The sequence below is a fragment of the Bradyrhizobium algeriense genome, assembly GCF_036924595.1.
Taxonomy (GTDB): Bacteria; Pseudomonadota; Alphaproteobacteria; order Rhizobiales; family Xanthobacteraceae; genus Bradyrhizobium; species Bradyrhizobium algeriense.
This window is the reverse complement of sequence record NZ_JAZHRV010000001.1, coordinates 4,365,686-4,423,356: the sequence shown is the minus strand read 5'-3', so window position 1 is coordinate 4,423,356 and position 57,671 is coordinate 4,365,686. Positions and strand designations below refer to the sequence as shown.

Genomic DNA, 57,671 nt, shown 5'->3' with positions numbered 1-57,671 from the left:
AGACATCTCGCGCCAGGATTTGAAGGCAGCCGCGGCTGCGGTTGCGGCACGGTCGATGTCTTCGGCATGGCCGCGTGCCACCGACGCCAGCACCGCGCCGTCCACCGGAGACTTCGTCTCGAACGTCTGGCCGGAGACCGACGGCACGGCCTTGCCGTCAATCATGTGGCCGATGCCCTCACTCTTTAATTTGGCGAGCAGGGGCGCTGCGCGGTCGCGATTGGCCTGAAACAGGTCCTTCGGTGTCGCCTTATCCATGGAGAGCCTCCACTTTCAGAGCTTCGTGGATGTTGTTGCGTTTCCAGCTTGTTTCCTTGTCGTTGATCTGCATGTCGAACGACAGCGCGAATTTTTGGTTCGCGAACACCGGATCAAGGTAGGCCGACAAGGCCTTGAAAATATGTTCGCCCGCCTTCTTGCGCGTGGCGAGGTCGCGGCCCTCGCCGAGCCGCAGCACCATGTCGAGAAAGCCGTAGTTCTGGCGGCCATCGGCGATCGCATAGTGCTCGCACCTGACGGCGCGGACTCGAATACCTCCGAGCGGGAAGATGCCGGTCTCGACCGCGGCCTTGCGGACCAGTTCCACGACCGCGCCCATGTCGACGTGGCGGTCGAGATTGCCTGAATATTCAATTGTGAAGTGCGGCATGTTGCGATGACTCCCGTCTTCCCTAACGCATCAGGCGAAGTAGCAGCTCACGGAACCGTAAGGTCCATAGTCCGCCTGGATCGTGTCGCCCTTGCGGGTCTCGATCGGGCGGATGAATGATCCCGCCAGCACCACCTGTCCGGCTTCCAGCGCCAGCCCGTTCGGCGCGATCTTGTTGGCAAGCCAGGCCACCGATGTCGCGGGATGATTGAGAACGCCGGCCGCAAGCCCGGTCTCTTCCAACTGGCCGTTGCGGAAACACAGCGCGCCGATCCAGCGCAGGTCGGCATCCATCGGCCGGATCGGACGGCCGCCGAGTACGATGCCGGCATTCGCGGCGTTGTCAGCGATGGTGTCAAAAATCTTCCGGGTTGATTTGGTCTGCGGATCGACACGTTCAACCCGCGTATCCAGAATCTCCAGCGCCGGCACCACAAAATCGGTGGCGTTGAGCACATCGAACATCGTGCAGTCCGGTCCCGAAAGCCGCGACTTCATCACGAAGGCGAGTTCGGCCTCGACGCGGGTGGCGATGAAACGGTCCGACGGCACGAGCCCGCCATCGGTGAAGAACATGTCGTCGAGCAGGATGCCGGAATCGGGCTCGTCGATGTTAAGCGCGCTCTGCATCGCCTTCGAGGTCAGGCCGATCTTGTGACCCTTCACGACGCGGCCCCCTGCTACTTTCATCTCGACCCAGGCTTTCTGAATAGCGTAGGCATCTTCTATCGTTATGCCGGGATATTCGAGCGAAAGCTGCCGGATCTGCTGGCGGCTCTTCTCGGCGTGATCGAGCCGCTCGGCGGCATTTCGGATTTCGTCGCTGGAAAGGGCCATCTGCGTCCGGCCTGGCGTTCGGCAAAAAGAGGGTGCTGAAATATGTTTAACATGTTAAGTTATATCCGGCAAACTGATTTGATGCTTGTTGCAGCGCAAAACTTTATCCTTCTCTCGATCAACGATTTCTGATGGCGGACGATTAGAGATGGCAGGCAAGAAATCGCTGAATGGATCGCGTTCGGACCCGGACGGAACGTCGGAGCCCCGCCGCGCGCCGATGCGTGAATTCTCTCGTTCGCTGCCGATGTCGTTGTTGCGCGCCCGTGAAGCGGTCATGCGGCAATTCCGTCCCTCCTTGCGCAACCACGGTTTGACAGAACAGCAATGGCGCATCCTGCGCGCGCTGACGGCGGTCGACACCATCGAGGTGACCGAACTGGCGCGCGTTGCCTTTTTGCTGGGGCCGAGCCTGTCGCGAATTCTGCGCGACCTCGAGGCGCGCGATCTGATCGAGCGGCGGACCGCCAAGGCCGACCTGCGCCGCGGTGAGGTGTCGATCTCGTCCAAGGGATTGAAGCTGATCGAGGCCGTCGCGCCGACGTCGGAAGCAATCTACGCCGAGATCACCAATCGCTATGGTGCGCGCAAGCTCGCTGAACTGCAGGACATGCTTGGCGAATTGGAGCGCAGCCTCGCTGCGATGGAAGTGGCCGGCGAGGGCGACGCCGGGCCCGACGAGTAAGCGCAAATTTGCATGATGCTAGTGGCCCGGTGCATAGCGGGCGGCCAAATGATTGCGATCATTTGGCTAATGCGATCGAGGCGAGTAGACATCCGCGCGGTTTTTCGATCAAAGTGCCGGCCAAGCCGGTCATGAAAACCGGTGCGGGAGTTCTCGGGCTTAGCCGCCGACATGCAGGCTTCCCCGATGCAAGGACAGAGCTGAAATCCGGATATGGTCACAATAAAAGTCAACAATCTGATCGATTTCGTTGCAGAGGTTTTTTCCCATTCGGAATCCTCGCCCGAGGAAGCCAGGTGCATCGCGACCTACCTCACGACGGCCAATCTCACCGGACATGACAGCCACGGCGTGATCCGGGTTCCGGTCTACATTCGCTGGAAGAAGACAGGCAACGTCGTTCCCAACCAGACCCCCGAGATTGTCGTCGATACGCCGTCGCTCGCCGTGGTCGATGGCAAGTTCGGCTATGGCCAGACCGTGACGCCGTTCGCGGTGCGGACCGGCATCGAAAAGTGCAAGAAGGCGGGGCTGTCAGCGGTTGCGCTGCGCAATGCCGGGCATATCGGCCGCGTCGGCGACTGGGCCGAAATGGCCGCTGCCGAAGGGCTGGTGTCGGTTCATTTCGTCAACGCCGCGGGCTCGCTGCTGGTGGCGCCGTTCGGCGGCGTGCAGAAGCGGCTATCGACTGCGCCCTATTGCGTCGGCATTCCGCGCCGGGGGCAGGACCCGATCGTGCTTGATTTTGCGACCTCGATCGTCGCCGAAGGCAAGGTGCTGGTGGCGAGCCGCGGCGGCAAGAAACTGCCGACCGGCGCACTGGTTGACGCCGACGGCACGCTGAGCGAGGAGCCGTCCGTGCTCTATGGGCCCTACACGCCGGACGGGCCGCGCGACCATACCAAGGGGACGGGCGCGATCCGCGCGTTCGGCGAACACAAGGGCTCGGGTCTCGCCTTCATCTGCGAACTGCTCGGCGGCGCGCTGACCGGTACGGGCGCCACCTCGGGCGGCCGCCAGTTCGCCAATGGCATGCTCGCCTTCTATGTCGATCCCAAGGTGATCGACACCAGCAATTACTTCGACGACGAAATCTCGCGCTATACCGACTTCATCCGGGAGACCAAGCCGATCGCAGGCGTCGATACCGTGCTGGTCCCGGGCGACCCCGAACGCAAGATGCGCGCCGAGCGCACCAGGAACGGCGTACCGCTGCCGGACGATACCTGGGCTGCGATCGTCAACACGGCCCGCGAGGTCGGCGTCAGCGAGGCCAGCATCCAGCGCGCCGCCAGCTAATCAACTCCGCGAACTCCAACTATCGTAACGATCACAAAGGGAAAGCGATCAATGGCAACCAACAACGTCAAGAAAGTATGGGCCTCGGGCAAAGCCGTGGTGAACGCGTGGCTCGCGATTCCGTCCGGCTTCTCGGCTGAAGTGATCGCGCAATGCGGCTTCGACAGCGTCACCGTCGACATGCAGCACGGCGTGCAGGATTACCTCTCGATGGTGCAATGCTTCCAGTCGATGCACGCCCATCCGGTGACCCCGATGGTCCGCGTGCCCTGGAATGAGCCCGGCATCATCGGCAAGGTGCTCGACGGCGGCGCCTATGGCGTGATCTGCCCGATGATCAACACCCCGCAGGAAGCCAGGAACCTGGTCCAGTACGCAAAATACCCGCCGAAGGGTACGCGTTCGAACGGCCCGATCCGCTCGGGCATGTACGGCTCGGCCGGCTCCTACCAGCAGACGGCCAACGACGAGATCGTGCTGCTGCCGATGATGGAGACCAGGACCGCGGTCGAGAACATGGAAGCGATCCTCGACGTCGAGGGCATCGATGGCGTCTATATCGGCCCGTCCGATCTCGGCTTCTCCTATGGCCTGGTGCCGAAGCTCGACCGCGACGAGCCGGAGATCCTGAAGATCTACGAGAAGATCATCAAGGAATGCGGCACGCGTGGCCTCAATCCCGGCATCCACTGCTCCGGCGCCGAGGGCGCAGTACGCGCCATCAACATGGGCTTCAAGCTCGTGACGCTGTCGAACGAAGTCGGGCTGATGTCGACCTATGCCAAGATGCAGGTGAACCAGACCCGCAAGGATTCGGCTGGGAAGGCGTAAGCGGCGAAGGCACGAAATAGGGAGTGGCGAGGCGCGGATCGTTCAATTCGCCACTCGCTACTCGCCAACCCTGAGGAGGTACCCAAATGACCCCGGCACCCGTCATTCGCCTGCATCCTGACGACGGCGTCCTGATCGCGCGCTCGAGCCTGCCGCCCGGCATGGTGGTGGCCGATGGCGTCACCACGGTCGAGCGGATTCCGGCGGGCCACAAGGTGGCGATCAAGCCGATCGCCGTGGGCGAGCCGGTACGCCGCTACGGCCAGATCATCGGCTTTGCCACCGCGCCGATTGCACCGGGCCAGCATGTGCATACTCAAAACTGCGGCATGGGCGATTTCGCCAAGGACTATGCCTATGGCGTCGACGTCAAGCCGGTGCCGAACTTCGATCTGCCCGCGACCTTCGACGGCATTCGCCGCGCAGACGGGCGGGTGGCGACGCGCAATTATATCGGCATTCTCACCTCGGTGAACTGCAGCGCCCATGTCGCCGGCATCGTCGCCGACATGTTCAAGAAGAATCCATTTACCGGCGATAACCCGCTGGCCGATTTCCCGAATGTCGACGGCGTGGTGGCGCTGACCCACAAGACCGGTTGCGGCATGACGCAGGACGAACCGCTGGCGCTGCTCCGCCGGACGCTCGGCGGCTACGCGCGGCATGTGAACTTTTCTGCCGTCGTGGTGCTGGGGCTGGGCTGCGAGGTCAACCAGATCGGCGGCCTGATGCAGGAACAGAAACTGGCCGGCCGGCTGCGTGCGATGGACATCCAGGAAGTCGGCGGCACTCGCAAGACGGTGGAGGCCGGCATCGCTTTCGTGAAGGAGGCGCTGACCGACGCCAATAAAGTAAAGCGCGAACCCGTGCCGGCCAGCGAATTAACGGTGGCGCTGCAATGCGGCGGCTCCGATGGCTACTCCGGCGTGTCGGCCAATCCGGCACTGGGGGCGGCGAGCGATCTCCTGGTTGCCCACGGCGGCACGGTGATCCTGTCCGAGACGCCGGAAACCTACGGCGCCGAGCATCTCCTGACCCGCCGCGCGGTCAGCCGCGAGGTCGGCGAAAAGCTCGTCGGCCTGATGCGCTGGTGGGAAGAGTACACCAGACGCGAAGGCGCCGAGATGAACGCCAACCCGAGCCCCGGCAACAAGGCCGGCGGCCTCACCACGATCCTTGAGAAATCATTGGGCGCGATGGCCAAGGCCGGCAGCACCAACCTGGTCGACGTGCTCAACTACGCCGAGCCCATCACCAAGAAGGGTTTTGTCTTCATGGACACGCCCGGCTACGACCCGGTCGCCGCGACCGGGCAGGTGGCGGGTGGCGCCAACATGGTCTGCTTCACCACCGGACGCGGCAGCGTGTTCGGCTGCAAGCCCGCGCCCTCGATCAAGCTCGCCACCAACACGCCGATGTACCAGCGGATGGAAGACGACATGGACGTCAATTGCGGCACCATCCTCGACGGCGAGGAAAGTGTGCAGCAATGCGGCCAGCGCATTTTCGAGCTGATGCTGAAAACGGCATCCGGCCAGCCGACCAAGAGCGAGAGCTTTGACTTCGGCGGTGCGGAGTTCGCGCCGTGGGTGCTTGGCGCGACGATGTGAGTTCTTGCACTACTCTCGCGTCGCCCGTGCGAACGCAGGGGCCCATAGCCACCGGCCTTCGTTATTGCGGAAGTGTCGACCAAACTGCCTTCCCGATAGATCACGCGGTTTGGGTTCCTGCGTTCGCAGGGACGACTTCCGCACTTCCTGTAGGCACTGGCTGCCCGTTGTTAGTGCTTGATCCGACCCGGAACCAGTGTTCTGCTTAAAAAAGCCGCTGGAGTCTCCGGTCCGTGTCGATCTTCGTCGCACTACACCACGTCACGCACTACAAATACGACCGACCGATCGATCTCGGCCCGCAAACCGTTCGCCTGCGCCCGGCGCCGCATACGCGCACGCCGATCCTGAGCTATTCGCTCAAGGTCACGCCGACAAATCATTTTGTGAACTGGCAGCAGGATCCGCAAGGCAACTGGCTGGCGCGATTCGTGTTTCCGGAGAAGGCGTCCGAGCTGAAGATCGAAGTCGACTTCACCGCGCAGATGGCGGTCGTCAATCCCTTCGACTTCTTTGTCGAGGGTTACGCCACCTCTTTTCCGTTTCAATACACCAACGATCTGAAGACCGAGCTTGCGCCGTATCTCGCGACGTCAGAGCAGGGGCCGCTGTTCGCGGCGTACGTGAAGGAGATTCCGCGCGAGGCCGACAGCACCGTCAATTTTCTGGTCGAACTCAACGCGCAACTGCAGAAAAAGATCAGCTATGTCATCCGGATGGAGCCGGGCATTCAGACGCCGGAAGAGACGCTGGCTGCCGGCTCCGGGTCATGCCGCGACTCGGCGTGGCTGTTGATCCATATCTTCCGCCATCTCGGTCTCGCGGCGCGCTTTGTTTCCGGCTATCTCATGCAGTTGCGGCCCGACATCGATCCGGTCGAAGGCCCGCGCGAGGTCGAAAGCGATTTTACCGACCTGCACGCCTGGGCCGAAGTCTATCTACCGGGCGCGGGGTGGATCGGGTTCGACGTCACCTCCGGCATGCTGACGGGCGAGGGGCACATTCCCGTCGCCGCCACGCCGCACTACCGATCGGCAGCGCCGATCTCGGGCAGCGCCGGCTTTGCCAATGTCGATTTCGGCTTCGAGATGAGCGTCCGGCGCATCCGCGAGGCGCCGCGGATCACGCGGCCGTTCTCCGACGAATCCTGGGCGCGTCTCGATGCGCTCGGCGAGCAGGTCGATGCCGATCTGAGGGCTGGTGACGTGCGGCTGACAATGGGCGGCGAGCCGACCTTCGTCTCCGTCGACGATCTGGAATCACCGGAATGGAACATCGCCGCCATCGGCCCGACCAAGCAGGCGCTGGCGGACGAACTGATCCGCAAGCTGCAGGCCCGCTTTGCGCCGGGCGGGCTGCTGCATTACGGGCAGGGCAAATGGTATCCGGGCGAAAGCCTGCCGCGCTGGGCCTTCGGCCTCTATTGGCGCAAGGACGGCGTGCCGATCTGGAAGAACGCCGAGCTGATCGCGAAGATCGACAGCCCGCGCAAGGCCGGTATCGCGGATGCTCAAAAACTGATGGAAGGCATCGCCAGGCGGCTCGGCCTCGAACTTGATTATGTGATGCCGGCGTATGAGGACCCCGTGCATTGGCTGCAAAAGGAAGCGGCCTTGCCGGTGAATGTCGATCCCAGCGACTCCAAGCTGGCTGACGCGGAAGAGCGCTCGCGCATGGCGCGGGTGTTCGATGAGGGGCTCAACAAGCCCAAGGGATTCGTGCTCCCGGTTCAGCACGCGGGCGCTGACGGTTCTGGCTGGATGAGCGAGTGCTGGCAACTTCGGCGCGGCCATCTATTTCTGATACCCGGCGACTCCCCGCTTGGGTTGCGGCTGCCGATGGCATCGTTGCCGCATGTCCCGCCGGAAGAATACCCTTATGTCGTCGAGCAGGATCCGATGGAGCCGCGGCTCGAATTGGCCGTCGAGGACAAGGACGTTGCGGCAGAAGGCGTGCCTTCAAAATTGGCGCCGAAGCCCAAACCCAAGGCCAAGCCGGTGCGCACGGCAACATCGGTCGAAGTCCGCGATGGCGTGTTGTGCGTCTTCATGCCGCCGGTCGAAAAGGTTGAAGACTATTTCGAACTGATTACGGCGGTGGAAGCGACTGCCGAGGAACTGCAAATCCCGGTTCATGTCGAGGGCTACGGGCCGCCCTATGACCCGCGCGTCGAGGTGATCAAGGTGACGCCCGATCCCGGCGTCATCGAGATCAACGTTCAGCCGGCGCAGAGCTGGCGCGAAGCGGTCGATATCACCTTCGGCCTGTATGATGACGCCGCAAAAGTCCGGCTCGGCGCCAACCGTTTTCTGGTCGATGGCCGCCACACGGGCACCGGCGGCGGCAATCATGTCGTGGTCGGCGGCTCGACGCCGCAGGATTCGCCGTTCCTGCGCCGCCCCGATTTGCTGAAGAGCCTCGTTCTGTACTGGCAGCGCCATCCGTCGCTGTCCTATCTGTTCTCCGGCATGTTCATCGGCCCGACCAGCCAGGCCCCGCGCATCGATGAGGCCCGGCACGACGGACTCTACGAACTGGAAGTCGCGCTGGCGCATGTGCCGCCGGCCGATATCGAGGCCCCGCTATGGCTGGTCGACCGGCTGTTCCGGCATATCCTCGTCGACATAACAGGCAATACCCATCGCGCCGAAATCTGCATCGACAAACTCTATTCGCCGGATGGGCCGACCGGCCGCCTCGGGCTGGTCGAATTCCGCGCGCTCGAAATGCCTCCCGATCCCAGGATGTCGCTGGCGCAGCAACTATTGATCCGCGCGCTGATCGCAAAGCTCTGGCGCGAACCCCAACAAGGCAAGTTCGTGCGCTGGGGCACGGCGCTGCACGATCGCTTCATGCTGCCGCATTTCCTCTGGGAAGATTTTCTCGGCGTGCTCGATGAGCTCCGGCAATCCGGCTACGAGTTCTCGCCGGAATGGTACTCCGCCCAGCTCGAGTTTCGTTTTCCGGCGTTCGGCCGCGTCCATCATGGCGGCGTCGCGCTCGAATTGCGGCAGGCGCTGGAGCCATGGCATGTGCTCGGCGAAGAGGGCTCGGCCGGCGGCACCGTGCGCTATGTCGATTCTTCCGTGGAGCGGCTGCAGGTCAAGGCGACCGGCTTCGTCGAAGGCCGCCATGTCGTGACCTGCAACGGCCGGCGGATGCCGATGACGCCGACGGAACGTTCCGGCGAGGCCGTTGCCGCCGTCCGTTTCAAGGCCTGGCAGCCGGCCTCGGGCCTGCATCCGACCATTCCGGTTCATGCACCGCTGACATTTGACTTAATTGATACCTGGAACGGCCGCTCGCTCGGCGGCTGCGTCTACCACGTCGCCCATCCCGGCGGGCGCAGCTACGATACCAAGCCGGTCAATTCCTATGAGGCGGAAGCCCGGCGGCTGGCCCGGTTTCAGGATCACGGCCACACTCCGGGCAGGATCGAGCCTGCGCCCGAGGAACGCACAAATGAATTCCCTTTGACGCTCGACTTGAGGACGCCGCTCCTGATCTAATCGGGAGCGGCGCTCTCGGGGAATCGGAATGGCAGGCCAAGGCAGCAGTCAAGGCAGCAATCAGGAAAGCAAGGCCCGTCCGGGCCAGCGCCGGATCGCGCAATGGATGCGCGACTATGCGCGGCTGCCCGGCATCCCCGACGAATATATCGGACCGGACGGCGCGCCCCGCGCGGCGTGGACCCGATTCTTCGATGCCTTCGCCGCATTGTCGCCAGCCGATATCGAGCGCCGCTTTGCCTCCGCCGACCGGCATCTGCGTGAGGCCGGCGTCACCTATCGCGCGCCCGGCGAGACCGCCGACCGGCTGTGGCCGCTTAGCCATCTGCCGCTCATCATCGACGAGGCCGATTGGCAGCAACTGACCGCGGGCATCGCCCAACGGGCCCAATTGTTCGAAATGGTGCTGCGCGATCTCTATGGCGAGGGCCGGTTGGTCACCGATGGCGCGGTGCCCGCAGCCGCGATTGCCGGCAGCAACGAATATCTGCGGGCGGTTTGCGGCGTCAAACCGCCCGGTGGCCGCCATCTTCAGCTCTATGCGGCCGATGTCGGCCGCGGCCCCGATGGGCGCTGGTGGGTGTTGAACGACCGCACGCAGGCGCCGTCCGGCGCCGGCTACGCGCTGGAAAATCGCCTGGTGCTGTCGCGCGCCTTTTCCAACCTTTACAAGTCGATGAATGTCGAGCGCGTGGCGCCGTTCTTCGAGGCGTTCCGCGATTCACTTCGCGCCAGCGCCGACCGCGACGAGCCGCGGATCGGATTGCTGACGCCGGGCGCCTTCAGCGAAACCTATTTCGAACATGCGACGCTGGCGCGCTATCTCGGCTTTCTCCTGGTCGAGGGCGACGATCTCGCCGTCAGCGGCGACCGCATCTATATCCGCACCGTCGCCGGCCTGAAGCGGCTCGACGTGCTGCTGCGCCGGGTCGATTCGAATTTTCTCGATCCGCTCGAACTCGATGCGTCGTCACATCTCGGCGTGCCCGGCCTGATCGACGTGCTGCGCAAGAACGGCGTCGTCGTCGCCAACATGCCGGGCTCCGGCGTATTGGAGGCGAGGGCGCTGCTCGGGTTTCTGCCGAGCCTGTGCCGGCGGCTGCTTGGCGAGAATCCGATCATGCCGCACATCGCCACATGGTGGTGCGGGCAGAAAGCCGCGCGCGAGGAAGTGCTGTCGCGGCTGGAGGATTTTGCGATCGAGGGCGCCTACGGCCGGGCCGTTCCCGGCTTTTCCAGCCATGGGCCGGTACTCGCCGGCGAGTTGCCGCCTGCCGAGCGCGACCGGCTCCGGCAGGCGATCACCGATCGCGGCATCGATTATGTCGGCCAGGAACTGGTGCGGCTGTCGACGACGCCGGTCTGGGAGCAGGGCCGGATCACGCCGCGCCCGTTCGTATTGCGGGTGTTCGCCGCGGCAACGCCCCAGGGCTGGACCATTCTGCCCGGCGGTTTCTGCCGGATCGCCGAACAGGCGGATGCGCGCGCGGTGTCGATGGGTGACGGGGCCCGCTCGGCGGACGTCTGGGTGGTGTCCGACAAGGCGGTATCGGCTTCGACGCTGTTGCCGGGTGCCGACAGCGTGCGTATCAGGCGGATCGCGGGCGTCGTGCCCAGCCGCGCCGCGGACAATCTGTTCTGGCTCGGCCGTTATCTCGAGCGCGCCGAGGCGACGCTGCGGCTGATCCGCGCGCTCGGCACGCCGATGCGCGACCCTGCCAAGGGATCGTCGACCGCGTTGCCCTCGGTCGAGCGCATCCAGCGGCTTCTGGTGACCTGGGGCGCGACCTCGCAGGCGACGCGGACCAACCCCGCGAGGGTCATCGCCGAAGCGCTGCAAAGCGAGGAGAAATTTGGCTCGGCGTTTTCGCTGGTGCGGTCGGTGCAACGGACCGCGACCTCCCTGCGCGAGCGGCTTTCGCCCGACGCCTGGCAGATCATCACTGAGATGGTCGACCGCCTCGCATTGCAGGTCGACGACGACGACAGCATCGTCAGCGCCGCCGAACTGACGTTGCAGGAACTGGCAAGCCTTGCGGGTTTGGCGCAGGAAAACATGAATCGCGCCGCCGGCTGGCGCTTCCTCGACATGGGCCGCCGTGCCGAGCGTGCCATCAATACCGCGCGGTTCGCGCGACAATTCGCCTATGACGAAGCCGGCGAGGAAGATCTCGATGTGCTGCTGACGCTGGTCGATTGCCAGATCACCTATCGTTCGCGTTACCTGGTCGGCCCGGCGCTGGTGCCGGTGCGCGATCTCGCGGTGCTCGATCCGTATAACCCGCGCTCGGTCGCGTTTCAGGTGGCGACGCTGAATGATCACATCGCCGCACTCCCGAGCCTGAAGGAGCATGGCCTGATCGAGCGGCCGCAGCGGCTGGCGGTAGCCTTGCAGGCGACGCTGACGACGGCCGAGGCCGCAGCGCTTGACGTCAAAACGCTGTTCGCGCTGGAGCAGGATCTGCTCAATCTCGCCGACGCCATCGGCCTGCATTACTTTCCGCACGGGCCCAATGCGAGCCGGCCGGAGAAGCTGACGGGCCTCGCGTGATCTACGACATCCGTCATGTCACCACATACGCTTACGAAAGCCCGGTGAGTTTTGCGCGGTGCTCGCTGCGGCTGGAGCCGCGCAGCAGCGACGGACAGCAACTGATCTCGCACGCGGTCGAGATCCGGCCGCGGCCGGCCGAACGCGCGGTGCGGCACGATTTTTTCGGAACCCATACCGAGAGCGTGCTGATCGAGGCCGCGCATCGCAACTTGCGGATCGATTCCCGCTCGCGGGTTTCGGTTTCGCGCAAAGCGCCGGCGCGCAAAGCGCCGAGCCCGTCATGGGAAGATATCCGCGATGTGGCTTTCGAGGCCACCAGTCTCGGCCCGGCCTCGCCGATCGGATATGTCTTTGCGAGTTCGTTGGTGCCGGTGCTGGCGCCGCTCACCGGCTATGCCGCGCCAAGCTTCCCGCCGGGCGGCGGCATCCTCTCAGGCGCCGTCGAGCTGATGCACCGGATCCGCAACGACTTCAGGTACGATCCGAAGGCCACGGTAATCTCGACGCCGCTCAGGGAGGTGTTCGAAAAGCGGCACGGCGTGTGCCAGGATTTTGCCCATGTGATGATCGCGGGTTTGCGCGGGCTGGGTCTGCCCGCGGCCTATGTCAGCGGCTACTTGCGCACCATTCCGCCGCCCGGGAAGCCGCGCCTGCAGGGCGCCGACGCCACCCATGCCTGGGTGTCGGTGTGGTGCGGCGCCGAGCTCGGCTGGGTCGGGTTCGATCCGACCAACGACATCATGATCGAGAACGATCACATCATTCTGGCAATCGGGCGCGACTTCTCCGATGTCTCGCCGGTCGACGGCATCATTGTCGGCTCGCGCAAGCAGAAGCTTGGCGTGGCCGTGGACGTGATCCCGGTGGAGTGAGGTTCGATCAGGTCCCGGTCTTGCGCACCTGCTCGGACGAGTCCGCGCGCAGATTGCGGAAGAACTTCTCGACTTCGCGGGAGAGCGTCTCGGCGGTGGCCGTCAGTTCGCTGGATGCGGTGAGGACGGAGGCCGCCGCCGTGCTGGTCGTGCCGATGGCATCGCTCAGCGAACCGATATTGACGACGAGCGTACCGTTACCCTGCGCCGCGAGCTGCGCGTTCTGCGATATTTCGCGGGTCGCCGCGTCCTGCTGCTCGATGGCGCTGGCGATGATCGATGTCACATCGTTGATCTCGCGCACGGCGTTGCCAATTTCGCGGACCGCTTCGACCGAATTCTTGGTCGACGCCTGGATCAGGCTGACGTTCTGGCTGATCTCCGCGGTCGCCTTGGCGGTCTGCTCGGCGAGTGCCTTGACCTCGTGGGCGACGACCGCAAAACCGCGGCCGGCGTCGCCGGCGCGCGCGGCCTCGATCGTCGCGTTGAGCGCCAGGAGATTGGTTTGCTCGGCGATCGCCTGGATCAGGGTGAGCACGCCGTCGATGCGCTGGGTCGCAGCCGCGAGCCCCTCGATCTCGGAGACCGATTTCTCGGTGCGCTGGCCCGCCTGTTCGACGGCGCTAGCCGATTGGCGCACCTGGCGGCCGATTTCCTCGACCGAAGCCGAGAGCTCCTCCGCCGCGCTGGCGACGGCGGAAACGTTGCTGGAAGCCTGCTCGGTCGCGCCGGAAGCCGCCACGGCGCGTCCGTTGGCGTCCGACGAGACGCTGGCGATGGTCTGGGCGGTGCCGCGCATCGAGGCGGCATTGTCAGTGACCGCGCGCAGCACGCCACTGATCGCTTCGCGGAAGGCGTCGACCGAGGCTTCGATGTGACGGGTGCGCTCGTCGCGTGCTTTCGAATCGTCCAGCACCTGCGAATTGAGGTTGCGGTTACCGTCCATCGCTTCCTGGAAGATCTTGATCGCCCGGGCCAGCGCGCCGATCTCGTCGGCGCGGCCGGTATGCGGCACCTCGACGCCCTCGGCGCCGTCGGCGACCTGCTTGATGGTTGCGGTGATGACCGAAAGCGGCCGCGCGATCGAACGGGCGATGATCAGCACGCCGATGACGACCACCACCAGCGCCATGACGCCGAGGCAGGTCAGCACAAAGGCCATCGTGTGGTTGGTATCGGTCTGTTGCGCCAGTCTCTTGCTGCGTTCGGCATAGACCTTGGACAGGGCTTCCAGATCCTTGTTCAGCGCCGTGCGCACTTGGCGGTTGGCGTCGTTGTCACCCCATTCGCGGCCTGCCGCCGCATTGATCTCGACACCGCGGCGAACCAGCTCCTTGCGGAAGTCGACAAACTGTTCGATGCGCTTCCTGAAGGTGGCGAACTGCTGGGCGTCATCAGCCTGGACCAGCGTCTCCCAATTCTTGACGACCTCAAGAATGCGTTCGTTGAACTTGAGCAAGCCGTCGCCGTATTTTTTCACCACCGCCGGATCAGTCGACATGTAGACGCCGCGCGATTCCATCACGACGGCATAGACCAGCGAATTGATGCGCTCGACGTTGAGCGCGGCACGGCTGGCGGTCGAGACCGCTTCGGTAAGTTGGGCATTCTGGCGCGTGTTGTAGTCGGACAAGGCGGTGATGGCGGCGACGAGCAACGCGAACAGCGCGAAGATCGAATACAACTTGGCTGCGAGCGAAAACCGGGATGCCATGGCGTCACCAAAACGAATATGGATTTGACAATTCAGCCGTGCCGGCAGGCCGGAATGGTTTCCAGCGTATGCCGTCGACATATGCAATTGTGCTGAATTTTGATGGAGATTGTCTTAACGCGCGAAAATCTCGCAACTGCAACCAAATAAAATAACCAAGTAATTTCAAATGATTAAGGCGCTCGGGCAAGCTGCATTATCGGGAAAATTCGGAAGCCCACACGACTGTAACGGGTTCTGGTATCTCAGTGCAATTGGAGGTCGCCACGCTGGCGGCCGACGCGGGAGGCGGCGGGAACCTTCTTCCGAAGGGCGGCCAGCGTTGGCGAAACAATTGTGATCGAATCAAGCTAGACAGCGAGCACGAGGACGGAACGTGTCGATTTCGCCTTGCCCGGGCGGCAAGCGCGCAATCCTGAAGGCCATCGCCGGAATCGTCGCGGGGACGCCTGTTGAAGGCGCCACGATGCTTCGATGATGCCTGAGAACGGGGACTTAATGGCTCAAAGTGCTGCCTTGCCGGCCAACATCGATCTCTATCTTCACGTGCGGGTGCTGATCGGCATCATCCTCGGGCTTAGCGTCACGCGGTTGGTCAGCGGCATCGCGGCATTGGTCGCGCATCCCGGCCGCTACCGGATCTGGCCCGTTCATCTGGGTTGGGTCGCCTGGGCGCTCGTGAACGTGGTCACATTCTGGTGGTGGGAATTTCGGCTGAGCCTCATCCCGCACTGGACGTTTGGCCTCTATTTCTTCATTTGCGTGTACGCATCGATGTACTACTTCCTTAGCGTCCTGCTTTTCCCCCAGGATCTGGAGGAATACAAGGGTTATCAAGATTACTTTCTCTCGCGTCGCCGCTGGTTCTTTGGGTTTGCGGCTCTTACTGAAGCGCTCGATGTGGTCGACAGTTTGATAAAGGGCGAAGCCCACCTGCGATCGCTGGGACTGGAGTATCTCCTGGCGAACGCCGCATTCATACTGGTATGCGGCGTAGCCGCGATAACGCGCAATTTGAGATTCCATATGCTGTTTGCGTTCGGCGCGGCCATCTATGAGATAAGTTTCTTCGCCCGCTATTACGCTACGCTGAACTAGCCCAATTGAAGTCGGGGTTACCTCGATAATCTCGGCTGTGGCGTTGGCTATCCGCCCGGCATAAGGTAGCTCCGCAATGGAGCGCGGGTAGGGGCTGAGGGAAAGTCAGCATGGTCTATCGCCAGATCATCGGTGCCACCTCCTATGTCTTCGGCGATTTGCGCGAGCTGCTCTCCAAGGCGACGCCGCCGCGGTCCGGCGATCGTCTTGCCGGCGTCGCGGCCGAAAGCGCGGAACAAATGATCGCGGCGCGGATGGCGCTCGCCAACCTGCCGCTCAAGCAATTCCTCAACGAGGCGGTGATCCCCTACGAGGACGACGAGGTCACCCGGCTGATCCTCGATAGCCATGCGGCGCAGGCTTTTGCGCCCATTTCCGCGCTGACAGTCGGCGGCTTCCGCGACTGGCTGTTGTCCGATGCCGCAACCAGCGAAACGCTGGCGAAGGTCTCGCGCGGGATCACGCCGGAAATGGCCGCGGGCGTCTCGAAGCTGATGCGCAACCAGGATCTGATCCTGGTCGCGAAGAAATGCGCCGTGACGTCGGCGTTCCGCAACACCATTGGCCTGAAGGGCCGGATGAGCGTGCGGCTGCAGCCCAACCATCCCTTCGACGACGTCAAGGGCATTACCGCTTCGATCCTCGACGGCATCCTCTTGGGATCGGGCGATGCCTGCATCGGCATCAATCCGGCCAGCGACGATCCGGCCGTGATCGGCGAACTGCTGCGGCTGCTCGACGGCATCATCATGCGGCTGCAGATTCCGACGCAGGGCTGCGTGCTCACGCACGTGACCACGACGCTCGGATTGATCGGGCAGGGCGCCCCGGTCGATCTGGTGTTCCAGTCGATCGCGGGAACTGAGGCTGCCAACCGCAGCTTCGGCGTCGATCTCGCGCTGTTACGCGAGGCGCGCGACGCCGGGCTGTCGCTCCGCCGCGGCACGGTGGGCGACAATGTGATGTATTTCGAGACCGGGCAGGGCTCGGCGCTGTCGGCCAACGCCTATCACAATGTCGATCAGCAGACCTGCGAGGCGCGGGCCTATGCGGTGGCGCGCGCGTTCGATCCGCTGCTCGTCAACAGCGTGGTCGGCTTCATCGGTCCGGAATATCTGTATGACGGCAAGGAAATCATCCGCGCCGGCCTCGAGGATCATTTCTGCGGCAAGCTGCTCGGCCTGCCGCTCGGCGTCGACGTCTGCTACACCAACCATGCCGAAGCCGACCAGGACGACATGGACAATCTCCTGACGCTGCTGGCCGCCGCCGGCGTCACCTTCATCATGGGTGTGCCGGGCGCCGACGACGTCATGCTAAACTACCAATCGACCTCGTTCCACGACGCGCTGTATATCCGCGATCTCTTCGGCTTGAAGCGGGCGCCGGAGTTCGACGATTGGCTGGTTCGCTCAGGCCTCGCGGGCGGCGATTTCCGGCTTGCGGGCGACGCGGGTCTGCTGCCAGAATTTGCAGCGCGGCTGATCGCCTGAGCGCCGGCCGCAGCCCGCTGCTTGCAGATTTTCATGCAACCAATTGAACCCACAGCGAGTTAGGACCCACAACGAGTTAGAATTAACTGTCACAATGTTGAAGAATTTCTGGCCCAACTTTCAATGTCGTGCTTAAATCCATGTCAGCCTTGAGGAAATTTGATGAGAGCTGAAGGCATCGGAACGGTACGGCGTATCCTGTGCGTCTTCCCGCGCTATACCTCCTCTTTTGGTACATTCGAATACGCCTATTCCCTGACCGATGGCGTCCAGGCGTTCATGCCGCCGCAGGGCCTGTTGCTGATCGCGGCCTATCTCCCGGAGAACTGGCCGGTCCGCTTCATCGACGAGAACATTCGCCCCGCTACCAAAGAAGACTTCGAATGGGCCGAGGCGGTGTTCGTCAGCGGCATGCACATCCAGCGCCAGCAGATGAACGACATCTGCCGACGCGCGCATACCTTCGACCTCGCGGTGGCGATCGGCGGACCGTCGGTGAGCGCGTGCCCGGATTACTATCCCTCGTTCGACTATCTCCATGTTGGCGAACTCGGCGACGCCACCAATGAACTCATTGCCCGGCTGGCGCGCGACCCGTCGCGCCCCGAACAGCAGGTGGTGTTGACGACCAAAGACCGCCTGGCGATGACCGAGTTTCCGATTCCGGCCTACGAGCTGGCGGAAGTGAAGAAATATCTGCTCGGCAGCATCCAGTATTCGAGCGGTTGCCCCTATCAGTGCGAATTCTGCGACATCCCCGGCCTTTATGGCCGCAATCCACGCCTGAAAACGCCTCAGCAGATCATTGCCGAACTGGACAGGCTGCGCGAATGCGGCATGACCGACACGGTTTATTTCGTCGACGACAACTTCATCGGCAACCGCAAGGCCACGCTGGATCTGCTGCCGCATCTGATCGAATGGCAGAAGAGGACAGGCTATGTCGTGCGGCTCGCCTGTGAGGCGACGCTGAATATCGCCAAGCGGCCCGAGATCCTGGAGAAGATGCGCGAAGCGATGTTCGTCACCGTGTTCTGCGGCATCGAGACGCCCGATCCCGACGCGTTGCACGCGATGCACAAGGACCACAACATGATGGTCCCGATCCAGGAAGGCATCCACACCATCAATTCCTACGGCATGGAAGTCGTTTCCGGCATCATCATGGGGCTTGATACCGACAAGCCGGGTACCGCGGATGCACTACTCAATTTTGTCGATGAATCGCGGATTCCCCTGCTGACGATCAACCTGCTGCAGGCGCTGCCGAAGACACCGCTGTGGGATCGGCTGGAGCGCGAGGGGCGGCTGGTTGACGACGACGGCCGCGATTCCAATGTCGAATTTCTGATGCCCTACGATCAGGTCATCAATTCCTGGAAGCGATGCATGGAAATCGCCTACCAGCCCGAGAAGCTGTACGCGCGCTACCAGTATCAATGCGACTACACTTATGCACAGCGGATCAAGGTGCCGGTCGCGCCTGAAATGAAGACCTGGCCCAACATCAGGCGCGCGCTGATCATGCTGCGCAATATCTTCTGGCAGATCGGCGTGCTCGGCGACTACAGAAAAGTGTTCTGGAAGTTCGCGCTGGGACGACTCCGTTGCGGCGATATCGAGGGCCTGATTGGCTCGGCGACGATTGCGCATCACCTGATCGAATTTGCGCGCGCTGCCACCAGTGGCCAGCAGAATGCGTCGAATTACTCGATCCGGCTGCGCGAAGCCTCGGTCCCTGCTGAGTAAAGCCCATGAAAACGCCGGCGCCGCCGTCTCGCTCGCTCGAAGCCTTGCGGGAGCTGACGCCGGCGCGTGTCGGGCTCGGTCGCTCCGGCGCTAGCCTGCCGACCGATGCCCTGCTTGCCTTCACGCTCGACCACGCGCGGGCGCGCGATGCCGTTCACACAGCTTTCGATGCGCCGCATCTGGTTGCCGGATTGGCCGGTCTGGGCCTGCAGGTCGGCGAGGTTTCCAGCCAGGCGCAGAACCGGCGCGACTATCTGCGCCGTCCCGATCTCGGACGCATGCTGGATGCAGATTCGCGGCGCGCGCTGGAAAAGCAAAGCGGCAGCGCGAGCGAGATTGTGATCGTGATCGGCGATGGGCTGTCGCCGGCGGCCGTCAATGCCCACGCGGTCGAACTGGTTCGCCATCTGGCGCCGCGCCTGACGGAGGCGGGAATCTCGTTGGGCCATGTCGTGGTTGCATCGGGCGCGCGGGTGGCGCTGGGCGACGAGATCGGCGCCGTGCTCGGCGCGCGGATGGTGGTGATGCTGATCGGCGAGCGGCCCGGCCTGTCGGCGCCCGACAGCCTCGGCGCCTATCTGACCTTTGCGCCGCGCATCGGCCTCACCGATGAGAAGCGCAATTGCGTGTCCAATATCCATGGTGCAGGCCTGAGCTACGACGAGGCCGCGTTCAAGATCGCCTGGCTGGTGCGTGAGGGTATCGCGCGGCAGGTCACCGGCGTGGCGCTGAAGGACGAAAGCGGAAACGCGCTCATCTCCGCCAGGCCGATCGATTGAGCCCGAAACGGACCGACGTGCGGCCGCTACGTCGTTCCGGCAAGCGCCGCGTCACTTGCCGGGCGATTTCCTCGCATGCGCCGCTTCCCGAAAAATTGACCGAAGCTGGTCGCGCCGCGCCGTCGCGACTGGCGTTGGCGTTAACTGCCGGAACGCCCCCAAGGGCGTGCCGGCGGGTGTGGCAAATCAGAGACTTAACGCGCATTTTCGTCACCTTCGTGTCGATTTCGCCCGCCGCGCGCGCTTGCCGGATGGGGTCCGGCCCTGTAAAACGGCGCCGGTTAATTTACCGCGTGATTTCAATGGCTAGCGCCGATCGGATGGGGGCTGGCAAAGCCGCATTCGCGCCACCAAGCTGCATAAAACCAAGCTGCACAAACAGGCCGACGTGAGAACTGGACAGGGTATGCTCGACAAGAACTCCGAAAGTCACGTCCACGTCGAAGCTATCGAGGAGCCGCCGCCGGGCAAGAGCATCGCCTTCGGGCTCGAGCGCATGGGCCTGATCGCGGTCAAGGCGCCGATCCTGTCCATGATCATTCTCGCCGCGCTGATGGTGGCTGCGCTGTTCGGCATCGAGCGGATCAAGATCGACGACTCGCTGAGCCAGCTGTTCCGCTCCGATTCCAAGGACTACAAGCAATACGAGGCCGTGACCAAGCGCTTCCCGGCGACCGAATTCGACGTGCTGGTCGTGGTCGAGGGCAAGACGCTCTTGGCCCGCGAGAACCTCGAAAAGATCCGCGACATGGTCACCGACCTGCAACTGGTCGAGGGCGTGCGCGGTCTGGTGTCGCTGTTCTCGGCGCGCCAGGCGCCGGAGCCCGGCAAGCTGCCGGCCGCGCTGTTCCCGCCCGAATTGCCGCAAGGCGCCGCCTACGACAAGTTCGTCGAGACCGTCAAAACCAACGAGATCATTCGCGGCAAGCTGTTGTCGGAGGACGGCACGCTGGCCCTGATCGTGCTGTCGCTCGAACCGAAGGTCGTTTCCTCAAACGATCTCGGCAAGGTGGTCGGCGAAATGCGCAAGATCATGGCCGACGATCTGTCGGGCAGCGGTCTCAACGCCCAGCTCTCCGGCGTTCCCGTGATGCAGCTGGAGATCCGCAACGCGGTCAAGCGCGACGGGCTGACCTACAACATCCTCGGCATTCTGGCCGGCTGCATCATCGCGATCATCTTCTTCCGCAAGATATCGTTCATGGTGGTTGCGGCCTTTCCGCCGATCATCGCCATCCTGCTCGCGCTCGGTGGCCTCGGCTGGGCCGGTTTCAATCTCAACATGTTCCTGAACGTGATGACGCCGCTCATCATGGTGATCAGTTTTTCCGACTCGATGCAGCTCACCTTCGCAGCGCGCGACCGCCTGATTGCGGGCCAGGACAAACTGACCGCCTTCACCAACGCCGTGCTGGTGGTGGGCCCGGCTTGCGTGCTGACCCACGGTACCGCCGGCATCTCGTTCATCGCCCTGCAATTCTCCGATTCCGAACTGATCCGAAAATTCGGCGAGGCCGGATTGGCCGCCACCATCATCGCGCTGATCGCGGTGCTTTCGCTGGTGCCGGTGTTCGGCATATTGTTCGTCCGCAACGAGAAGATTTTCGCCGTAAAATTCCAGAGCGCGGATGCCGGCGTGCAGGCGCTGCGCAATTTCTGCTACTGGATCGCGGTGCGCATGGTCGGCCGTCCCGGGCTGTTCAGCCTGCTCGCATTGCTGCTCGTCGCCGGCCTCGGCTTCATCTACGCCACGCTGGAGCCGCGCTATCGCCTCGCTGATCAGGTGCCGGACAAGCGGCAGGCGGTGGCGGCTTCGAGCCGTCTTGACGCCAAGCTCACCGGCGCCAATCCGATCGACGTGCTGATCGAATTCCCCAAGGGCGCCTCGCTCTATGCGCCGGATACGTTGAAGACGATCGCCGAAGTTCACGCGATGGTCGAGAAATCGGCCGGCGTCGGCAACGTCTGGTCGCTCGAAACCCTGCGCCGCTGGCTCGCCGAAAAGGCCGGCAGCAGCGACGTCGCGACGCTAAAGGAATATGTCAGCGTTATCCCGGAACATCTGGTCCGTCGCTTCATCTCGGCCGATCAGGATGCGGTGGTGGTTTCGGGGCGCGTTCCCGACCTCGATTCCAGCGAAATCCTTCCCGTGATCGACAAGCTCGACAAGTCGCTCGACAAGGTGCGCGCCGAGCATCCCGGCTTCGAAATCGCGGTCACCGGCCTGTCGGCGATTGCAGCGCGCAACAGTGCCAACATGATCTCGAAACTCAATCACGGCCTGACGATCGAGTTCCTGCTGGTTGCGATCTTCATTGGCCTGGCATTCCGCTCGGTCGTGGTGATGTTCTCCTGCATCCTGCCTGGCATCTTCCCGGTCGTGGCATCGGGCACGGTGCTGTGGATATTGGGCGAGGGGCTGCAATTCGCCAGCGTGGTCGCGCTGACGGTGTCGTTCGGCCTCGGCTTGAGCGCCACCATCCACTTCCTCAACCGGCTGCGGCTGGAGAGCAAGCCCGGCGTTGGCTCGGGGCTGGCGGTCGAGCGCGCCACCGTGCTGGTCGGCCCGGCGCTGATCCTGACCACGGTGGTGCTGGCCTGCGGCCTCGTCGTCACGGTGTTTTCCGACCTGCCGTCGCTGCGGCTGTTCGGCTGGCTCAGCGCGTTCTCGATGATCGCAGCCCTGGTCGCGGATCTCTTCATCCTGCGGCCGACCTCGATGTTCCTGATCAATTTGTCGGAAAAGATTCGCGGCGTCAGTCACGCCAAGCCCACGGAATAGCGGCTTGCCGAACAACAGCCGCTGCTGAATGACAAAAGGCTGCCGGCTAACGGCTGCCGCAGAGAGGTGAGGAATGACGTCTGCAGGATTAGCCGCGCGCCCTGCGGCCGATGCCGCCGCCTACCGCGCGGTCGAACACATCTATCATTCCTATCTCACCGGGCTGATCCTGATGCTGGCCTCGCGGGCGGGTGCACCGCGCGCGGCCGAGGTGGTGTTTCGAACCTTTCGGCGGCAGCAACTGGCGCGCTTCCTTCCCGGATTGAAGAAGCTCGGCCTCGACCAGCTTCCACATGCGGTGGCGTGCGCCCAATATCATTATCTGTCGAACCAGGTCGGCGGCGTGAAGGTCGAGTATGTCTACGAGAGCGACACCAAGGCCTGGGTGCGCTATCCGCCGCCGCGCTGGATCTGGTCCGGAACCGCGATCTGCGGCATCCCTTCCGAAGTCTCGCGGGCGATGCTGCGCGGATGGCACGCCAATAACGGCGTCGTGCTCGGCAATCCCAGGCTCGGCTTCGTCTGCACGGGGCAGACCGTCGACGGCCAGCCGGGGCTGGAGGGTTACTACAAGGAGTGGGACCGCGATCTCGCGCCCGAGGAGCGGCTGCAGTTTTCGCCCGGCGAGCGCTGTCCGCCGTTCCGGGCCGATCTCGCGCCGCGCCTGCCCGGAAACACATGGCCGGAGGACCGGCTGCAGAAGGTGCTTCGCAATTATGCGATGGAGTACGTTACATCGATCGTGCCGGAGACGATCCGGGTGCTCGGCCCGGAAGAGGGCGGCCACCTCGCCGGCGCCGCGGCGCGGCTCGTCGGGATGCACACCTTCGACGAGGTAGCTCGGCTGTTGGGCGGCGTGGATTCCGGCGCGGCGGGTTTCGCCAAGGCCTTTGCCCGGCTTGCCCGCGGGCAGGACGACGACGCGGAATTCCAGGTGGAAGGCTTGGGCGCCAGCGTGCGCCAGACGTCGTGGCGCCTGATGGCGGAACGTGAGGCGCTGTCGCCTCGCGTGTTCGATGCCTGGAACGAATTATGGGTGGGAGCAGCGCTCGCGCATGACCGCTTCATGCGCGTCGAAGTGACGGAACGCCGCGACCGTGGCGATGCGCACTGGAGCTGGAAATTCGGCTGATCAAAATGAAAAGGCAGCGCCGCGGCGCTACCATTCACACTGTTTCAAAGGGCCGCGTCAGGTCCTCGTCATCGTGATCTTGACGCCGCGGATTTCGCCCTTGGAGTCAATCTGCACGGACTGCTTGTTGCCGGTGGTCTTCAAATTCAGGTTGGCTGCAAATCCGGAAGCCTCGACGAATACCTCGATCTGGCCGCCGCCTGCGGTGCCCTGCAGATTGCCGAAGATATTGCGGCTCTTCTCGCTCCAATTGCCCGAGATGCGCTCACCCTGGCTGGTGACGTCGCTCGACAGGTCGAACTTGTAGCTGTCGCTGGCGCAGTGCAGATTCTGCTTCAGGCCAAGCCCGCTGGCGTTGACCTTGTAGTCGGCCTTGCAGCGGATGTTCTCGGTGGTGCCGTTGGACAGCGCGACGGTGCCCGTGCCGCTCCAGTTTCCGTCAAAACCGGCAAACGGGCCTCCCGCCTGGGCATGGCTTGCGGTGACCGACAACATGAGCGCGGCGCCGACGCCAGCAGCTGCGAGAGCCTGACCGAACAAGCTGGAACCAAACAGTTTCATCGTAGTTTTCCCATCAAATAGACGTTCTTTGCAAAGATACGTCTCGCCGCATCGAAGATTTAGTGTTCCCGCAGTATCTTAGGTTCAAATGACGGAGCGTTGTTTCCGGCGCTTTCGGCACGAAAAAGTGCGCAATCGGCCGAGTGGAATCGAAACATTCACACCGACTTCGTCAGCGCAGCATCTAGCTTTGCACCGCATTGTCTGCAACAACCAATTGCCGGGAAAGTGTGGCGGAAATACACTTTAGATATCAGTCGGTTACTAAAGGTGCTTAGGTCGCCGTCAAGGTCGCCGTAAATTTGTCCGCATTTACCATGCTTGTCATCTGCTCGTTGCTGCGTTACGCGGCACTGCCATCCAAACAAAATCCGTTCCGGCGATGCCGAAAGCGCAAATCGGGGAACAGGGTTTCTTGCTGCCGAAATGAAGGAATACGATGCGTAAATCTCTCTTGGCCCTCACCTTGTTGTCGATCTCGGTCTCATCGCATGCGGCATTCGCGCAGCAACAGCGCAGCGGAACGGCGGAGGAGCAGAAGGCCTGTACCCGTGACGTGCAGAAGTTCTGCCGTCCGGTCATCGATCAGGGCGATTTCACCGTCCTGGCGTGCCTCAAGGAAAATCGCTCCAAGATCAGCGCGGCCTGCAACCAGGTTCTCAAGAACAACGGCCAATAAAAACGCGCTGCGTCCGTTAACCCTCGCGGAAACGGCATTTTCGGCTCTATGACGCGCGTCACGGGCGGGGTTAATCAGCCCATATAGCATTGGTTTTGGCGACGTATTCCCCTATATGGGGCTCGCGATCTCCCGGCATGCGCCGAGCATCGGCGCATGCCGCCAATTCCGATTGATGTAGCCAGTTCTTAATGACCAGCGCGAGCGACCTGAGATCCGGAAAGACCCACCGCGACGAGAATTTTCCGGTCGCGTCGTGGATCATTCATCCGCGTCACCGGGCGCTGATCCTCGCATTCTACAATTTCGTCAGGACGGCCGACGACATCGCCGATCACGCGACGCTCGGCGCCGACGACAAGCTGCGCTATCTCGACCTGCTCGAAGCCGAGTTGCTGGGCAAGGGCGACACGCAACCGGAGGCGGTCAGCCTGCGCCGCGCTTTTGCAGAGCGTGCAATGGCGCCGCGCCACGCGCTCGACGTGCTGGTCGCGTTCCGGATGGACGTCACCAAGTTGCGCTACGAGAACTGGGACGACGTCATTCACTATTGCCGCTATTCCGCGATGCCGGTAGGGCGCTTCATGCTCGACGTTCATGGCGAGAGCACCTCGACCTGGGCCGCGTCGGACGCGCTGTGCGCAGGGTTGCAGATCAATAACCATCTGCAGGACTGCGCCAAGGACTACAAAAATCTCAACCGCGTCTACCTGCCGCGCGATGCGCTGGCCGCAAGCGGCGCCACCGTTGAGATGCTGGGCGAGGCGAAGTCGCAGCCGGCGCTGCTGCAATGCCTCCATGCGCTCGCGGTGCGGACCGAAGCCCTGCTCAATGAAAGCAGGTCGCTCAGCGCCGAGGTGAAGGATTTCCGGCTCGGGCTCGAAATTGCCGTGATCCAGGCCTTTGCCGACAGGATCGTCGGCATGCTGAAGGTGCGCGACCCGCTCAGCGAGCGCGTGCATTTGAGCAAGCCCGAATTGCTCGTGCAGAGCATCGGCGCCATCACGAGCGAAATGATCAGGCGCGCCGCGGGGCGTCGCCCCCAGACAAAACCGGTGGCCGGCGCATGACGTTGCAGACGGCGGCGGCTAACGCAGATTACGGCACCACTGCGTCGGGCAGTTCGTTCTATGCCGCGATGCGCATCCTGCCGCGCGACCAGCGCGAGGCGATGTTCCAGATCTACAGCTTCTGTCGGCAGGTCGACGACATCGCCGATTCCGATGGGCCGCGGCCCGAGCGGCTGGCAGCGCTGCAGCAATGGCGCGAGGACATCGATGCGCTATATCACAGTCATCCGCCGCCGCGCCTGCAAGATTACGCCGCCTCGGTGAAAACCTTCGGCCTCAAGCGCGAGGATTTTCTCGCTGTGGTCGACGGGATGGAGATGGACGTGCCACAGGACATTCGTGCGCCGGATCTTGCCACGCTCGATCTCTATTGCGATCGCGTTGCCAGCGCCGTCGGGCGTCTGTCGGTGCGGGTGTTCGGCCTGCCCGAGGATGACGGAATCCAGCTCGCCCATCATCTCGGCCGCGCGCTGCAATTGACCAACATCCTGCGCGACATCGACGAGGACGCGGGGCTCGGCCGGCTGTATCTGCCACGCGAAAGCCTGCTGCTTGCCGGCATCACCACCGACGACCCCAATCGGGTGATCGTCGATCGCGCGCTGCCGAAAGTATGCCTGCCGCTGGCCGAGCGCGCGAAAAAGCATTTCGAGAAGGCCGACGAGATCATGAAACGCAATTCGCGCCGCGTGGTGCGCGCGCCGCGGATCATGTCGAAATATTACCGCGCGATCCTGGACCTGTTGCTGGCCCGCGGCTTTGCCGCGCCGCGTGAGCCGGTCCGTGTCCACAAATGGGCGAAGATCGCCATCCTTCTCCGTTACGCGATCATCTGATGCAGAAAAACGCTCATATCATCGGCGCCGGCGTTTCCGGCCTCTCGGCCGCTGTACGGCTCGCTAACGCCAATTACCGGGTGCATGTCCACGAGGCCACGCAGCAGGCCGGCGGCCGCTGCCGGTCCTATTTCGACGCGGCCACCAATCTCACCATCGACAACGGCAATCATTTGCTGTTGTCCGGCAACCGCCATGCGCTGGCCTACGCCAGATCGATCGGCACCGAGGCGGGGCTGGTCGGGCCGAAGCTTGCGCAGTTTCCCTTTGTCGACATCATGACCGGCCAGCGCTGGCAGCTCGACCTCGGCGACGGCAAATTGCCGCTATGGGTGTTCGACGAGGCGCGCCGCGTCCCCGATACCAAGCTGTTCGATTATCTCGCATTGGCGCCGTTGATCTGGGCAGGCACTGGAAAGTTGGTCGGCGACACGATCCCCTGCAAAGGCACGCTGTACCAGCGGCTGGTGCAGCCGCTGCTGTTGGCCGCGCTCAACGTCGATCCGCCCGAGGGTTCGGCGGGGCTGGCCGGTGCGATCGTGCGGGAAACGCTGCTGGCGGGCGGGCAGGCCTGCCGGCCGCTGATCGCACGCGACGGCTTGAATGCGGTGCTGGTCGAGCCGGCGATCAGGCTGTTGCAGGACAAGGGCGCCTCGATCCAGTTTGGTCATGAGCTGCACGAATTCGCGATGACAGGCAACGCCGTCGGCGAGTTGAAATTCGGCAGCGACGCGATTGCGATCGGCCCCGACGACGTCGTGGTGCTCGCGGTGCCGCCGCGCCCGGCGGCGGCGCTGTTGCCGGGCCTGAAGACGCCGTCGAAATTCCGCGCCATCGTCAATGCGCATTTTCGCTTCGATCCGCCCCGCGATGCCGTGCCCATCCTCGGCGTGGTCGGTGGCCTCGTGGAATGGCTGTTCGCATTTCCGCAACGGCTGTCGGTCACCATCAGCAATGGCGACCGCCTCGTCGACATGCCGCGCGAAGAACTCGCGCTGGCGATCTGGCGGGATGTCTCCAAGGCTGCGGGGCTGCAGGGCGACCTGCCGTTGCCGCCCTGGCAGATCGTGCGCGAGCGTCGCGCGACTTTCGAGGCCACACCGGAGCAGAACGCGCTGCGGCCGGGGGCGGTGACATCATTCAAAAACCTGTTTCTCGCCGGCGACTGGACTGATACGGGATTGCCGGCAACCATCGAAGGATCGATACGGTCGGGCGACCGCGCCGCCGATCTGATCCTGGCGAGGCGTTAAAAGCCCGACGGACGTTGCGTGACCGGGTTCACAGAACCCGGTCGCGAATAGAGGGATGTCTAGCGAATGCTTTCCGTAGACAAAAAAATTGCAGTCGATTCCGTCGCGACCGTCGATCCGGTCGCGCTGGAGAAGAGCATCTCGTCGGCGACCGAAGCGCTGCTCGGCTATCGGCAATCCGACGGACATTTTGTGTTCGAGCTGGAAGCCGACAGCACCATTCCTTCCGAATATATCCTGCTGCGTCACTATCTCGCTGAGCCCGTCGACAGCGCGCTGGAAGCCAAGATCGCGAACTACCTGCGCCGCGCGCAAGGCAATCACGGCGGCTGGCCCTTGGTGCAGGACGGCCCGTTCGACATGAGCGCGAGCGTCAAATCCTATTTCGCGCTGAAGATGATCGGCGATTCCGTCGATGCGCCGCACATGGTGCGCGCGCGCGAGGCGATCCGCAGCCACGGCGGCGCGGCCCGCGTCAACGTCTTCACGCGGTTCCTGCTCGCTTTCTACGGCGTGCTGAGCTGGCGCGCGGTGCCGGTGTTGCCGATCGAGATCATGCTGCTGCCGATGTGGTCGCCGTTTCATATCAACAAGATTTCCTACTGGGCGCGCACCACCATCGTGCCGCTGATGGTGATGGCGGCGTTGAAGCCCTTGGCGAAAAACCCCAAGGGCGTCGGCGTCGACGAGTTGTTCCTGCAGGATCCCAAGTCGGTCGGAATGACGCCGAAGGCGCCGCATCAAAGCTGGGGCTGGTTCACGCTGTTCAGCACGCTCGACAAGATCCTGCGCGTCGTCGAACCACTGTTTCCGAAGAAGCTGCGCCAGCGTGCGATCGATGCGGCGCTCGCGTTCACCGAAGAGCGGCTTAACGGTGAAGACGGCATGGGCGCGATCTATCCGCCGATGGCCAACATCGTCATGATGTATGACGCGCTCGGCAAGGGACCGGACTATCCGCCGCGCGCGGTCACCCGCAAGGGCATCGACAAGCTGCTCGTGATCGGTGAGCACGAAGCCTATTGCCAGCCCTGCGTCTCGCCGGTGTGGGACACCGCGCTGACCTGCCACGCGCTGGCGGAGGCCGGCGGCGAAGATACGATCAGGATGATGGAACAGGGCCTGGATTGGCTGAAGCCGAGGCAGGTGCTTGATCTCAAGGGCGACTGGGCGGTGAAGGCGCCCGATGTCCGTCCGGGCGGCTGGGCGTTCCAATACAACAACGACTATTACCCCGATCTCGACGACACCGCCGTGGTCGTGATGGCGATGGATCGGGCGCGGCGGGCGTCCGGCAGCAAGGAATACGACGAAGCGATCTCGCGCGGCCGCGAGTGGATCGAGGGCCTGCAGAGCCGCGATGGCGGCTGGGCCGCCTTCGACATCAACAACCTCGAATATTACCTCAACAACATCCCGTTCTCGGACCATGGCGCGCTGCTCGATCCGCCGACCGAGGACGTCACCGCGCGCTGCATCTCGATGCTGGCGCAGCTCGGCGAGACTGCCGAGACCAGCAAGGCGGTCGCGGACGGGATCGCCTATTTGCGCCGCACCCAGCTCCCGGAAGGGTCATGGTACGGCCGCTGGGGCCTCAACTACGTCTACGGAACCTGGTCGGTGCTGTGTGCGCTCAATGCCGCAGGGATGAGCCACCAGGACCCGATGATTCGCAAGGCGGCCGATTGGCTGCTTTCGATCCAGAACGAGGACGGTGGCTGGGGGGAAGATGCGGTCAGCTACCGACTCGATTACAAGGGATTTGAGGGCGCGCCGTCGACCTCCTCGCAAACGGCATGGGCCTTGCTTGGACTGATGGCGGCCGGAGAGGTCGAAAACCCGGCCATCGTGCGGGGTGTGGAGTACCTAAAAGCCACACAGACCGAGAAAGGGCTGTGGGACGAGGCGCGTTACACGGCTACAGGCTTTCCGCGGGTGTTTTATTTGCGTTATCATGGCTACTCGAAGTTCTTTCCGCTCTGGGCGCTGGCGCGGTATCGGAATTTGAGAAGCACCAACAGCAGGGTGGTAGGGGTCGGGATGTGACTTTGGGCGTGGGGGCCGCCGCGATCGTGGACAATTCGGTTGATCGCAATTCGAATGATCCGCGGCCAGTTTTGATCGTAACAGGATTGGTGCAGGAGGCCCGCATCGCGGCCGGGCCCGGCATGATCGTCATATGCAGTTCCAGCGACCCGCAGCAATTGCGCGCTTTGCTGGCGACGCTGGATTCCACCACTTTCAGGGGTGTCATCTCGTTCGGCGTCGCCGGCGGGCTGGATCCGTCGCTGAAATCGGGCGACGTGGTGGTGGCGACCGAGGTTCTGGCGGGCGATACCCGTTTTCTGGCAGGTCTGGCGCTAAACGAGGAAATGATCGCCAGTGCGGCATTGCGTCGCCGCCGCGTGGTCCGTGGTGGCCTGGCCGGCGTGGAACAGGTAATTGCAGCGACCGCCTGCAAGGCCGCGCTGCATTCGGAGACGGGCGCGGCAGCGGTCGATATGGAAAGTCATATTGCCGCGGCCTATGCGGCCAAGGCCGGCTTGCCGTTCGCGGCGCTGCGGGTCATCTCCGATCCCGCCAGCCGGGCGCTTCCAGCGCTGGCCATGAGCGCCATCAAGCCGAACGGCGACATCGACCTCCGCAAGGTGCTGCGCGGGGTGGCGCGCAATCCCACCTCGCTGCGCGCGCTGGTCTCCACGGGAATCGATTTCAACCGCGCGCTGCGCTCCCTGCGTGGTTGCCGCGGCTTCCTGCACGGCGAAGAGGGGCTCGCCACCGCGGCGGTCTGATCCGCGCCGGCTTTTCAGAAAGCACCAAATTAAAGAGAAAGGCTCCGGTTGGTTCGAACCGGGGCCTTGAAAATAGCTGCCTCGCCCTGAAGCGCGCACGGGCGGCCAGCTCCGATGACGTTCCGCATTCCAAGCTTAAATCAACGTGATCCGTCACCCGGGGATGAACGCAAGTGTGTTCACCCCGGAATGAACGCAAGTGCGTTCACCTAGAGGCTGGCCGCGCGCAGCACGGCCCTCGCAGGGCGGCGGCCAATTCTTGTTAAAAGAACTTGCCGCTCATCCTTCGAGGCTCGCCCAGCCGTGCAAGTGCACCGCAAGGTTCGCACCTCCAGCGACAACGGCGAAGCCGTTGCGTGGGGATGACGGAGATGGTGCGAGCGCGCATGCATCGACCCAAAATCATCAGGCTTTGGCTCGCCGTATTCAGATGCGGGGCTGGGTAAGCGCGTTCGCGTCCCTGGCGCCTCTGAGCGTGGCGTTGGTTTCAGATGCATTGATCCCGGGCGACACGCCGAAGCCTTCCTCGCAACTGGCGTCGCTTTTCCGATCGCAGGAACCCGCCGGGATACTTGACAAGCGCCGGCATTCGCTCAAGGATGAATTATGATCCTGTATTCATGAATTAAGGTTCATTATGGCAATTGCTGCAGTTCGCCTCAATCAACTCGTTGAAACCAAAGCGCGCATTCTGGATGCCGCACGCGATGCCGTGGCGCTGAGCGGGTGGAAGGATGCCCAGATCGCCCTGATCGCCGCACGGGCGGGGGTGGCTACCGGCAGTGTGTACCGCTACTTCGACTCGAAGGCGGACCTGTACGCGCAAGTGCTCGGGCTGGTTTCCGAGCGTGAGGTTGCCGTGGTCGCCGCGATCGTCGAGGCGGAGGGATCTGCGTCCCAGTGTCTGGTGGACGCGATTTACACCTTCTCGATACGCGCGATGCGCGGCCGCCGTCTGGCCTACGCGCTGATCGCCGAACCATGCGAGCCGGAGATCGACGCGGCGCGCCTGAAATACCGGGCGGCGCTCGCCGATCAGATCGCCGGGCTTGTCCGGCGCGGCATCGCCAGCGGCGAATTCATCCAGATCGACGCGAACGTTGCGGCATCGTGCGTGACCGGCGCTTTCATGGAGGCCCTCGTCGGTCCCCTGGCGCCGGAAGCGGCTCCCGATTCCGAAGCGGCAAAGTCGATCGCACAAGCCATCGCGGGGCTTTCCGCGCGCATGCTGTTTCGGCACGCCACGCCTGAATTGACCCTGGTATCGAAAGTTTCGGCATGAATGCGCGCGTCCAGCCGGTTGCCGTCGCGGAAGCGAAAGCCAGTCCGTTTGCGACCCACGAAGTCCGCAATCAGGCGCGGTCAGCCCTCGGTTTCAACGCGTTCGATGACGATCGGGCGCTGAGCGGCCTGATCGCAAAGATCGTGCCGTGGGCAAGGGAAAAACTTTCTGCGCTCGGCGCCCATGCCGGCTGCGATTCCGTGCAGGAGGCCGCGCGACTTGCCAACGAGCACGAACCGAAACTGCTGACCCATGACAGGTATGGCAACCGGAATGACTGGGTCGAGTTTCATCCGGCCTGGCATCAATTGATGGCGCTGGCGTTCCAAAGCGAGGTCCATAGTCTGGCCTGGTCGACGAGCGAACCGAATGGACATTTGGCGCGTGCGGCGCTGAGTTACCTCTGGAATCAGATCGAGAACGGCGTCGGCTGCCCTACCGGGATGGCTTACGCCGCGATCGCGGGGTTTTCCGGCAAACCGCAATTTGCGACGTGGCGGGAGCGAACGCTGGTGGCGGACTACGACCCGCGGCGGCTTCCCATCGAAGCCAAGCGTGCGGCGGTCATCGGCTATGCGATGACCGAGAAGCAGGGCGGCTCCGATCTGCGCGAAACCCAGACCACCGCACGATTCATCGAACGCGGTGCGCGTGGCGAGATCTATTCGATCACCGGCCACAAATGGTTTTTCTCGGTGCCGGTGGCCGACGGGTTCTACACGCTGGCTCAGACCGAATCCGGCGTAAGTTGTCTGTTCGTGCCGCGCCTGCTGCCCGACGGCAGCGCCAACCGCATCTTCATTCAGCGTTTGAAGGACAAGTGCGGCAACCGTTCAAACGCTTCGAGCGAAATCGAATACCACGACACGTGGTCGATCCTTGTCGGCGAAGAAGGGCGTGGCATCAGGGAAATCCTTTCGCATGCTCATCTGACCCGGCTGGATTTTGCGGCAGGATCCGCCGGGCTGATGCGGCAAGCCTTGAGCCTGGCATTGAACCACGCGCAAACGCGAACGGCGTTTGGCAAGCCCATGTCCGAGCTTCCCATGCAACGCAATGTGCTCGCCGACCTCGCACTTGAGAGCGAGGCGGCGATGCTTGGCGCACTTCGGGTCGCGCGGGCGACCGACGGCCTGCAGACCAGTGAACACGAACGGCTGCTGGCGCGGGTTGCCACGCCCGTGGTGAAGTTCTGGAATTGTCAGCGGGCACCCTCTTTCAGCTACGAGTGCATGCAGGTGCACGGCGGCAACGGCTTCATCATGGAGAATGCGATGGCGCGCCTTTACCGCGAGGCGCCGCTGAATTCGATCTGGGAGGGCACCTCGAACATGATGTGCATGGACGTTCTGCGGGCCATGCAACGGGATGCACGCTGCCGGGACGCATTTGTCGACGAACTGCGTGCGAGCAGGGGCCTCAACCGGATCTACGACAGCAGCACGGAAGATCTCGCCGACCGGTTGAGTGCACGATACCCGGATGACGGGCATGCGAGGGCGCTGGTTACCCGGATGGCGCATGCGTTGCAGGCTGCCGAGATGTTGCAGCATGGCGATGCCGATGCCGCCGATCTCTTCGTGAAATCCAGGCTGGGCATGGATGGGATGCACGTATTCGGCGCTCTTCCATCGTCGGAAGGCCTTGCCCAGATCGTGGAGCGTGCCTCCGTCATCCGCCACTAGAAAGGGACCGCGGTTGCGGGCCAGGTAACATGCGTCAAACCGAAGTTCGCTCTGTCAACGATATCCGGGCCACCGTGGGGGAAGAGGAGTGGGCGGCGCGGGTTGATCTCGCGGCGTGCTATCGCCTGGTGGCGCTCTATGGAATGACCGACCTGATCTACAACCACATCAGTGCACAGGTCCCGGGGCATGACGACCAATATCTGATCAATCCGTATGGCATGCTGTACGAGGAAATCACGGCGTCGAGCCTCGTCAAGATCGACATCGAGGGGCAAACTCTGCTGCAGCCCGATCACGGCTACAACGTCAACGTCGCCGGATTCTATCTGCATGCCCCGATCCACCGGGCGCGGCCCGACGTGAAGTGCGTTCTCCATACCCACACCAGGGCTGGCACGGAAGTCAGCACGCTCGCCGAAGGGCTGCTTCCGCTGTCCCAGACGGCGATGCGGTTTCACGGGCGGATCGGCTATCACGACTTCGAGGGACCGGCGATCGATCGGGACGAATGCGACCGGGTCGTCGCCGATCTCGGCCGAAACGACGTACTGGTTTTGCGCAATCATGGTCTGCTGGTCTGTGGCAACACGATTCCACAGGCGTTCAATGCGATCTATTGGCTGGAGCAGGCTTGCCGGATACAAATAGACGCGCTCGGTTGCGGCCGGCCGCTTCACGCGCCGACAGAAATGGCGATCGGCAACACGGTGACCTGCTTCGCGGGCACCGAGATCACGCTGGACAATGAGCGCGACACCAATCCGGTATTGAATGAGGCGGCGCAAAATCTGCAAGCCGGTTACGGGCTGCTGGAATGGCCGGCGCTGCTGCGAAAGCTCGACCGCATCGACGGGAGCTACGCTCAATGAGCAATGAGCTCGCGGCGTTGCGAATCGGCTTCATCGGCGCCGGCCGTGTTGCGCAAACGCTCGCGCCGGCGTTTGACCGCGCGAACCTGAACGTCGCGGCTTTCTACAACCGTGGCTCCGATGCGGCGCAGCGCCTGGGATCCCGGGTACCGTCAGCACGGCCGATGCCGCACGCGCAACATGTCGTGGACGATTGTGATGTGCTCTTCCTGACGGTGAGTGACGACGCGATCCTGCCGGTCTGCCGCGATTTGCGCTGGGAGCCACGTCACCGCGTCGTCCATTGCAGCGGAGCAACCGAATTGACCGCGCTGGGTCACGCGAAATCCAGCGGTGCCGTAACCGGCGGATTCCATCCGATGCAGATGTTTGCAAATCCCGACGTCGCGCTGGAGGGTTTGCGGGGATGCACCGTCGGCATCGAAGCAGACCCCGATTTCAGGCGTGACCTGGAACGGCTCGCCACCAGCATCGGGTGCGAACCGCTGGCGCTGCCGGCCGGCGTGCGGGCGCTTTATCACGCCTCGGCCTACTATGTCGGTCCGTTCCTGATCGCATTGCTCAAGGAAGGCGTCGAACTCTGGAAGAGTTTTGGCGCCAGCGAGGCCGACGCGCTGCGTGCCATGATGCCGCTGCTGAGGGGAACGGTCGCGGCCGTTCTTGACGGCGGACTGGCCAACGGCATGGGTGGCTGCGTGGCGCGCGGGGACATCGGAACGATCCTCAAGCACCTCGAAGCATTGGATGAGCGCTTTCCTTCCTCGGGCGCATTGTACCGCGAACTGGCCCTCCGCAATGTGCCGCTCGGAATCGAGCGTGGCACACTCAGTGCTGGGCGCGCGGCAGAGATCGAGAATCTGCTTCTGCGGACTCGGACGAAGTAGCGGTCGTTCCGTGACAGTCTGAGAGACACGCAAAAAAGAAAGGGCCCCGGTTCGCCTGAACCGGGGCCCAAAAATCTTTTGTTGTGTTCCGCTCAGGCGGCGGTGGATGCCTTCTGTTGCTGCTTGGCGGCTGCCGCAGCCGCTTCGTCCTTGCGGATCTCGGACAGGCGCTTCTGCACCTCGGCCGAGAAGATGTACTGCGCCGGACGCTGCTGGGAGAGATCGATCTCGGGCGCCATCGGGCCCGTGGTGCGGACGCCGCGCAGCGCGACCCACATCGCCTTCAGCGGATTGACCAGGGCTGCGTTGGCAGCCGTCGGCTCGTAGCCGCAATGCGCCATGCAGTCGGCGCACTTCTCGTACTTGCCGGTGCCGTAGGTCTCCCAGTCCGTCGTCTCCATCAACTCCTTGAAGGTCTTGGTGTAGCCTTCGCCGAGCAAATAGCAGGGCTTCTGCCAGCCGAAGATGTTGCGGGCCGGCATGCCCCAGGGCGTGCATTCGTAGCTCTGGTTACCTGCGAGGAAGTCCAGGAAAAGGCCGGAATGCATGAAGTTCCACTTCTTGCCCTTGCCGAGCGCGAACACGTCGCGGAACAGCTTCTTGGTTTTGGTGCGATTGAGGAAGTGCTCCTGGTCCGGGGCGCGCTCATAGGCGTAGCCCGGCGACATCGAGACGCCGACACCGAGCTCGGTGGTGAAGTCGAGGAATTTTGCGATCTCTTCCGCCGGATGGCCATCGAAGATCGTGGCGTTGACGTTGACGGTGAAGCCGCGCGCTTTCGCGGCCTTGATCGCGGAAACCGCCCGGTCGAACACGCCCTTCTGCGACACTGCCTTGTCGTGGTGGTCCTTGAGGCCGTCGAGATGCACCGAGAAGAACAGATAGGGCGAGGGCTCGAACAGATCGAGCTTCTTCTCCAGCAGCAGCGCGTTGGTGCACAGCGAGACGAACTTCTTGCGCGCCACGAGGCCGCGCACGATCTCGCCGATCTCCTTGTGGATCAACGGTTCGCCGCCGGGAATCGCCACCATCGGTGCGCCGCATTCATCGGCCGCGTCCCAGCATTCCTGAGCCGACATGCGGCGGTTGAGGATCGCGTCGGGATAGTCGATCTTGCCGCAGCCGACACAAGCGAGGTTACAGCGGAACAACGGCTCCAGCATCAGCACAAGCGGATAGCGCTTCCGGCCAAGCAGCTTCTGCTTGATCAGATAGCCACCGATACGCATTTCCTTGAAGAACGGTATTGCCATTTGAGAGATTTTCTTTCTGGACTTGAGTCTGGGCCTGGAGCCCAGACTTGGAACTCTTGAAGTGGATCAACCCGCAGTCAGTTCGGCCGGAAGACGGAACTCGATATTTTCTTCCCGGCCGGGAAGTACCGACACCTTGACGGGTCCGATACGCCTCAAAGCCTCGATCACGTCGTCGACCAAAACTTCGGGCGCCGAGGCGCCCGCCGTAATGCCGACGGCTTTCGCATCCTTCAGCCAATCGGGGTTCAACTCGCTCCCGTCGGCAATGAGATAACTCGCGACCCCGACCTCGGTGCCGATTTCGCGAAGCCTGTTTGAGTTGGAACTATTGGCGGCCCCCACCACCAAAATGACGTCCACCAGCTTACTTAGATCCCTTACCGCAGATTGGCGGTTCTGTGTCGCATAGCAGATATCCCGGATGTCGGGGCCTTGAATATCTGTAAATTTGGCCTGAAGGGCGGCAATTATGTCCTTTGTGTCGTCCACGCTGAGGGTGGTCTGGGTGATATAGGCCAGCGGAGCGTCGGTCGGCAGCGTCAGCGCCGCCACCTCGTCGACGTTCTGGACCAGCAGAACCGGCCCCGGAACCTGACCCATGGTACCCTCGACCTCGGGATGGCCGGCATGCCCGATCAATACCAGGGTACGGCCCTTCGACATATACCGCTTGCCCTGATTATGGACCTTGGTGACCAGCGGGCAGGTGGCATTGAGGACGGGCAGGCCGCGGGCGGCGGCCTCCTCCTCAACGCTGCGGGCCACGCCGTGGGCGCTGAAGACGGTTACCGCCAGCGGCGGAACCTCCGACAGGTCCTCGACGAAGATCGCGCCCTTGGCTTTAAGGCTTTCGACCACGTATTTGTTGTGCACGATCTCGTGCCGAACATAGACCGGCGGACCGTACTTCTCGAGCGCGCGCTCAACGATTTCGATGGCACGCACGACGCCCGCACAAAATCCGCGGGGCTGCGCTAGATACACTTCCATGGGATGTCCATTACGCTGTTGCACCAGGTACTGAATTCGCAAATTCACCCAAAGGTCTCCGTGCAGCCGGTCACATCCGGATCTGCAATATCCGCACCATGACCGGAACCCGCAGGTAATCCCCACCCAAGTAGATGGAAGCGCAGGACTATGTGTCAAAAATTGTGCGGCTGGAAAAGGTGCATCGCGCAATGGTTACCAAGCCGTAGGTAATAAAATACCTAAAAGCGGCTTATGAGAACCATTGTTCCTTACCGGTTCGTCACTTTATCGCCCTTTCGGACGGGCTATACCGGCCCCCGAACACCGTCCGGTCCGTTTTGGCGGCCTTCGCTTGAACCCTTGTGAACCCTTGGGCAAGTAACCAAAACAACATTAGATCGGCTTCGGGAACTCCGCTAGACAGCGGGCGTTTTCGCCCAGCTCTCCTTGAGATTTAGAAAGAAACGAAGTGCTGACCAGTATTGTTGTCGCCATTGTCAGAACCTGTACGCGGTTTGCCACTCTCGTCGTCATCGTCTCGCTGCTTCTGGCGGTCGGGGCGAGCTACTATGCGGCCCGGCATTTCGCCATCAACACCGACATCAACACGCTGATTTCGCCCGACCTCGACTGGCGCAAGCGCGACAATCAGTTCGAGCACGCGTTCGATCGCGAAAAACTGATTCTCGCCGTCGTCGAAGCCCCGACGCCCGAGCTCGCCAGCGCCGCGAGCAAGGCGCTGGCCACAAAACTGACCGGCGACACCAAGCATTTCGAATCGGTGCAGCCGCTCGGTTCCGGCGAGTTCTTCGAAAAGAACGGGCTGTTGTTCCTGCCGGTGGAGGAAGTCGGCAAGGTCGCCGGCCAGCTCGAAGCCGCCGCGCCCCTGATCGAGATCATGGCCGGCGATCCCTCGATCCGCGGCCTGACCGGCGCGCTGGAGACCGGGCTTGCTGGCGTCAAGCGCGGGCAGGTCAAGCTCGACAATACCGAACGGCCCTTCAACCTGATCAGCCAGACGGTCGAGGACATCCTGAACAAGGGGACGGCGACGTTCTCCTGGCGCGAACTTACCAGCGATAAGCCTTTAACCGATGCCGATCGCCGCGCCTTCATCGAGTTCAAGCCGAAGCTCGACTACAGCGAACTGGAACCTGGCAAGGATGCGACCGACGCGATCCGGCAGGCCGCGACCGATCTCAATTTTGCAGGCCAGTACAGCGCGCGGGTGCGGCTGACCGGCCCGGTTCCGATCGCGAATGAGGAATATTCGACCGTGCAGGACGGCGCGATCGTCAACGGTGTCGCAACCGTCCTCATCGTCCTCGTGATTCTCTGGATGGCGCTGCACTCCTCGAAGATCATCTTCGCGGTGTTCGTGAACTTGTTCATCGGCCTTTCGCTGACGACCGCGGTCGGCCTGATGATGGTGGGGTCGCTGAACCTGCTGTCGATCGCCTTTGCCGTGCTGTTCGTCGGCCTCGGCGTCGATTTCGGCATTCAGTTCAGCGTCCGTTACCGTTCCGAGCGTTTCAAGAACGAAGATCTGGCGCTGGCGCTGGAGAGCGCGGCGAGACGCTGCGCGGTGCCGCTTTCGCTCGCCGCGATGGCGACCGCCGCTGGCTTCCTGTGTTTCCTGCCGACCGACTACAAGGGCATTTCCGAACTCGGCAAGATCGCCGGCGCCGGCATGCTGATCGCGTTCATCACCAGCATCACGTCCCTGCCTGCCATGCTGAAGCTGCTTCACCCGCCCGGCGAAAGCGAGCCGGTCGGTTACGCGTTTCTGGCGCCGGTGGACGAGTTCCTCGAAAAGCATCGCGTCATCATCGTCGTTGGTACGCTGCTCCTCGTCGTGGCCGGCCTGCCGCTGCTCTATTTCATGAAGTTCGACTTCAACCCGATCAACCTGCGCAATCCGAAGGCTGAATCGATCGCGACCTTCCTCGACCTGCGCAAGGACCCCAACACCGGCGCCAACGCCATCAACGTGCTGACCACCTCGGAAGCGGAAGCGAAGAAGATCGAGGCGCGGCTTGGAAAGTTGCCGGAAGTCCTGCGCGTGATGTCGATCGACAGTTTCGTGCCTGAGGATCAGCCGGCGAAGCTGCAACTGATCGCGAAGGCGGCGAGGGTGGTCGGGCCCGCGCTCAATCCCGATTCTGTCGATGCCGCGCCCACCGATGAAGAGAATGTGGAGGCGCTGAAGAGTTCAGTCGACAGCCTGCGCAGGACCGCCGGCGACGGCAAGGGGCCGGGCGCGGTCGCATCGCGGCGGCTGGCGGACGCGCTGTCGAAACTTGCCGGCAGCAACCAGGCGACGCGCGACAAGGCGCAGGGCATTTTCGTCACCCCACTCAAGATCGTATTCGATCAGCTCAGGAACACGATGCAGGCCGGCCCCGTCACGCTCAAGACGCTGCCGCCGGAACTGCTGAACAGCTGGAAATCCAAGGATGGGTTGATTCGCGTCGAGGCGCTGCCGAAGGGTGATCCCAACGACAACGACAATTTGCGCCGATTTGCCGATGCGGTTTTGGCGGCCGAGCCGAATGCGATCGGCGGGCCGGTGTCGATCCTCAAATCCGGCGACACCATCGTGAAGGCGTTCATCCATGCCGGCATCTGGGCGCTGCTGGTGATCAGCCTACTGCTCTATTTGACGCTGCGGCGGATCTCCGACGTGCTGATGACGATGGTGCCGCTGCTGGTGGCCGGCGCGGTGACGCTGGAACTCTGCGTGCTGATCGGGCTGCCGCTCAACTTCGCCAACATCGTCGCATTGCCGCTGCTGCTCGGCGTCGGCGTCGCCTTCAAGATCTATTATGTCACGGCCTGGCGCGAGGGCAGAACGAACCTGCTGCAGTCGAGCCTGACGCGCGCGATCTTTTTCTCGGCGCTGACGACCGCGACCGCCTTCGGAAGCCTGTGGCTATCCAGTCATCCCGGCACCGCCAGCATGGGCAAATTGCTGGCGCTGTCGTTCGTCATCACGCTGGCCGCGGTGCTGCTGTTCCAGCCGGCGCTAATGGGCAAACCGCGCGATGTCGGGAAGTAGGCAGATATCGCCGATATCGGCGGGCTGGGTCGCCGTGGCCGCCGCCTGCTTCTGAGCGGGCGCAGCCTTCGGCGCGGGCGCAGGATTCGCCGCAGCGGGTGCCGGATTTACCGCACCCGTGGTCTTCGGCGCCGTCGGCGCAGGTCCTGCGGTTTTGGGCGGCGCGCCGGCTGGTCCCTTCGGCGCACCCTTGGCCATGCTGTTGGCAGGGCTCGAGGGAATCGGCGGTCCGACACGGGTCCAGGTTTCACCGCCGCACAGGAAGCCGAGCACGCAGCCCTGAATCTCGAGCTGGTCGGTGCCGACAGGCTTGATCGTGGAGCTGTAGAGCTGTCCGTCCTTGGCGTTGTAGACTTGGCCTTCCCAGGCATCGACGCCGGGCTTCTTCTTCATCTCGATCAGGATCGGCATGCCCAAGGTCGGCCGGCTCTGCTTGGCGGTATCAGGATTATTCTTGTCCTTGCCGCCCGGCGTCTTTTCCCAGGCGACGACGCCCCACATGTTGCCGCTACATTGGGCGACGCGGATGTTGGCCACACCATCGGCTACTTTCCAGTCACCTGTGGGGTCGGCGGCAAGCGCAACGGTAAGACCTGTGGCCAAAAAAACTCCCGAATAAACTATTGTACGCACGATGGTTCTTGGGCAGTGCAACATGGTTCAGACCTGTGTTTAAGTAAGATGATCCAATGCGGGGGTCAAAACGCCGCATTGAGTGTTTTCAGTTGACGAAACGGCCATCAACCGACGTATGTAGCGAATGCCAAGTTCATATCTAGACGTTTCCGGGCTGTTTGAAGAGCGGCAGGCGCAGCGCAGTTCCATGCATGCGCGCCATTTGAACGAGCAGCTCGTCCGGGTGCTGAAGACCATCGGCTACGATGTGGGCTTTCAGAAGGGTCAAGGTCAATACCTGTTCGATCGGGACGGCGCCCGCTATCTTGATCTACTGAGCGGATTTGGCGTTTTTGCGATTGGCCGCAATCATCCGGCATTGCGTCTGGCGCTGAAAAGCGTGCTCGACAGCGATTTTCCCAATCTGGTTCAACTTGATGTGTCCACGCTCGCGGGCGTGCTGGCGGAACGCCTGCTCGAACATGTGCCATATCTGGACAAGGTGTTCTTCGCCAATTCCGGTGCCGAGACCGTCGAGGCCGCGATCAAGTTCGCGCGCGGCGCGACCGGCCGCCCGGGCATCGTCTCCTGCTCGCATTCCTTCCACGGCCTGTCCTACGGCGCGCTGTCGCTGATGGACGATGCGAACTTCCGCAGCGGATTCGAGCCGCTGCTGCCGGGATGCACGCAAGTGCCGTTCAACGATCTCGCCGCCCTCGAGCAGGCGTTGTCGTCGCGTCAGGTCGCGGCCTTCATCGTCGAGCCGATCCAGGGCAAGGGCGTCAACCTGCCCACGGACGAATTCCTGCCGGGCGCCGCCGCGCTCTGCAAGAAGTACGGCACCATCTTCATCGCCGACGAAATCCAGACCGGTGTCGGCCGTACCGGAAAATTCCTCGCGGTCGAGCACTGGAATGTCGAGCCGGACATGGTGCTGCTGGCGAAGGCGCTGTCGGGCGGTCACGTGCCGGTCGGCGCGCTGCTGACGCGCAAGCACATCTTCGACAAGATATTCAACCAGATGGACCGCGCGGTCGTGCACGGCTCGACCTTTGCGAAGAACGATCTGGCGATGGCCGCCGGTATCGCCACCCTCGACGTGATCAAGAACGAAAAGCTGGTCGAGCAGGCCGCCAAGCGCGGCGCCGAACTTCGCCTCGCGCTGACGCGGATGGTGCCCGGCTATGAATTGCTGAAGGAAGTGCGCGGCAAGGGATTGATGATCGGCATCGAGTTCGGTCCGCCGAAATCGCTGCGGTTGAAGGCATCCTGGAATCTGCTGGAGACCGCCAACAAGGGCCTGTTCTGCCAGCTCATCACGGTGCCGCTGTTCAAGGATCACAAGATCCTGACGCAAGTCTCCGGCCACGGCAGCCACACCATCAAGCTGCTGCCGCCGCTCGTGATCACGGAAGAAGACTGCAGCTGGATCGAAAAGTCTTTCGACGACGTCATCGCCGCCAGCCACAAGGTCCCCGGCGCGATCTGGTCGCTCGGCAAGACGCTGGTCGACAACGCGGTGCGGAAGTCGGCGTAAGCACAGGCCCTGTAGCCCGGATAGAGCGCAGCGCGGGGTGTCTCGCCGGCCGACAGATTTTTCCCGGATTATGCTGCGCTCCATCCGGGCTACATGCCATCGTCTCTCGGGAGAAGCGCATGGTCAACATCACCGGCGGCTGTCATTGCGGCGCGATCCGCTATCAGGTCGAGGGCGAACCGATCGTTCATGCGCTGTGTCACTGCGCGGATTGCCGGCGCCACGCCGGCGCGCCGATGGTCGGTTGGTCGATGTATGCGGAGGACGCGCTCAAGGTGACGAAGGGGACACCCAAGGTCTACGAATCCTCCGAACATGGCCGGCGGCAGTTTTGTGCCGACTGCGGCACGGGTCTGTTCTACACCAATGCGAATGTGTTGCCCGGAATCGTCGATATCCAGAGCGCGACCTACGACGATCCTGATGCCGTTCCGGCCATGGTGCACATCCAGACCGCAGAGCGCATTCGCTGGATGGAGCGCGCGCACGAACTGCCCACCTTTGAGCGCTATCCGCCGCAGACATAGCGGCTTGAAGCAAGCCCGGATGCCGTAGCCCGGATGGAGCGTAGCGCAATCCGGGGTGTCTCGCCGGCCGACAGATTTTTCCCCGGATTGCGCTGCGCTCCATTCGGGCTACATCTCCTCAATTGCGAAAAGCGTTGCTGCCGATCGTTTCATTTGTGAACGAATATTCTGCGCATTTTGCGGCCGAGGATATTCCGCACGTTCCCGCTGTCGGGCATATTCAAACACGGTTTTTCAAATCGCGGTGAGCGCCATCGCGCGGCTATCCGCTTTTGCGTTGCGATACCCAATTGGGCGGGGTGACTTCATGACAAAGAGGATCTCCGATGACCAAGTCGATCCCAACACTCGCCGCCGCGTTTCTGATGACCGCGATCACAACGCCTGTATTCGCGCAGGCCGCGATTCAGGAGCCGGGCGCTTTTGCGTTCTATCATCCCAACGCCGACGTACTCGGCGGCAGGCCGGCCTATCGATCGTTCGATCAATCGAATGCCTATTACAATTCCAACGCCTATTACGGCGAGGCTGTGCCCGCGCCGCAACTGCGGCAGAGGCCGGTCGCGCCGCGGCATTATCGCAGGGGGCAATAACGCGAGCGTGTCATTCGCTCCGTTCAATGAAGCGGGCTACCTCGCTGAATTGGATGGAGCGCGCGTGCGAACTCCCAACATTCGACTGCTATCCGCCGCAAACATAGCGCGCTGCCGCTTTCCTTCTGTATGGGAGTCGGCGTAAATCAAGAGCGATCCGACGGCGGAGCGGAGACATATGCCATCCATAACCTATTGCGACGACTCGATGATGGCCTATCGGTCGGCGCGAAAGACATTCCAGCCCGGTGAACGTGTCGTCTTCGACGAGGGATACAGGCTTGCGCATCTTCCGCTTGTCAATGCTGGACACGCTGCGGTTATCAGCGAGGTTAAAGGGCGCGATTATCGAAACGGTACCTATGAGAAGACGCGCCATGCGCTGGTGATGCCAATTTCCGCGGACGCTTTTCTCGAATCCGACCAGGTTCAGGCGCTTGAGCTCGCCATGAAGTCATCGCGCTTCGCGCCAAAGATTGCGTGGGAAATCTGCGAACGCCGCCGGTTACAGTTGCATGCAACGCTTGCCAGCGGCATTCCGGAGACCGATCTCGATCGCTATGCTGCGGTGGTCCAGGATCTGCTGGATCAAATCGGCCCGATATCCGTTTGCTTGAAAGGGCCGTTTCTGGGCACCAGGAACACCGGCCGTATCTATTTTCCGGTCTACCCGCAGAAGATCGGAGACGACGATGCGTTTGCGCTGGTGCAAAAGCGCATTGGCGTGTCGCCGACGAAACTCTACCTTGTCGGATATTATCATATGCGCCAAGAACTCGATCTGCTGGAAACAAGGGAGCTGGCCGAACTGATCGATCAGTGGCGGGATCGGATTGTCGTCAGGACGACCATTCCTTTCCTGGAATTGTACGCCACCAACGATGATCTTGCGCTTTCAGCGCGTGTGCACGCGAAAATTGGGGCCAAGGACGCGCAGAGGTAATTCGGCAAGGTGCTACCTCGCATCCTCCAGAATCATCACGGCACCTTTCTCCGCGATCATCGCCGTCGGCGTGTTGGTATTGCCCGACGTAATGGTCGGCATCACCGACGCATCGGCGACGCGCAACCCGGCAATCCCGTAGAACCGCAACCGCTCGTCAACCACCGCCATCGAGTCGCTCGCGGTGCCCATCTTCGCCGTCCCCACGGGATGAAAGATCGTGGTGCCGATATCGCCGGCGGCTTTCGCCAGCGAGGCGTCGTCGTCGCCGACGGCGGGGCCCGGCAGGTACTCCTGCGGGCGATAGCGTTCGAGCCGCTTCTGCTTCATCAGCCGCCGCGTGGTGCGGATGGCATCGGCCGCGACCTGGCGGTCGTCGTCGGTCGAGAGATAGTTCGGCGCGATTGAGGGCGCCTCGTCCGGCTTTTCGGAGCGGATGCGCACGGTGCCGCGCGAGGTCGGCTGCAGGTTGCAGGCGCTGACCGTGATGGCGGGAAAACGATGCAGGGGATCGCCGAACTTGTCGAGCGACAGCGGCTGCACGTGGAACTGGATGTTGGCGCGCTCGCGGGTGGAATCGGAGCGCGTGAAGATGCCGAGCTGCGACGGCGCCATGGTCAGCGGCCCGCGGCGGCGGAAGGCATAATCGAGCCCCATCATGCCGCGCCGGATCAGATTGTAATAGGTCTCGTTCAGGGTGCGCACGCCAAAAACCTTGTAGATCGCGCGCTGCTGCAGATGGTCCTGCAGATTGCGCCCGACGCCCTGCTTGTCGAGCGCGACATCGATGCCGAGCGGCGACAGCCAGTCGGCCGGCCCGATGCCGGACCGGTGCAGCACCTGCGTCGATCCGATTGAGCCAGCACACAAAACGACTTCGCCCTTGGTGCGCGCCTCGACCACTTCATTGCCCTGGATGAAGCGCACGCCGACGGCGCGCCCCTGCTCGACAATCAGCCGGTCGACCAGCACATTCTTTTCCAGCCTCAGATTGCTGCGGTTCAGCACCGGCTTGAGGAAGCCGCGCGCAGAAGACCAGCGCCGGCCGCGCTTCTGGTTGACGTGGAAATAGCTGATGCCTTCATTGTCGCCGGTGTTGAAATCGGCAATGCGCTTGATGCCCATTTCCTCGGCGGCGTCGCCGACCGCGTCGAGAACCTCCCAGGACAGCCGCGGCGCTTCGATCCGCCAGCCGCCGCCGGTGCCGTGATGTTCGCTCTCGCCCAGGAAATGATCCTCCAGCCGCTTGAACAGCGGCAGCACGTCGTCATAGCCCCAGCCGGTCATGCCGAGCTGCCGCCAGTGATCGTAATCGGCGGCCTGTCCGCGCATCGAGATCATGGCGTTGATGGCAGAGGAGCCGCCGATCACCTTGCCGCGCGGATAGGCAAGTGCCCTTCCATTGAGCCCGGGCTCCGGCTCGGTTCGAAACATCCAGTCCGAACGGGGATTGCCGATCGCAAAGAGATAGCCGACCGGGATGTGAAACCAGATCCAGTTGTCGTTGCCGCCGGCTTCCAGCAGCAGCACGCGGTTTTTCGGGTCGGCCGAGAGCCGGTTGGCCATGATGCAGCCGGCCGTGCCCGCGCCAACCACGATATAGTCGAAATCGCCTTCAAGCCGTTTCGGCATTTCTCAGTTTCCACCCGTTGACGCCGTCATGCTCGGACAAAAGCGCGAAGCGCGTCTTCGCGCCAGATGTTCCGGGCATCCACGTCTTTTCTTGGTCGTTTATTAGTCAGACGTGGATGGCCGGGACAAGCCCGGCCATGATGGCGAGGCGGGAGGGTGTGCCGTCAGGGAGCGTTGGTTGGACCGCCCCTTGCATGCTACAGGGACAGAAGCGTTCAAATCCGGAAAGCCTGTTATCTCCATGCCCATCGTCAACCGCGTCGCCGAGTTTCAACCCGACATCCAGGCCTGGCGCCGGGATATTCATGAACACCCGGAACTGCTCTACGACGTGCACCGCACTGCGGCATTGGTCGCGGACCGATTGCGGGAATTCGGCTGCGACGAGGTTATTAGCGGTATCGGCCGCACCGGCGTCGTTGGCGTCATCAAGGGCAACCGGCCCGTCGGCAACGGCGACGTGAAGGTCGTCGGGCTGCGGGCGGATATGGACGCGCTGCCGATCGAGGAGGCGACCGATCTGCCTTACGCTTCCAGGACGAAGGGCCTGATGCACGCCTGCGGCCATGACGGCCACACCGCCATGCTGTTGGGTGCGGCGCGCTATCTCGCCGAAACCCGCAATTTCGCAGGCGATGCGGTCGTGATCTTCCAGCCGGCCGAAGAGGGCGGCGCGGGCGCGGTTGCGATGATCAAGGACGGGCTGATGGACCGTTTCGGCATCGAGCAGGTCTACGGCATGCATAACGGTCCGGGCATTCCGGTCGGCTCGTTCGCGCTGCGGCCCGGTCCGATCATGGCCGGAGGCGATGCCGTCGTCATCAAGATCGAGGGGCGGGGCGGGCACGCCGCGCATCCGAACAAATGCATCGATTCCGTCCTTGTCGGCGCGCAGTTGATCACGGCGCTGCAGTCGATCGTGTCGCGCAGCGTCGATCCGCTGGAATCGGCCGTCATTTCGATGTGCCAGTTTCACGCCGGCCACGCCCGCAATGTGATCCCGCACACCGCTGAGCTGGCGGGCACCGTCCGTACCCTGAACGGCGACGTGCGGAAGATGGTGGAACGGCGGGTCCGCGAGGTCGTCGCCGGCGTGGCGCAGGTCACCGGCGCCAGGATCGATCTGACCTACGATCGCGGCTATCCGGTAACAGTCAATCATGTCCAGCAGACGGATGTCGCGACGCGGGCAGCCCGCGAAATCGCCGGCGATGCCAATGTGCAGGTGATGCCGCCGCTGATGGCGGGCGAAGATTTCGCCTTCATGCTGGAGCAGCGGCCGGGTGCGCTGATCTTCTGCGGCAACGGCGACAGCGCAGGGCTGCATCACCCCGCCTATAATTTCAACGACGAGGCGATCGTGTTCGGCACCTCTTACTGGATCAAGCTGGTCGAGAACACGCTGGCCGCGTGAGGCCGCCCAAGGCCTCGCTGGGCTAAGGGCTTCGCCGGGCTTTCCAGCTCTGGTCGGCCAAGCTTCCGGGTGGAATGGGGGCTCTGCGGCAGCGTGCTGGGTGGACCGCCGCTTGCATGCTACAGAGGCGTTACTGTTCCAACTTGAGGTTCGAGAAAGTCCCATGCCCATCGTTAACCGCGTCGCCGATCTGCAACCCGATATTCAGGCCTGGCGCCGCGATATCCATGAAAATCCTGAATTACTGTACGACGTCCACCGCACCGCAGCATTCGTGGCGGACCGCTTGCGCGAATTCGGCTGCGACGAGGTGACGACGGGCCTCGGCCGCACCGGTGTCGTCGGCGTCATCAAGGGCAAGCAGCCCGGCAAGGGCGAGATCAAGGTGATCGGGCTTCGCGCCGACATGGACGCGTTGCCGATCGAGGAAGCGACCAACCTTCCCCATGCCTCCAAGACGCCGGGCCTGATGCATGCCTGCGGCCATGACGGCCACACGGCGATGCTTTTGGGTGCCGCGCGCTATCTCGCCGAAACAAGGAATTTCGCCGGCGACGCGGTCGTGATCTTCCAGCCGGCCGAGGAGGGCGGTGCGGGCGCCGCCGCCATGATCAAGGACGGTCTGATGGACCGGTTCGGCATCGAGCAGGTCTACGGCATGCATAATGGCCCGGGGATTCCGGTCGGCTCCTTTGCCATCCGCCCCGGTCCTGTCATGGCTGCGACCGACTCGATCGACATCAAGATCGAAGGACTCGGCGGCCACGCCGCGCGCCCGAACAAGTGCATCGATTCCGTGCTGGTCGGTTCGCAGTTGATCACCGCCCTGCAATCGATCGTAGCGCGGACCATCGATCCCCTGGACTCGGCCGTGATCTCGATCTGCGAGTTCCATGCCGGCAACGCGCGCAACGTGATCCCGCAGACCGCCGAACTGCGCGGCACCGTGCGGACGCTGACGCCGGAAGTCCGCGAAACGGTCGAGCGGCGCGTCCGCGAGGTGTGCGAGGGCGTAGCCAAAATGACCGGCGCCAAGGTCGATCTCGTCTACGAGCGCGGCTATCCCGTCACCAAAAACCACGCCGAGCAAACCGACTTCGCTACGCAGGTGGCCAGGGAAGTGGCCGGCGCCCAGAACGTCCACGACATGCCGCCGCTGATGGGCGCGGAAGATTTTTCCTATATGCTGGAAGCGCGGCCGGGCGCCTTCATCTTCTGCGGCAATGGCGACAGCGCAGGACTTCATCACCCCGCCTATGATTTCAACGACGAGGCGATCGTGTACGGCACCTCGTACTGGATCAAGCTGGTCGAGAACAAGCTGGCCGCGGCGTAAGGGCGCCTGGCTCCTCTCTTGAACTTCCATCGTACGTGAAGTCGAATGCACATCAAAGAAGGCCAGTATCTCCAGTACGGGCCTTCCTTATTTGCCGCTCAGCCGCGACTTGAGATGCCGATAGGGCGCCTCAGGGCCCGAATGAACAAACAAAGACACGGCTAAAATCCCAGCCGTGTCCCGGCGCTACCGTCTACGGTCCGGCGGCACTCAGTAGCGCGCCGGCACGTACATTTCGGGCGGTATCGGTCCGCGGCTATATTCCGGGTTGCGAACCCGCGCCGGCAGAACCACCCGGTCCTGCTTGATTTCCTGGTAGGGAATTTGTTCGAGCAGATGCGCGATGCAGTTCAGCCGTGCCTTCTTCTTGTCGTCTGCCTCGACCAGGTGCCAGGGAGCTTCCGGAATGTGGGTACGCTCCAGCATCGCTTCCTTGGCCTTGGTGTATTGCTCCCAGCGGCTGCGCGATTCCACATCCATCGGGCTGAGCTTCCACTGCTTTAGGGGATCGTGGATCCGCATCGTGAAGCGCAAATGCTGCTGTTCGTCGGTGATGGAAAACCAGTACTTGATGAGGATGATTCCGGAGCGTACGAGCATACGCTCGAATTCCGGCACCGACCGGAAGAATTCTTCGACGTCGTCTTCAGTGCAAAAACCCATCACGCGCTCGACGCCGGCGCGGTTGTACCAGCTGCGGTCGAACAGCACGATCTCGCCGCCGGCCGGCAAATGCGAAACGTAACGCTGGAAATACCATTGCGTGCGCTCCCGCTCGTTCGGCGCCGGAAGCGCCGCGACGCGGCAGACACGCGGATTGAGCCTCTGGGTGATGCGCTTGATGACGCCGCCCTTGCCGGCGGAATCGCGCCCCTCGAAAATCACCACCACCTTCAGCTTGTGGTGCTGCACCCAGGTCTGCAATTTTACCAGTTCACCCTGCAGACGGAATAATTCCTTGAAGTAGACGCGCCGATCGATCGTCTCTTCTTCCGTATGGTCGGCAAATTCATTGGTCAGCGCATCGAGACGATCGTCGTCGATTTCAAGTTCCAGTTCCTCATCGAAACTATCCAGCATTTCCGCCTGAATGCGGTCGTGGATGGTGCCATTCGGGGGCCTTTTGGTCATGGCGGGCTCCAGCTGCAGAACTATTGGGTTCGCATGGTGTGCGAACGTCGGTGTCCTGCCGTATCATCGGTCAGGGCACTTTGCGGAAAGCAAAAGGCCGGAGTTTGGTTCCGGCCTTCCGCTACCTGTCGAGGCTGCCCGCATGACAGCGACCCGATCGCACCGCCGATACTCAGAACAGATTCGAGAACAGCACGTAGAGGCCTGCCGACAGGCAGATCGCGGCCGGCAGCGTCAGCACCCATGCCATCAGCAGGTTGCGGATGGTCGCCATCTGCAGGCCGGAACCGTTGGCTGCCATGGTGCCGGCGACGCCGGACGACAGCACGTGGGTGGTGGAAACCGGCAGGCCGAACACGTCGGCGACGCCGATCGTCGAGGCGGCAACAAGTTCGGCGGACGCGCCTTGCGCGTAGGTCAGATGCGACTTGCCGATCTTCTCGCCGACGGTGATGACGATGCGCTTCCAGCCGATCATGGTGCCCAGCCCGAGCGCGATCGCCACCGCGATCTTGACCCAGAGCGGGATGAACTTGGTGGCTGAGTCGAGCGAGCCCTTGTAGGCCTTGAGGATGTCGACCTCTTGCTTGTTCAGGTCGTTTTCCTTGTCCTTCATCAGGAAGCGGATCGCTTCCGAAGTCAGGTACATGTCGTTACGGGTGTTGCCGACGGCTTCCGCCGGCACCTTGTTCAGCGAACCGTACTTCTGGACCTGGTCGCCGATATCCTTCACCAGCACGGCCAGCGAGGGGTAGGTGCCTTCGCTGATCTTGCGGGCGGCGACGTATTGCGTCACCGCGGGCCGCGGGTCGCCGATGATGCTATGGCCGGCGCCCTTGGCGGCGATCACCTTGGAGGCGGCTTCCGAGGTCTTCTGGAACTGCACCACCTGGGATTCCGGCAGGGCACGGTTCAGAGCGTAGGCGGTCGGCACCGTGCCGATCAGGATCAGCATGATCAGGCCCATGCCCTTCTGGCCGTCGTTGGAGCCGTGCGCGAAGCTGACGCCGGTGCAGGTCGCGATCAGGACGCCGCGGATCCACAGCGGCGGCGGCTTGTTGCCTTCGGGCGCGGCATACAGCGCCGGATTGCGGACGACGAACTTCAGCACCAGCAGCAGGATCGCCGCCATACAGAAGCCGAACAGCGGCGAGAGCAGCAGCGCGTAACCGATCTCGGTCGCCTTGGTCCAGTCGACACCCGAGGTGCCGTCGCGGCCGCGCATCATCGCGTTGGCAATGCCGACGCCGATGATCGAGCCGATCAGCGTGTGCGAGGAAGATGCCGGCAGGCCGAAATACCAGGTGCCGAGATTCCAGACGATGGCGGCAATCAACAGCGCGAACACCATCGCAAAACCGGCGCTGCTTCCGACCTGGAGGATCAATTCCACCGGCAGCAGCGAGACGATGCCGAAGGCGACCGCGCCGGAGGAGAGCAGCACGCCGAGGAAATTGAAGAAGCCCGACCACATCACGGCGAATTCCGCCGGCAGCGAATGGGTGTAGATCACGGTCGCGACCGCGTTGGCGGTGTCGTGGAAGCCGTTGACGAATTCGAAGCCGAGCGCGATCAGGAGCGCCACGAACAGCAGGATATAGGGCAGGTAGGCGGTAACTCGCATGCCGGTCGCGTCGATGTCGGCGTAGATGCTGTAGGCGACGTACAGCAGCCCGGCGGCGAGGATGCCGCAGAACAGGATCATGGTCAGCGGATTGAAACCCTTGTCGAGGTTCGGCCGCGAGGCCGGCTGGACGGGCGCCGCGTCGCCCATCGATGAATTGAGAGCAACATCGGTCATTCTGACACCCCGCCGAAATAAACTGACTGAGGGAGCATTTCTGACTGAGGGACTTGAAGGTTGGATGACAGGCAGCGATTGGCTCGGCCTGGGGGCAGACGATGCAAGGCGCGTCGGCGCGGGCGTATGCCTTGGCGCCGGATGCTTCTCCTTGGAATCGTTGGGCCATTGGCGAGGCGGTGCCGCGCGATGGCGCAGTTCCCGTCCTTAGCAATGCGGGTTGAAGCAATGCGGATTGAACCTATTCCGGTCGCGTGCGGCCGAGGGATTGCGCGCCGCTACCTCTCACCGTTTCCTCATGCCGTCGCCTCTCGTATGGTCGGCTTTGCGGCGCAAGAGTGGGTCGCGCGCTGCACGGCGCCGGGGCTGAAGTGGACCGCGCAGCGCGTCGACCGTATGGGAGCGTCATGGCGTGACCAGACGTCCCACATTCCCTTGAGAATGCGATTGTGTCTTCTATCAATTAATGGTTGCAGATGGAATTGTCAATTTTTCCCGTTATATTTCACCAATAATTGCGGCTGCCGGATTGGCGGAATTCAGGCCGCATGTGCTGATTTTCGCAGCACGTCGGCGGCTATTTTGAGGTCCTGGACGAAGCGCCGGTATTCCCGCGCCTTGGCCTCGGCGTCCGGCAATCGCAACAGATAGGACGGGTGCACCGTCACCAGCGCCCTGGTGCCGTCGTCGAGATCGATCGGGCGGCCGCGGTTCTTGTTGATCGGGGTAATTTTCCCGAACACACTTTGCGCTGCGGTAGCGCCCATTGCCACCACCAACTCGGGTTTGATCGCGGCGAGTTCCCGTTCGTACCATTGCCGGCACGCCTTGATCTCCGGCGTATTCGGCTTCTGGTGCAGTCGGATCTTTCCGCGCGGCACGAACTTGAAATGCTTGACCGCATTGGTGACGTAGACCGTGCGGCGGTCGATCCCGGCCTCTTCCAGCGCGCGGTCGAGCATTTGACCCGCGGGACCTACGAACGGTTTTCCGGCGAGGTCTTCCTTGTCGCCGGGCTGCTCGCCGACCAGCATGATCCGCGCCGTTTGCCGGCCTTCGCCGAATACGGTCTGCGTCGCATCCTTGTAGAGATGACAGGCGCGGCAATCGGCGGCTTCCTCGCGCAGCATCTCAATATCGTCAGCCTGTTTGCGGGCCATTTCGCTCGCCGTGTCGTTTGCTTTGGGCGGTTTCAGGGGGTTAATCAACGAGGCCTCCGGCAGGTTCCGCCAGTATTTCCGTGGCATCTCCTTATTTATCGCCTGCACTTTCAGCCGGGCCGGATTGAAAATGCTGGCGTAATAACTCCACCAGGTTTCCTCCAGCCGATCCGCGGTCGGAGCTTCGCTCTTGGCGACGCCCGATGTGATCGAGACGGCATGGCCGTCCCAATGCGCGCAGACGTCAGGCGTCAGGATCGACCAGGGCATGTCGGCGAAGCGCCGCGCGAAGAACGGCGCGGCCAGTTCGACGATATGATGCTCCGGCTCGAACCAGGCGACGAAGTGCGATTTGTGCTCGCGGCCGATTTCGCGGAAGCGGACAAAGGCGTGCATCTTGTGCTCGTCGCGGCGCACGGCCTTTGCCATCGCGGCGACCTCGGCCACGTCAGGATCGGTTGCGAGTTCAAGCAGGTCGTGATGAATTCGCAACCGACACAGCAGACGGTAGAGCAGGGCAAACCGCTCAGGGTTGCGGTGCAGGATCGCGACTTCAGCCAGTTCGACGAATTTGGCAGGTACGTTGAACGTGCCATGTGGCGGCTCGAGCGGCGCCGCCGCCGGCTCGAACAGTTCGGGCGCATCGCCCGTCACGCGCCAGCTCACATCGGAGGGTTTCACATCGCCCAGTGCCAGTGCGCGGGCGGCTTTCCGCCAGCCATCGAAATCGGTTTCGCTGTCGAGGGTGATGTGGTGCATTTGCTTACTCCACGTACTTCGCTGTCATCCCCGCGCAACGGCTTTGCCGTTGTCGCTGGAGGAGCCGCGTAAGCGGCGTCTCGAAGGATGGGCCGCATTCCTGTCATCCTTCGAGGCTCGCAAGTGCTCGGCAGCGCCTTTCTTCTCGGGATGCCGCGTGCGGGGTTGGCATCCGCCAGGATTTCCAGCTTACGTTGCACGGCCATCGTTGAATCCCTTTGATTCCATTCATGAATCGCCAAGGCGTCGATCCTGATTGACTCTGCCGGGCCGGTTAGCTTTATATTAGAACATATCATGAACAAATGAGCCAGCCGCGGGTTCACTAGGAAAAAGCGGTAAAGGCCAAATTTTCTTAAGGAGCGGCGCATGAGCACCGCACGCACAAGCACGCTTGCGAATTTGCGCGGGAGCATCGAGCGGATCGAGACGCATGGCGATGCGCATGACCTCAACAAGATCGCGCTTGGCCATGCGGCAGCAGATGCGACGCTGTGCGGCGGTCTTGCGGTCGCAGCGGTGCATGAAGTGTTCGCCGAGGGCCACCAGAGCGCGGCGGCCACGGGGTTCATCGCTGGCCTCGCGGGAAGGGTATCGCGGCGCCGGCCGCTGGTTTGGGTGCGGCAGGATTTTTCGGAAATCGAATCCGGCGCGCTGTCGATGAACGGGCTTTGCGAGTTGGGTCTCGATCCGCGGCTGCTCGTGACCGTGCGCGCGCCGGACACTGACGCCGCGTTGCGGACCGCCGCCGACGCGGTGGCCTGCGATGCGCTCGGCGCCGTCGTGCTGGAAGTCTGGGGGCAGGCGCGCCAGCTCGATCTCGTCGCCAGCCGCAAGCTCACGCTGGCCGCGGCAGCCTCCGGCGTCACCGCATTGCTGCTGCGGATGGCCGCGGAGCCGCGGCCGTCGACCGCGGAGACAAGATGGATCGTGCGCGCGGCGCATTCGCCGCCGTCAGCACCATGGAGCGCGTGGGGCGCGCCTGTCTTCGACGCGCAGCTGGTTCGTAACCGTCATGGCCCGGTCGGCCGCTGGATCATGGAATGGAAATGTGATGAATGCCTCTTCAGCGAACCGGCGACGTATCCTCAGCCTGTGGCTGCCACGCCTGCCCATCGACCGCATCAAGCGCAAGCTTTCGGGCAGCGGCGACGCGCTGGATAAAACCCCCAGCGTCGTCGTCGCCAAGCAGCACAACGCCATCCTGATCCATTCGCTCGACGAGGCCGCCGTGCACGCCGGCCTCTCGATCGGCCTGCCGCTCGCCAATGCCCGCGCGATCTGCCCGGAGCTGATGGTGTTCGACGCCGACGAGGTCGCCGATCGCAAGACGCTCGAAGACATCGCCGACTGGTGCGACCGCTTCACTCCGCTGGTGGCGCTCGATCTGCCGCATGGGCTCTATCTCGACATCACCGGCTGCGCCCATCTGTTCGGCGGCGAGCGTGCGCTGCTGCAGATCGTATGCGGCGCGCTGAGCCGTCGCGGCTTTGCCGTCAGCGCCGCGATCGCGAACACCGCGATCTGCGCCCGGACGCTGACGCGCCAGGCTTCCGGAAAGATCGTTGCTGATGGCGAGGAGGCCGAGGCTGTCAGCCCGCTGCCGGTATCCGCACTCGGCGCCGGTGACGCCATCACCGGCGGCCTGCGCCGCGCGGGCCTGAAGACCATCGGCGACGTCGCCTCGCGCGGACGTCACGAGATCACGGCGCGGTTTGGCGCAGGCTTCACCACGCTGCTGGAGCAGGCGCTGGGGCAGGGCGATGCGCCGATCAGTCCCCGAAAGCCGCTGCCGGATTACATCGTCGAAAAACGCTTTCCCGAACCGGTCGCCACCGACACCGTGATCGCGATGAACCTGTCCGCGCTCGCTGCCATGCTGGTCACGGCGATGGACAAGCAGGGCAAGGGTGCGCGGCGGTTGGAAGCAAGTTTTTTCCGCACCGACGGCGCGGTGCGCACGATCCCGGTCGATACCGGCCGTCCGGTGACGAAAGCGGAAGTGATCGACCGCCTGTTTCGCGAGCGGCTCGATGCGCTCAACGATCCCCTCGATCCCGGCTTCGGCTTCGATCTCATCAGGCTTTCCGCCAGCCGCACCGAAATCGTGGTGCAGCAGCAGCGCGACCTCGACGCCAACGTGCATGACAATGACGAACTGGCCGCGCTGATCGACCGCATCGCCGCGCGCATCGGTGGCAAGCGTGTCGTCGTGCACCTGCCGCAGGATACCCACATCCCAGAGCGCGCCGTATTGGCGGTAACAGCGCAGCATCATCTGGCGGCGGCTGCGCAGGCCGCCTGGCCCGAGCGCATCGAAAGCGAGCCGCCGCTGCAGCCACTGCGGCTGTTCGACAGGCCGGAGCCCATCAACGTGCCGTTCGCAACCGTGCCGGACGGCCCGCCGCATCAGTTCACCTGGCGCCGCGTCACGCACGCGGTGGTGCGGGTGGAGGGGCCCGAACGCATCGCCATGGAATGGTGGAAGCAAAACGGCGACGGGCCGACGCGGGATTATTTCCGTATCGAGGATGAAGCGGGGCTTCGTTTCTGGATCTTTCGAGACGGGCTCTATGAAAGCGAACTGGCCGACGAAGAGAGCGAACCCGCATCAGTCCGATGGTTCGTGCACGGGCTGTTCGCATGAAACGCCCCGCTGACATTTCCGGCTATGCCGAGATTGGCATCACCACCAATTTCTCGTTCCTGCGCGGCGGCTCCGATCCGCGCGCCTATGTGCATCAGGCAAGCGAGCTCGGCATCCCCGCCATCGGCATCGCCGACCACAACACGCTGGCCGGCGTGGTCCGCGCCTACAAGGAGCTCGAAAACCCCGAGGTCACGCATAAGCCAAAGCTCCTGATCGGCGCGCGCCTCGTCTTTATCGATGGCACGCCCGATATTCTGGTCTATCCGCGCGACCGCGCTGCCTATGGCCGGCTCTGCCAGTTGCTGACCCGCGGCAAGCGCGGCGACGACATCACGCGGATCGAGAAGGGCGAGTGTCATCTGCGGTTCGATGACCTGCTTGAATTCGCCGAGGGGCAGCTTCTGGTGCTGGCGCTGCCGCATCGCTTCGACGGGGGAAGCGCGCAAGAAATTCTGCAGCGACTGAAGCAGAGTCGGGCGGCCGGCGTGTGGCTTGCCGCAAGCCTGCTCTACCGCGGCGACGACAAGCGCCGGCTGGCGCGGCTGCATCGTCTGGCGCTTGCGGCAAAAGTGCCGCTGCTGGCGACCAACGAGGTGCTTTACCACCATCCCGCCCGCCGTCGCTTACAGGACGTGCTCACCTGTATCAGAGAGAAGACCACCATCGACGCCATCGGCAGGCGGCTGGAAGCCAATGCCGAGCGATACCTGAAGCCGGCCCGCGAAATGGTGCGGCTGTTTCGCGACCTGCCCGAGGCGATCGCGGAAACCATGCGCTTTG

46 protein-coding genes (2 of these 46 running past the window's edge) are annotated in these 57,671 nt (G+C 63.0%); 33 read left to right on the top strand and 13 right to left on the bottom strand.

Going from position 1 to position 57,671, the window contains the following annotated elements:
• The 4 genes in view from hpaE to V1286_RS21490 are tightly spaced (at most 54 nt apart) and all read right to left on the bottom strand, a layout consistent with a single transcriptional unit that may run on beyond the window.
• Positions 1 to 258: the 5' portion of a 5-carboxymethyl-2-hydroxymuconate semialdehyde dehydrogenase gene (gene hpaE, locus V1286_RS21505; protein ID WP_334482369.1), read on the bottom strand. 1,278 nt of this gene lie to the left of the window's left edge; only the first 258 of its 1,536 coding nucleotides appear in the window; its start codon is at positions 256 to 258; its stop codon lies beyond the left edge, outside the window.
• Complete coding sequence (locus tag V1286_RS21500; protein ID WP_334482368.1) at positions 251 to 649, bottom strand: 5-carboxymethyl-2-hydroxymuconate Delta-isomerase; 399 nt, start codon at positions 647 to 649, stop codon at positions 251 to 253. The genes hpaE and V1286_RS21500 overlap by 8 nt, the downstream gene beginning before the upstream one ends.
• Before the next feature lie 30 nt (positions 650 to 679).
• Positions 680 to 1,486, bottom strand: coding sequence for a 2-oxo-hept-4-ene-1,7-dioate hydratase (hpaH, locus tag V1286_RS21495; RefSeq protein WP_334482366.1), 807 nt, complete (start codon positions 1,484 to 1,486; stop codon positions 680 to 682).
• Positions 1,487 to 1,540: 54 nt separating this feature from the next.
• The gene (locus tag V1286_RS21490; protein WP_334490277.1) at positions 1,541 to 1,765 is read right to left on the bottom strand and encodes a hypothetical protein; all 225 of its coding nucleotides are present in this window, start codon (positions 1,763 to 1,765) and stop codon (positions 1,541 to 1,543) included.
• Here V1286_RS21490 and hpaR point away from each other — a divergent pair.
• From hpaR to V1286_RS21455, 7 genes are all read left to right on the top strand, one after another.
• Positions 1,707 to 2,171, top strand: coding sequence for a homoprotocatechuate degradation operon regulator HpaR (gene hpaR, locus V1286_RS21485; protein WP_244608142.1), 465 nt, complete (start codon positions 1,707 to 1,709; stop codon positions 2,169 to 2,171). The genes V1286_RS21490 and hpaR overlap by 59 nt on opposite strands.
• Positions 2,172 to 2,384: 213 nt before the next feature.
• Positions 2,385 to 3,470 (top strand): malate/lactate/ureidoglycolate dehydrogenase, encoded by a 1,086-nt coding sequence (locus tag V1286_RS21480; protein WP_334482363.1) that lies wholly within the window; start codon positions 2,385 to 2,387, stop codon positions 3,468 to 3,470.
• A gap of 51 nt (positions 3,471 to 3,521) precedes the next feature.
• Positions 3,522 to 4,301 carry an HpcH/HpaI aldolase family protein gene (locus V1286_RS21475; RefSeq protein WP_334482361.1) on the top strand — a complete coding sequence of 260 codons (780 nt, stop codon included), beginning with the start codon at positions 3,522 to 3,524 and terminating at the stop codon, positions 4,299 to 4,301.
• A gap of 86 nt (positions 4,302 to 4,387) precedes the next feature.
• On the top strand, positions 4,388 to 5,911 hold the full coding sequence (locus V1286_RS21470; protein ID WP_334482359.1) for a UxaA family hydrolase: 1,524 nt from the start codon (positions 4,388 to 4,390) through the stop codon (positions 5,909 to 5,911).
• Positions 5,912 to 6,144: 233 nt separating this feature from the next.
• A complete protein-coding gene (locus tag V1286_RS21465) occupies positions 6,145 to 9,420 on the top strand; it encodes a transglutaminase family protein (protein ID WP_334482357.1) in 3,276 nt (1,091 codons plus the stop codon).
• Between the two features lie 28 nt (positions 9,421 to 9,448).
• Positions 9,449 to 11,971 (top strand): circularly permuted type 2 ATP-grasp protein, encoded by a 2,523-nt coding sequence (locus V1286_RS21460; protein WP_334482355.1) that lies wholly within the window; start codon positions 9,449 to 9,451, stop codon positions 11,969 to 11,971.
• Positions 11,968 to 12,846: a transglutaminase family protein gene (locus V1286_RS21455; RefSeq protein ID WP_334482354.1), complete on the top strand. Its 879-nt coding sequence runs from the start codon at positions 11,968 to 11,970 to the stop codon at positions 12,844 to 12,846. Before V1286_RS21460 ends, V1286_RS21455 begins: the two co-directional genes overlap by 4 nt.
• Positions 12,847 to 12,853: 7 nt before the next feature.
• Here V1286_RS21455 and V1286_RS21450 read toward each other — a convergent pair whose 3' ends face one another.
• A complete protein-coding gene (locus V1286_RS21450) occupies positions 12,854 to 14,560 on the bottom strand; it encodes a methyl-accepting chemotaxis protein (protein ID WP_334482352.1) in 1,707 nt (568 codons plus the stop codon).
• A 474-nt stretch (positions 14,561 to 15,034) separates the two neighbouring features.
• Between V1286_RS21450 and V1286_RS21445 the strand changes: the two genes are divergently transcribed.
• The 6 genes from V1286_RS21445 to V1286_RS21420 all read left to right on the top strand — a co-directional run bounded on the left by V1286_RS21445 (position 15,035) and on the right by V1286_RS21420 (position 23,593).
• Positions 15,035 to 15,658: a hypothetical protein gene (locus tag V1286_RS21445; RefSeq protein ID WP_334482351.1), complete on the top strand. Its 624-nt coding sequence runs from the start codon at positions 15,035 to 15,037 to the stop codon at positions 15,656 to 15,658.
• Positions 15,659 to 15,768: 110 nt separating this feature from the next.
• On the top strand, positions 15,769 to 17,151 hold the full coding sequence (locus V1286_RS21440) for an ethanolamine ammonia-lyase subunit EutB (RefSeq protein WP_334482349.1): 1,383 nt from the start codon (positions 15,769 to 15,771) through the stop codon (positions 17,149 to 17,151).
• Positions 17,152 to 17,313: 162 nt separating this feature from the next.
• The gene (locus V1286_RS21435; RefSeq protein ID WP_334482347.1) at positions 17,314 to 18,900 is read left to right on the top strand and encodes a B12-binding domain-containing radical SAM protein; all 1,587 of its coding nucleotides are present in this window, start codon (positions 17,314 to 17,316) and stop codon (positions 18,898 to 18,900) included.
• 5 nt (positions 18,901 to 18,905) lie between these two features.
• Positions 18,906 to 19,679: an ethanolamine ammonia-lyase subunit EutC gene (eutC, locus tag V1286_RS21430; protein ID WP_334482345.1), complete on the top strand. Its 774-nt coding sequence runs from the start codon at positions 18,906 to 18,908 to the stop codon at positions 19,677 to 19,679.
• A gap of 406 nt (positions 19,680 to 20,085) precedes the next feature.
• The gene (locus V1286_RS21425; protein ID WP_334482343.1) at positions 20,086 to 22,461 is read left to right on the top strand and encodes an efflux RND transporter permease subunit; all 2,376 of its coding nucleotides are present in this window, start codon (positions 20,086 to 20,088) and stop codon (positions 22,459 to 22,461) included.
• A gap of 73 nt (positions 22,462 to 22,534) precedes the next feature.
• Positions 22,535 to 23,593, top strand: coding sequence for a hypothetical protein (locus V1286_RS21420; protein WP_334482341.1), 1,059 nt, complete (start codon positions 22,535 to 22,537; stop codon positions 23,591 to 23,593).
• Between the two features lie 57 nt (positions 23,594 to 23,650).
• On the opposite strand, the gene V1286_RS21415 is transcribed toward V1286_RS21420, so the two are convergent.
• Complete coding sequence (locus tag V1286_RS21415; protein WP_108513150.1) at positions 23,651 to 24,154, bottom strand: hypothetical protein; 504 nt, start codon at positions 24,152 to 24,154, stop codon at positions 23,651 to 23,653.
• 439 nt (positions 24,155 to 24,593) lie between these two features.
• Here V1286_RS21415 and V1286_RS21410 point away from each other — a divergent pair, with 439 nt between their 5' ends.
• The 10 genes from V1286_RS21410 to V1286_RS21365 all read left to right on the top strand — a co-directional run bounded on the left by V1286_RS21410 (position 24,594) and on the right by V1286_RS21365 (position 35,507).
• Positions 24,594 to 24,833, top strand: coding sequence for a cysteine rich repeat-containing protein (locus tag V1286_RS21410; RefSeq protein WP_334482339.1), 240 nt, complete (start codon positions 24,594 to 24,596; stop codon positions 24,831 to 24,833).
• Positions 24,834 to 25,024: 191 nt separating this feature from the next.
• Positions 25,025 to 25,903 carry a squalene synthase HpnC gene (gene hpnC / locus V1286_RS21405; protein WP_334482337.1) on the top strand — a complete coding sequence of 293 codons (879 nt, stop codon included), beginning with the start codon at positions 25,025 to 25,027 and terminating at the stop codon, positions 25,901 to 25,903.
• Complete coding sequence (gene hpnD, locus V1286_RS21400) at positions 25,900 to 26,739, top strand: presqualene diphosphate synthase HpnD (protein ID WP_108513147.1); 840 nt, start codon at positions 25,900 to 25,902, stop codon at positions 26,737 to 26,739. Before hpnC ends, hpnD begins: the two co-directional genes overlap by 4 nt.
• Entirely contained in the window at positions 26,739 to 27,992 is a 1,254-nt protein-coding gene (hpnE, locus tag V1286_RS21395) for a hydroxysqualene dehydroxylase HpnE (protein ID WP_334482335.1), read from the top strand. Before hpnD ends, hpnE begins: the two co-directional genes overlap by 1 nt.
• Positions 27,993 to 28,058: 66 nt before the next feature.
• Positions 28,059 to 30,038 carry a squalene--hopene cyclase gene (gene shc, locus V1286_RS21390; RefSeq protein ID WP_334482334.1) on the top strand — a complete coding sequence of 660 codons (1,980 nt, stop codon included), beginning with the start codon at positions 28,059 to 28,061 and terminating at the stop codon, positions 30,036 to 30,038.
• Entirely contained in the window at positions 30,035 to 30,784 is a 750-nt protein-coding gene (locus V1286_RS21385; protein ID WP_417021170.1) for a phosphorylase, read from the top strand. Before shc ends, V1286_RS21385 begins: the two co-directional genes overlap by 4 nt.
• Positions 30,785 to 31,421: 637 nt before the next feature.
• Complete coding sequence (locus tag V1286_RS21380) at positions 31,422 to 32,066, top strand: TetR/AcrR family transcriptional regulator (RefSeq protein ID WP_334482333.1); 645 nt, start codon at positions 31,422 to 31,424, stop codon at positions 32,064 to 32,066.
• Positions 32,063 to 33,751, top strand: coding sequence for an acyl-CoA dehydrogenase family protein (locus tag V1286_RS21375; RefSeq protein WP_334482331.1), 1,689 nt, complete (start codon positions 32,063 to 32,065; stop codon positions 33,749 to 33,751). The genes V1286_RS21380 and V1286_RS21375 overlap by 4 nt, the downstream gene beginning before the upstream one ends.
• Positions 33,752 to 33,780: 29 nt before the next feature.
• Positions 33,781 to 34,623, top strand: a complete 843-nt coding sequence (locus tag V1286_RS21370; RefSeq protein ID WP_334482329.1) for a class II aldolase/adducin family protein — start codon at positions 33,781 to 33,783, stop codon at positions 34,621 to 34,623.
• Positions 34,569 to 35,507: a Rossmann-like and DUF2520 domain-containing protein gene (locus V1286_RS21365; protein WP_334482327.1), complete on the top strand. Its 939-nt coding sequence runs from the start codon at positions 34,569 to 34,571 to the stop codon at positions 35,505 to 35,507. The genes V1286_RS21370 and V1286_RS21365 overlap by 55 nt, the downstream gene beginning before the upstream one ends.
• Before the next feature lie 92 nt (positions 35,508 to 35,599).
• Here V1286_RS21365 and hpnH read toward each other — a convergent pair whose 3' ends face one another.
• Both hpnH and ispH read right to left on the bottom strand, forming a co-directional pair.
• Positions 35,600 to 36,760, bottom strand: a complete 1,161-nt coding sequence (gene hpnH / locus V1286_RS21360; protein WP_334482326.1) for an adenosyl-hopene transferase HpnH — start codon at positions 36,758 to 36,760, stop codon at positions 35,600 to 35,602.
• 66 nt (positions 36,761 to 36,826) lie between these two features.
• Positions 36,827 to 37,753, bottom strand: coding sequence for a 4-hydroxy-3-methylbut-2-enyl diphosphate reductase (gene ispH / locus V1286_RS21355; RefSeq protein ID WP_108513140.1), 927 nt, complete (start codon positions 37,751 to 37,753; stop codon positions 36,827 to 36,829).
• Positions 37,754 to 38,204: 451 nt separating this feature from the next.
• Between ispH and hpnN the strand changes: the two genes are divergently transcribed.
• On the top strand, positions 38,205 to 40,793 hold the full coding sequence (gene hpnN / locus V1286_RS21350) for a hopanoid transporter HpnN (RefSeq protein ID WP_334482324.1): 2,589 nt from the start codon (positions 38,205 to 38,207) through the stop codon (positions 40,791 to 40,793).
• On the opposite strand, the gene V1286_RS21345 is transcribed toward hpnN, so the two are convergent.
• Positions 40,761 to 41,426, bottom strand: a complete 666-nt coding sequence (locus tag V1286_RS21345; protein WP_334482323.1) for a DUF2147 domain-containing protein — start codon at positions 41,424 to 41,426, stop codon at positions 40,761 to 40,763. The two genes, hpnN and V1286_RS21345, sit on opposite strands and share 33 nt — an antisense overlap.
• Before the next feature lie 127 nt (positions 41,427 to 41,553).
• Between V1286_RS21345 and hpnO the strand changes: the two genes are divergently transcribed.
• From hpnO to V1286_RS21325, 4 genes are all read left to right on the top strand, one after another.
• Positions 41,554 to 42,945 carry an aminobacteriohopanetriol synthase HpnO gene (gene hpnO, locus V1286_RS21340; protein ID WP_334482321.1) on the top strand — a complete coding sequence of 464 codons (1,392 nt, stop codon included), beginning with the start codon at positions 41,554 to 41,556 and terminating at the stop codon, positions 42,943 to 42,945.
• Between the two features lie 119 nt (positions 42,946 to 43,064).
• Positions 43,065 to 43,472, top strand: coding sequence for a GFA family protein (locus V1286_RS21335; protein ID WP_334482319.1), 408 nt, complete (start codon positions 43,065 to 43,067; stop codon positions 43,470 to 43,472).
• Between the two features lie 326 nt (positions 43,473 to 43,798).
• The gene (locus V1286_RS21330; RefSeq protein ID WP_334482318.1) at positions 43,799 to 44,065 is read left to right on the top strand and encodes a hypothetical protein; all 267 of its coding nucleotides are present in this window, start codon (positions 43,799 to 43,801) and stop codon (positions 44,063 to 44,065) included.
• 178 nt (positions 44,066 to 44,243) lie between these two features.
• Entirely contained in the window at positions 44,244 to 45,008 is a 765-nt protein-coding gene (locus V1286_RS21325) for a hypothetical protein (RefSeq protein ID WP_334482317.1), read from the top strand.
• A gap of 12 nt (positions 45,009 to 45,020) precedes the next feature.
• Here V1286_RS21325 and V1286_RS21320 read toward each other — a convergent pair whose 3' ends face one another.
• Positions 45,021 to 46,640: a GMC family oxidoreductase gene (locus V1286_RS21320; RefSeq protein ID WP_334482315.1), complete on the bottom strand. Its 1,620-nt coding sequence runs from the start codon at positions 46,638 to 46,640 to the stop codon at positions 45,021 to 45,023.
• Positions 46,641 to 46,881: 241 nt separating this feature from the next.
• Between V1286_RS21320 and V1286_RS21315 the strand changes: the two genes are divergently transcribed.
• Complete coding sequence (locus V1286_RS21315; RefSeq protein WP_334482314.1) at positions 46,882 to 48,054, top strand: M20 aminoacylase family protein; 1,173 nt, start codon at positions 46,882 to 46,884, stop codon at positions 48,052 to 48,054.
• A 163-nt stretch (positions 48,055 to 48,217) separates the two neighbouring features.
• Positions 48,218 to 49,390: a M20 aminoacylase family protein gene (locus V1286_RS21310; RefSeq protein WP_334482313.1), complete on the top strand. Its 1,173-nt coding sequence runs from the start codon at positions 48,218 to 48,220 to the stop codon at positions 49,388 to 49,390.
• A gap of 210 nt (positions 49,391 to 49,600) precedes the next feature.
• Here V1286_RS21310 and ppk2 read toward each other — a convergent pair whose 3' ends face one another.
• The 3 genes from ppk2 to V1286_RS21295 all read right to left on the bottom strand — a co-directional run bounded on the left by ppk2 (position 49,601) and on the right by V1286_RS21295 (position 54,241).
• On the bottom strand, positions 49,601 to 50,521 hold the full coding sequence (gene ppk2 / locus V1286_RS21305) for a polyphosphate kinase 2 (protein WP_334482312.1): 921 nt from the start codon (positions 50,519 to 50,521) through the stop codon (positions 49,601 to 49,603).
• Between the two features lie 172 nt (positions 50,522 to 50,693).
• Positions 50,694 to 52,322 carry an inorganic phosphate transporter gene (locus V1286_RS21300; RefSeq protein WP_334482310.1) on the bottom strand — a complete coding sequence of 543 codons (1,629 nt, stop codon included), beginning with the start codon at positions 52,320 to 52,322 and terminating at the stop codon, positions 50,694 to 50,696.
• A 539-nt stretch (positions 52,323 to 52,861) separates the two neighbouring features.
• Entirely contained in the window at positions 52,862 to 54,241 is a 1,380-nt protein-coding gene (locus tag V1286_RS21295) for a UdgX family uracil-DNA binding protein (protein ID WP_334482309.1), read from the bottom strand.
• Between the two features lie 369 nt (positions 54,242 to 54,610).
• On the opposite strand from V1286_RS21295, the gene V1286_RS21290 reads away from it, so the two are divergent.
• The 3 genes in view from V1286_RS21290 to V1286_RS21280 are tightly spaced (each overlapping or abutting the next) and all read left to right on the top strand, a layout consistent with a single transcriptional unit that may run on beyond the window.
• Complete coding sequence (locus V1286_RS21290) at positions 54,611 to 55,405, top strand: ImuA family protein (protein WP_334482307.1); 795 nt, start codon at positions 54,611 to 54,613, stop codon at positions 55,403 to 55,405.
• Complete coding sequence (locus V1286_RS21285; RefSeq protein WP_334482305.1) at positions 55,296 to 56,888, top strand: Y-family DNA polymerase; 1,593 nt, start codon at positions 55,296 to 55,298, stop codon at positions 56,886 to 56,888. The genes V1286_RS21290 and V1286_RS21285 overlap by 110 nt, the downstream gene beginning before the upstream one ends.
• A protein-coding gene (locus V1286_RS21280) for an error-prone DNA polymerase (RefSeq protein ID WP_334482304.1) crosses the window boundary here: on the top strand, positions 56,885 to 57,671 show its 5' end (the start). It continues 2,636 nt past the right edge of the window; only the first 787 of its 3,423 coding nucleotides appear in the window; its start codon is at positions 56,885 to 56,887; its stop codon lies off the right edge, out of view. The genes V1286_RS21285 and V1286_RS21280 overlap by 4 nt, the downstream gene beginning before the upstream one ends.

Bases quoted from the DNA above. Each gene is read 5' to 3' on its own strand.
- V1286_RS21420 (WP_334482341.1), top strand. From the start codon at position 22,535: ATGACGTCTGCAGGATTAGCCGCGCGCCCTGCGGCCGATGCCGCCGCC.
- hpnC (WP_334482337.1), top strand. From the start codon at position 25,025: ATGACCAGCGCGAGCGACCTGAGATCCGGAAAGACCCACCGCGACGAG.
- hpaR (WP_244608142.1), top strand. From the start codon at position 1,707: ATGCGTGAATTCTCTCGTTCGCTGCCGATGTCGTTGTTGCGCGCCCGT.
- V1286_RS21450 (WP_334482352.1), bottom strand. From the start codon at position 14,560: ATGGCATCCCGGTTTTCGCTCGCAGCCAAGTTGTATTCGATCTTCGCG.
- V1286_RS21475 (WP_334482361.1), top strand. From the start codon at position 3,522: ATGGCAACCAACAACGTCAAGAAAGTATGGGCCTCGGGCAAAGCCGTG.
- ppk2 (WP_334482312.1), bottom strand. From the start codon at position 50,521: ATGACCAAAAGGCCCCCGAATGGCACCATCCACGACCGCATTCAGGCG.
- V1286_RS21320 (WP_334482315.1), bottom strand. From the start codon at position 46,640: ATGCCGAAACGGCTTGAAGGCGATTTCGACTATATCGTGGTTGGCGCG.
- V1286_RS21470 (WP_334482359.1), top strand. From the start codon at position 4,388: ATGACCCCGGCACCCGTCATTCGCCTGCATCCTGACGACGGCGTCCTG.
- V1286_RS21480 (WP_334482363.1), top strand. From the start codon at position 2,385: ATGGTCACAATAAAAGTCAACAATCTGATCGATTTCGTTGCAGAGGTT.
- V1286_RS21335 (WP_334482319.1), top strand. From the start codon at position 43,065: ATGGTCAACATCACCGGCGGCTGTCATTGCGGCGCGATCCGCTATCAG.
- V1286_RS21365 (WP_334482327.1), top strand. From the start codon at position 34,569: ATGGCCGGCGCTGCTGCGAAAGCTCGACCGCATCGACGGGAGCTACGC.
- V1286_RS21370 (WP_334482329.1), top strand. From the start codon at position 33,781: ATGCGTCAAACCGAAGTTCGCTCTGTCAACGATATCCGGGCCACCGTG.
- V1286_RS21285 (WP_334482305.1), top strand. From the start codon at position 55,296: ATGAATGCCTCTTCAGCGAACCGGCGACGTATCCTCAGCCTGTGGCTG.
- V1286_RS21440 (WP_334482349.1), top strand. From the start codon at position 15,769: ATGGTCTATCGCCAGATCATCGGTGCCACCTCCTATGTCTTCGGCGAT.
- hpaH (WP_334482366.1), bottom strand. From the start codon at position 1,486: ATGGCCCTTTCCAGCGACGAAATCCGAAATGCCGCCGAGCGGCTCGAT.
- V1286_RS21410 (WP_334482339.1), top strand. From the start codon at position 24,594: ATGCGTAAATCTCTCTTGGCCCTCACCTTGTTGTCGATCTCGGTCTCA.
- V1286_RS21295 (WP_334482309.1), bottom strand. From the start codon at position 54,241: ATGCACCACATCACCCTCGACAGCGAAACCGATTTCGATGGCTGGCGG.
- V1286_RS21315 (WP_334482314.1), top strand. From the start codon at position 46,882: ATGCCCATCGTCAACCGCGTCGCCGAGTTTCAACCCGACATCCAGGCC.
- V1286_RS21435 (WP_334482347.1), top strand. From the start codon at position 17,314: ATGAGAGCTGAAGGCATCGGAACGGTACGGCGTATCCTGTGCGTCTTC.
- hpnD (WP_108513147.1), top strand. From the start codon at position 25,900: ATGACGTTGCAGACGGCGGCGGCTAACGCAGATTACGGCACCACTGCG.
- hpnE (WP_334482335.1), top strand. From the start codon at position 26,739: ATGCAGAAAAACGCTCATATCATCGGCGCCGGCGTTTCCGGCCTCTCG.
- V1286_RS21460 (WP_334482355.1), top strand. From the start codon at position 9,449: ATGGCAGGCCAAGGCAGCAGTCAAGGCAGCAATCAGGAAAGCAAGGCC.
- V1286_RS21445 (WP_334482351.1), top strand. From the start codon at position 15,035: ATGATGCCTGAGAACGGGGACTTAATGGCTCAAAGTGCTGCCTTGCCG.
- eutC (WP_334482345.1), top strand. From the start codon at position 18,906: ATGAAAACGCCGGCGCCGCCGTCTCGCTCGCTCGAAGCCTTGCGGGAG.
- V1286_RS21415 (WP_108513150.1), bottom strand. From the start codon at position 24,154: ATGAAACTGTTTGGTTCCAGCTTGTTCGGTCAGGCTCTCGCAGCTGCT.
- shc (WP_334482334.1), top strand. From the start codon at position 28,059: ATGCTTTCCGTAGACAAAAAAATTGCAGTCGATTCCGTCGCGACCGTC.
- V1286_RS21490 (WP_334490277.1), bottom strand. From the start codon at position 1,765: ATGACCGCTTCACGGGCGCGCAACAACGACATCGGCAGCGAACGAGAG.
- V1286_RS21380 (WP_334482333.1), top strand. From the start codon at position 31,422: ATGGCAATTGCTGCAGTTCGCCTCAATCAACTCGTTGAAACCAAAGCG.
- V1286_RS21300 (WP_334482310.1), bottom strand. From the start codon at position 52,322: ATGACCGATGTTGCTCTCAATTCATCGATGGGCGACGCGGCGCCCGTC.
- V1286_RS21310 (WP_334482313.1), top strand. From the start codon at position 48,218: ATGCCCATCGTTAACCGCGTCGCCGATCTGCAACCCGATATTCAGGCC.
- hpnH (WP_334482326.1), bottom strand. From the start codon at position 36,760: ATGGCAATACCGTTCTTCAAGGAAATGCGTATCGGTGGCTATCTGATC.
- V1286_RS21500 (WP_334482368.1), bottom strand. From the start codon at position 649: ATGCCGCACTTCACAATTGAATATTCAGGCAATCTCGACCGCCACGTC.
- V1286_RS21290 (WP_334482307.1), top strand. From the start codon at position 54,611: ATGAGCACCGCACGCACAAGCACGCTTGCGAATTTGCGCGGGAGCATC.
- V1286_RS21375 (WP_334482331.1), top strand. From the start codon at position 32,063: ATGAATGCGCGCGTCCAGCCGGTTGCCGTCGCGGAAGCGAAAGCCAGT.
- ispH (WP_108513140.1), bottom strand. From the start codon at position 37,753: ATGGAAGTGTATCTAGCGCAGCCCCGCGGATTTTGTGCGGGCGTCGTG.
- hpnO (WP_334482321.1), top strand. From the start codon at position 41,554: ATGCCAAGTTCATATCTAGACGTTTCCGGGCTGTTTGAAGAGCGGCAG.
- V1286_RS21425 (WP_334482343.1), top strand. From the start codon at position 20,086: ATGCTCGACAAGAACTCCGAAAGTCACGTCCACGTCGAAGCTATCGAG.
- V1286_RS21330 (WP_334482318.1), top strand. From the start codon at position 43,799: ATGACCAAGTCGATCCCAACACTCGCCGCCGCGTTTCTGATGACCGCG.
- V1286_RS21325 (WP_334482317.1), top strand. From the start codon at position 44,244: ATGCCATCCATAACCTATTGCGACGACTCGATGATGGCCTATCGGTCG.